The sequence below is a fragment of the Nocardia acidivorans NBRC 108247 genome, assembly GCF_001625085.1.
Taxonomy (GTDB): Bacteria; Actinomycetota; Actinomycetes; order Mycobacteriales; family Mycobacteriaceae; genus Nocardia; species Nocardia acidivorans.
Genome location: NZ_BDAW01000019.1, coordinates 115,344 through 159,079, shown reverse-complemented (window position 1 = coordinate 159,079; position 43,736 = coordinate 115,344). Strand labels below are relative to the sequence as shown.

40 protein-coding genes and 1 tRNA gene (1 of these 41 only partly in view) are annotated in these 43,736 nt (G+C 66.6%); 27 read left to right on the top strand and 14 right to left on the bottom strand.

What is annotated here, in order from left to right; translation table 11 throughout:
• From NA10_RS12570 to NA10_RS12560, 3 genes are all read left to right on the top strand, one after another.
• Positions 1-1,055: molybdopterin-dependent oxidoreductase (locus tag NA10_RS12570; protein WP_157556439.1), on the top strand; the 1,055-nt coding region annotated here is incomplete at its 5' end.
• An 81-nt stretch (positions 1,056-1,136) separates the two neighbouring features.
• Complete coding sequence (locus tag NA10_RS12565) at positions 1,137-2,363, top strand: sensor histidine kinase (RefSeq protein ID WP_084514562.1); 1,227 nt, start codon at positions 1,137-1,139, stop codon at positions 2,361-2,363.
• Entirely contained in the window at positions 2,360-2,965 is a 606-nt protein-coding gene (locus tag NA10_RS12560; protein ID WP_067567495.1) for a response regulator transcription factor, read from the top strand. Before NA10_RS12565 ends, NA10_RS12560 begins: the two co-directional genes overlap by 4 nt.
• Positions 2,966-2,981: 16 nt before the next feature.
• Here the strand turns inward: NA10_RS12560 and NA10_RS12555 are convergent, their stop codons facing one another.
• Positions 2,982-4,964, bottom strand: coding sequence for a TPM domain-containing protein (locus tag NA10_RS12555; RefSeq protein ID WP_067567492.1), 1,983 nt, complete (start codon positions 4,962-4,964; stop codon positions 2,982-2,984).
• Between the two features lie 63 nt (positions 4,965-5,027).
• On the opposite strand from NA10_RS12555, the gene NA10_RS12550 reads away from it, so the two are divergent.
• The 4 genes from NA10_RS12550 to NA10_RS12535 all read left to right on the top strand — a co-directional run bounded on the left by NA10_RS12550 (position 5,028) and on the right by NA10_RS12535 (position 8,905).
• Positions 5,028-5,723: an MBL fold metallo-hydrolase gene (locus NA10_RS12550; RefSeq protein ID WP_067567489.1), complete on the top strand. Its 696-nt coding sequence runs from the start codon at positions 5,028-5,030 to the stop codon at positions 5,721-5,723.
• Between the two features lie 119 nt (positions 5,724-5,842).
• Positions 5,843-6,421 (top strand): YdcF family protein, encoded by a 579-nt coding sequence (locus tag NA10_RS12545; RefSeq protein WP_084514573.1) that lies wholly within the window; start codon positions 5,843-5,845, stop codon positions 6,419-6,421.
• 2 nt (positions 6,422-6,423) lie between these two features.
• Complete coding sequence (locus NA10_RS12540; protein WP_067567585.1) at positions 6,424-7,692, top strand: deoxyguanosinetriphosphate triphosphohydrolase; 1,269 nt, start codon at positions 6,424-6,426, stop codon at positions 7,690-7,692.
• Between the two features lie 91 nt (positions 7,693-7,783).
• A complete protein-coding gene (locus tag NA10_RS12535) occupies positions 7,784-8,905 on the top strand; it encodes a DUF4190 domain-containing protein (protein ID WP_067567486.1) in 1,122 nt (373 codons plus the stop codon).
• Here the strand turns inward: NA10_RS12535 and NA10_RS12530 are convergent.
• The 3 genes from NA10_RS12530 to NA10_RS12520 all read right to left on the bottom strand — a co-directional run bounded on the left by NA10_RS12530 (position 8,902) and on the right by NA10_RS12520 (position 10,782).
• Entirely contained in the window at positions 8,902-9,576 is a 675-nt protein-coding gene (locus NA10_RS12530) for an energy-coupling factor ABC transporter ATP-binding protein (RefSeq protein ID WP_067567483.1), read from the bottom strand. The two genes, NA10_RS12535 and NA10_RS12530, sit on opposite strands and share 4 nt — an antisense overlap.
• Positions 9,573-10,121 (bottom strand): biotin transporter BioY, encoded by a 549-nt coding sequence (locus NA10_RS12525; protein ID WP_067567480.1) that lies wholly within the window; start codon positions 10,119-10,121, stop codon positions 9,573-9,575. Before NA10_RS12525 ends, NA10_RS12530 begins: the two co-directional genes overlap by 4 nt.
• A 70-nt stretch (positions 10,122-10,191) precedes the next feature.
• Positions 10,192-10,782, bottom strand: a complete 591-nt coding sequence (locus NA10_RS12520) for an energy-coupling factor transporter transmembrane component T family protein (RefSeq protein WP_067567477.1) — start codon at positions 10,780-10,782, stop codon at positions 10,192-10,194.
• A 97-nt stretch (positions 10,783-10,879) separates the two neighbouring features.
• Here NA10_RS12520 and dnaG point away from each other — a divergent pair, with 97 nt between their 5' ends.
• Positions 10,880-12,808, top strand: coding sequence for a DNA primase (gene dnaG, locus NA10_RS12515; protein WP_067567474.1), 1,929 nt, complete (start codon positions 10,880-10,882; stop codon positions 12,806-12,808).
• 74 nt (positions 12,809-12,882) lie between these two features.
• Here the strand turns inward: dnaG and NA10_RS12510 are convergent, their stop codons facing one another.
• Complete coding sequence (locus tag NA10_RS12510) at positions 12,883-13,128, bottom strand: hypothetical protein (RefSeq protein WP_067567582.1); 246 nt, start codon at positions 13,126-13,128, stop codon at positions 12,883-12,885.
• A 172-nt stretch (positions 13,129-13,300) separates the two neighbouring features.
• On the opposite strand from NA10_RS12510, the gene NA10_RS12505 reads away from it, so the two are divergent.
• A tRNA-Asn gene (locus tag NA10_RS12505) sits at positions 13,301-13,373 on the top strand.
• A 778-nt stretch (positions 13,374-14,151) separates the two neighbouring features.
• Positions 14,152-14,745: a DinB family protein gene (locus NA10_RS12500; RefSeq protein WP_067567579.1), complete on the top strand. Its 594-nt coding sequence runs from the start codon at positions 14,152-14,154 to the stop codon at positions 14,743-14,745.
• 212 nt (positions 14,746-14,957) lie between these two features.
• Here the strand turns inward: NA10_RS12500 and NA10_RS12495 are convergent, their stop codons facing one another.
• From NA10_RS12495 to NA10_RS12485, 3 genes are all read right to left on the bottom strand, one after another.
• Entirely contained in the window at positions 14,958-15,443 is a 486-nt protein-coding gene (locus NA10_RS12495) for a hypothetical protein (RefSeq protein ID WP_067567471.1), read from the bottom strand.
• A 968-nt stretch (positions 15,444-16,411) separates the two neighbouring features.
• The gene (locus NA10_RS12490) at positions 16,412-16,999 is read right to left on the bottom strand and encodes an HD domain-containing protein (RefSeq protein WP_067567468.1); all 588 of its coding nucleotides are present in this window, start codon (positions 16,997-16,999) and stop codon (positions 16,412-16,414) included.
• Positions 17,000-17,243: 244 nt separating this feature from the next.
• Complete coding sequence (locus tag NA10_RS12485; protein WP_218021503.1) at positions 17,244-17,984, bottom strand: HAD hydrolase family protein; 741 nt, start codon at positions 17,982-17,984, stop codon at positions 17,244-17,246.
• A 161-nt stretch (positions 17,985-18,145) separates the two neighbouring features.
• On the opposite strand from NA10_RS12485, the gene NA10_RS12480 reads away from it, so the two are divergent.
• Positions 18,146-18,814: a hypothetical protein gene (locus NA10_RS12480; protein WP_157556435.1), complete on the top strand. Its 669-nt coding sequence runs from the start codon at positions 18,146-18,148 to the stop codon at positions 18,812-18,814.
• Positions 18,815-18,896: 82 nt separating this feature from the next.
• Here the strand turns inward: NA10_RS12480 and NA10_RS12475 are convergent, their stop codons facing one another.
• The 3 genes from NA10_RS12475 to NA10_RS12465 all read right to left on the bottom strand — a co-directional run bounded on the left by NA10_RS12475 (position 18,897) and on the right by NA10_RS12465 (position 21,673).
• Positions 18,897-19,313 (bottom strand): hypothetical protein, encoded by a 417-nt coding sequence (locus NA10_RS12475; protein WP_067567465.1) that lies wholly within the window; start codon positions 19,311-19,313, stop codon positions 18,897-18,899.
• A gap of 57 nt (positions 19,314-19,370) precedes the next feature.
• Complete coding sequence (locus NA10_RS12470; RefSeq protein WP_067567462.1) at positions 19,371-19,889, bottom strand: hypothetical protein; 519 nt, start codon at positions 19,887-19,889, stop codon at positions 19,371-19,373.
• A gap of 950 nt (positions 19,890-20,839) precedes the next feature.
• A complete protein-coding gene (locus NA10_RS12465) occupies positions 20,840-21,673 on the bottom strand; it encodes a CPBP family intramembrane glutamic endopeptidase (RefSeq protein ID WP_084514560.1) in 834 nt (277 codons plus the stop codon).
• Positions 21,674-22,121: 448 nt separating this feature from the next.
• On the opposite strand from NA10_RS12465, the gene NA10_RS12455 reads away from it, so the two are divergent.
• Together NA10_RS12455 and NA10_RS12450 are read left to right on the top strand one after the other, a co-directional pair.
• Positions 22,122-22,940, top strand: coding sequence for a TIGR02452 family protein (locus NA10_RS12455; RefSeq protein ID WP_067567566.1), 819 nt, complete (start codon positions 22,122-22,124; stop codon positions 22,938-22,940).
• Positions 22,941-22,986: 46 nt separating this feature from the next.
• Complete coding sequence (locus NA10_RS12450) at positions 22,987-23,868, top strand: patatin-like phospholipase family protein (protein WP_067567456.1); 882 nt, start codon at positions 22,987-22,989, stop codon at positions 23,866-23,868.
• Here the strand turns inward: NA10_RS12450 and NA10_RS12445 are convergent.
• Positions 23,865-24,326 carry a DoxX family protein gene (locus tag NA10_RS12445; RefSeq protein WP_067567453.1) on the bottom strand — a complete coding sequence of 154 codons (462 nt, stop codon included), beginning with the start codon at positions 24,324-24,326 and terminating at the stop codon, positions 23,865-23,867. The two genes, NA10_RS12450 and NA10_RS12445, sit on opposite strands and share 4 nt — an antisense overlap.
• A gap of 99 nt (positions 24,327-24,425) precedes the next feature.
• Between NA10_RS12445 and NA10_RS12440 the strand changes: the two genes are divergently transcribed.
• The 5 genes from NA10_RS12440 (at position 24,426) to NA10_RS12420 (ending at position 27,494) form a co-directional block, all read left to right on the top strand.
• Positions 24,426-24,881, top strand: a complete 456-nt coding sequence (locus tag NA10_RS12440; RefSeq protein WP_067567563.1) for an SRPBCC family protein — start codon at positions 24,426-24,428, stop codon at positions 24,879-24,881.
• A 156-nt stretch (positions 24,882-25,037) separates the two neighbouring features.
• The gene (locus tag NA10_RS12435) at positions 25,038-25,898 is read left to right on the top strand and encodes a serine hydrolase (RefSeq protein ID WP_084514559.1); all 861 of its coding nucleotides are present in this window, start codon (positions 25,038-25,040) and stop codon (positions 25,896-25,898) included.
• The gene (locus tag NA10_RS12430; RefSeq protein WP_067567450.1) at positions 25,895-26,563 is read left to right on the top strand and encodes a pyridoxamine 5'-phosphate oxidase family protein; all 669 of its coding nucleotides are present in this window, start codon (positions 25,895-25,897) and stop codon (positions 26,561-26,563) included. The genes NA10_RS12435 and NA10_RS12430 overlap by 4 nt, the downstream gene beginning before the upstream one ends.
• 126 nt (positions 26,564-26,689) lie before the next feature.
• Positions 26,690-27,067, top strand: a complete 378-nt coding sequence (locus NA10_RS12425) for a hypothetical protein (RefSeq protein ID WP_157556433.1) — start codon at positions 26,690-26,692, stop codon at positions 27,065-27,067.
• 67 nt (positions 27,068-27,134) lie between these two features.
• Positions 27,135-27,494: a cupredoxin domain-containing protein gene (locus NA10_RS12420; RefSeq protein ID WP_067567444.1), complete on the top strand. Its 360-nt coding sequence runs from the start codon at positions 27,135-27,137 to the stop codon at positions 27,492-27,494.
• Between the two features lie 10 nt (positions 27,495-27,504).
• Here NA10_RS12420 and NA10_RS12415 read toward each other — a convergent pair whose 3' ends face one another.
• Both NA10_RS12415 and NA10_RS12410 read right to left on the bottom strand, forming a co-directional pair.
• Positions 27,505-28,698 carry an NAD(P)/FAD-dependent oxidoreductase gene (locus NA10_RS12415; RefSeq protein ID WP_067567441.1) on the bottom strand — a complete coding sequence of 398 codons (1,194 nt, stop codon included), beginning with the start codon at positions 28,696-28,698 and terminating at the stop codon, positions 27,505-27,507.
• Positions 28,695-29,033: a bifunctional 3-phenylpropionate/cinnamic acid dioxygenase ferredoxin subunit gene (locus tag NA10_RS12410; protein ID WP_067567439.1), complete on the bottom strand. Its 339-nt coding sequence runs from the start codon at positions 29,031-29,033 to the stop codon at positions 28,695-28,697. The genes NA10_RS12415 and NA10_RS12410 overlap by 4 nt, the downstream gene beginning before the upstream one ends.
• Positions 29,034-29,253: 220 nt before the next feature.
• Between NA10_RS12410 and NA10_RS12405 the strand changes: the two genes are divergently transcribed.
• From NA10_RS12405 to NA10_RS38620, 9 genes are all read left to right on the top strand, one after another.
• The gene (locus NA10_RS12405) at positions 29,254-31,677 is read left to right on the top strand and encodes a GcvT family protein (protein WP_067567436.1); all 2,424 of its coding nucleotides are present in this window, start codon (positions 29,254-29,256) and stop codon (positions 31,675-31,677) included.
• Between the two features lie 3 nt (positions 31,678-31,680).
• Positions 31,681-32,820 (top strand): N-methyl-L-tryptophan oxidase, encoded by a 1,140-nt coding sequence (gene solA / locus NA10_RS12400; RefSeq protein ID WP_067567433.1) that lies wholly within the window; start codon positions 31,681-31,683, stop codon positions 32,818-32,820.
• Complete coding sequence (locus NA10_RS12395) at positions 32,811-33,944, top strand: aromatic ring-hydroxylating oxygenase subunit alpha (protein WP_067567556.1); 1,134 nt, start codon at positions 32,811-32,813, stop codon at positions 33,942-33,944. The genes solA and NA10_RS12395 overlap by 10 nt, the downstream gene beginning before the upstream one ends.
• Entirely contained in the window at positions 33,938-35,440 is a 1,503-nt protein-coding gene (locus NA10_RS12390; protein ID WP_067567430.1) for an aldehyde dehydrogenase family protein, read from the top strand. Before NA10_RS12395 ends, NA10_RS12390 begins: the two co-directional genes overlap by 7 nt.
• 37 nt (positions 35,441-35,477) lie before the next feature.
• Positions 35,478-37,025 carry an APC family permease gene (locus NA10_RS12385; RefSeq protein ID WP_067567426.1) on the top strand — a complete coding sequence of 516 codons (1,548 nt, stop codon included), beginning with the start codon at positions 35,478-35,480 and terminating at the stop codon, positions 37,023-37,025.
• Complete coding sequence (locus NA10_RS12380) at positions 37,022-38,581, top strand: GMC family oxidoreductase (RefSeq protein ID WP_067567423.1); 1,560 nt, start codon at positions 37,022-37,024, stop codon at positions 38,579-38,581. Before NA10_RS12385 ends, NA10_RS12380 begins: the two co-directional genes overlap by 4 nt.
• A 25-nt stretch (positions 38,582-38,606) precedes the next feature.
• Positions 38,607-39,404 carry an IclR family transcriptional regulator gene (locus NA10_RS12375; RefSeq protein ID WP_067567420.1) on the top strand — a complete coding sequence of 266 codons (798 nt, stop codon included), beginning with the start codon at positions 38,607-38,609 and terminating at the stop codon, positions 39,402-39,404.
• Between the two features lie 188 nt (positions 39,405-39,592).
• Positions 39,593-43,366, top strand: a complete 3,774-nt coding sequence (car, locus tag NA10_RS12370) for a carboxylic acid reductase (RefSeq protein WP_067567417.1) — start codon at positions 39,593-39,595, stop codon at positions 43,364-43,366.
• Positions 43,367-43,383: 17 nt separating this feature from the next.
• Positions 43,384-43,736, top strand: the 5' portion of a protein-coding gene (locus NA10_RS38620) for a class I SAM-dependent methyltransferase (protein ID WP_067567414.1). Its footprint extends 94 nt past the window's final position; the window shows 353 of its 447 coding nt (coding positions 1-353); it begins with the start codon at positions 43,384-43,386; its stop codon lies off the right edge, out of view.

Below are 43,736 nucleotides of genomic sequence, written 5' to 3'. Positions count from 1 at the left end.
GGTGCCCGCCAACGGGTTTCGGCGGCGGGTTGCTGTGGGCCGCGGGCGGTGCGGGCATGCTGGCCGCCGCCGAGACGCTCATTCGGCGCGCGGACGCGCAGCACGCCGAACGGGTCCGGCAGCTCGGGCCGATGGGATCGCACGCACCGATGGCCGAGGACGGACTCGGTATCGAACCCGGACTCTCGCCGCTGATCACCAAGGCGGGCAGATTCTATGTGGCCGATGTGAATCCGCGCCCGCCGCGCATCGATCCGAAGCAGTGGCGGCTGCGCATCAGCGGGAAGGTCGCGCATCCGCTGCGGCTGTCGCTGGCGGATCTGGCCGAACAGGCGGTGGAATTCGACGCGGTCATGGTGTGCGTGCACAACACGCCCGGTAAGCATCGCGCCGGGAATGCCCGCTGGTTCGGGGTGCCGCTGACCGCGCTCTTCGACCACGCCATGCCCGAGGCGGCAGCGACCCGGCTGGTGACGCGTGCGGTGGACGGGTACACCATCTCGCTGCCGATGGAGAAGTTGCGCACCGGCGAGCTGCCCGGCTATCTGGTGATCGGTATGAACGGTGCGCCGCTGCCGCCCGAACACGGTTTTCCGGCAAGGGTTTTCGTACCGGGCATCTACGGCCAGTACACCGGGGCCAAATGGATCTCCGAGCTCGAGCTGGCCGACGACTCGCATGTCGACTACTGGTGCAAGCGCGGCTGGACCGATGAAATACTGTGGGTGACACCGCAATCCCGAATCGATGTGGCTTCCAGTGGGCATGGCAGTCCCGGCAAGACCACGGTCGCGGGGGTGGCCTGGGCGCCACCGGACGGCGTCTCCGCCGTCGATATCCGCGTCGATGGAACCGACTGGGCGCCAACCGAACTCGGTGCCGAGTCGGCTCCGGCGGCCTGGCGGCGCTGGCGCACGGTGGTGGATCTGCCGCCCGGCACGCACACCATCCAGGCCCGGGCGACCGGGCGCTCCGGTGCGGTGCAGGACGGCGCCGAGCGACCGCCCTTCCCGTCCGGGCCGAGCGGATTCCATACGGTGACCCTCACCATCTGAGGCGAAGTCATGACATCTGTCATGGACGAACCGTGACGGTCGTGCCGGGTGGGCGCGGACGTCCCGGTCGATAGTGGGGGTATGAGCGCTCCGGAGCCGGACAGCGGCCGCACGGTGCAGGTCCGTGACCTGTGGGGCCGGCGCACGCTGTCGTGCTCTGCGGTAGCGTCCCGCGCTGTGGAGGACAGTCCGGAGAGCATTACGCGACGCCGACGGCTCGGCTGGGTGTTCGCGGCCGTCTGGTCGGTGTATCTGATCGCGCCGCTGCGGACAGCATGGGAGCTGGACGATCCGGCGTCGCGGATCTACACGCTCACCGTCATCATCGCCTTCGGCCTGGCGTACATCGGTTCGTACTGGTATCTGCTGCGCTCGCCGAGCATCGGGCCGATCTGGCCGAGCCCGCCGGGGCGCACCGTATTCCTGATGCTCGGCGTGCAATTCGCGTTCCTGGTCGCGATCGCGGTGACGCTGCACGGGCAGGCGGCGCGGCTGGGCATCTATCTGGCCTCGTTCATCGCCTTCACCCTGCCGATTCCGCTGGGCATCGCGACGCTGAGCGCGGTCATGCTGGCCACGACCGTGGTACCGCAGCTGATCGCGGGCAGCCCACCCGATTACGACACGCTCGAATCAATGGCCATGGCGGCCTTCGCGGTCGGCGGCATCCGCCAGCTGATCCAGCGCAATCAGCAGCTCACCATCGCCCGCCTGCAATTGACCGAGCTCGCCATCGCCGAGGAGCGGCTGCGCGTGGGCCGGGACGTGCACGACATCCTGGGGCATTCGCTGACCGTCATCACGGTGAAAACCGAACTGGCGCAACGACTGCTGGAGGTCGATCCGGAGCGCGCCAAACAGGAGCTGGCCGATGTGGAGCGGTTGGCGCGCGAATCCCTGGCCGGGGTGCGCAGCACCGTGGGCGGACTGCGCGAGGTATCGCTCGCCGGGGAACTCGGCAATGCGCGAACGGCCCTGCGCGCGGCCGAGATCGAGGCCGATCTACCCGACTCCGACACCCTGCCGGTGCGGCACAGCGTGGTCTTCGGATGGGTGCTGCGCGAGGCGGTCACCAATATCGTGCGGCACAGCGGGGCCCGGCACGCCACCGTGCGGGTCACGCCGACCAGTATCGAGGTCGGCGATGACGGCGGCGGGCTGGGTGGGCAAGGCTACGGGTCCGGCCTCACCGGGCTGAGCGAACGGGTGCGCGCCGCCGGGGGCACGCTCACCGTGGCGAATCGCCCGGAGGGCGGATTACGGGTACTGGCAAGCTTTCCGGCGGAACCGATGGGAGACCCGCGATGATCAAACTGCTCCTCGCCGACGATCAGGCACTGGTGCGCGGGGCCCTCGCGGCCCTGCTGAACCTGGAGTCCGACCTCGAGGTGGTCGCCGAGGTGGGCCGCGGCGACGAAGTGCTGGCCGCCGTCGCACGCACCACCCCCGATGTGGCCCTGCTCGATGTCGAAATGCCCGGCCTGGACGGCATAGCCGCCGCCGCGCAACTGCACACCGCCCACCCGGCGGTCCGCATCCTCATGGTCACCACCTTCGGCCGCCCCGGCTACCTGCGCCGCGCCATCGACGCCGGAGCCAGCGGCTTCGTGGTCAAGGACACCCCCGCCCGCGAACTGGCCGACGCCGTCCGCCGAGTCCATATGGGCCTGCGCGTAGTGGACCCCGCCCTTGCCACCGAAACCCTCACCGCCGGAACCTCCCCCCTCACCACCCGCGAACGCGAGGTCCTCGCCGCCGCCTCCCACGGCGCCACCGCCGCCGCCATAGCCAAATCCCTGCACCTCTCAGAAGGCACGGTCCGCAACCACCTCTCCTCCGCCATAGGCAAAACCGGCACCCGAACCCGCGCCGAAGCCGCCCACACCGCCGAACGCCTCGGCTGGCTGTAACCCCACCGCGCGCAGGTTAGAAGCGGCCGCCGCGGCTGATGCGGCGGGAGCCGTCGGAGCCGCCGTAGGAGCCGGGGCCGTAGGAGCCGCCGCCGAAACCGCCTCCGCCGCTGCGGGATCCGCCCATACCGCGGAGCATGCCGTCGATGAGGATGCCGCTCAGGACCGCGCCGGTTTGGGAGTTGGAGCCGGGCTGTCGGGATTGCCACTGTTCGACGGCGGCCTGAGCGGTGACCAGGGCGCGGGTGCCGAGTTCGGTGGCGCGCTGGGCGGCGGTAAGTGCCTGTGCGGGATCGGATTCGGCCAATCGCTGGGCTTGGTCGAGGCTGCGCTGGGCCTCGGCGAGGCGGGTGCGGGGTTCGGCGTCGACGCCGCCGCGGCGGGTGCTGATGAAATCGGTGGCGGCATTGATCTGGCTGCGCGCGGCGGTGACGGCCTGCTCCAGGCGGCGGGCCAGATCCTCGGCGGCGAGTTTGCGATCGGTGGCCGCGGCAATCGCCTTGTCCAGCACGGTATCCGCGGCCACCGCCTGCTGGAAGGTGCCGAGGGGATTGTTCGCGCCCTCGGTGCTGGCCCGGTCGAGGGCGGTGCGGGCGGTGGTGGCGGCCGCCGCCAACTCCGGTCCGCCGTGCCTGGCGAGGGTCGCGGCGGTGCCGAGATCGTGCCGCAGTTCCTCGATGATGCCGGGCAACCCGGCGCGCGCCTGTTCGATATCGGTGGCGGCGGTATCGACCGCATCCAGCAGTGTGCGTGCGGTATTCACCGCCGACTCGGCCGAGCGAATGGCCGCCACCGCCGCCCCCTGCTGGCCGACGGGTCGTGCCACGGCGCTGCGGCCGTCCTGAATCCCCTTCTCCGCGAAGCTGATTCGCTCCCTGGCCATATTCACATTGTCGCGAATGGGTGCGAGCACCGAGGCGGGCTGGGCGGCCGTCAACTGTGCGAGGGTGGCCTCGGAACCCGGCACCCGGGTGGTCAGCTCCACCACGTCGCGGGTCAAACCGTCCAGGCGTTCCCCCGCATTGATGAGCAGATTCCGCATGGCGTCGAATTCGCTGACTTTCGCGTCGAGTTCCTGATCGGCGCGCCCGCAGGTGCTGATCAAATCGACCAGCATGGCCCGTTGCTGGTCCGGAGTTTCGGGAATATCGTCGTCGAGTTGCTGGCGGATGGAAAAGGCTTTGGCGAGCGCGTTCTTCGCCGCGTCGAGCGCCGCGGTGAATGGCGCGGTGGCGGTCGCGCCGAATTCGTCGGTGGCGAGCCGCAATTCTTCGGCGCTGGTGCGAATCGCATTGTCGGTATCGACGAGCAGCTCTTTCGAGCGCGCGTCCAGCGCCGCCGGCGGTAATGCCCCGAGCGCTCCCGCATCCGCCGGATCGACCTTGCGCGCAGCCTCCAACTCGGCCCGCCCGCGCCGCGCCTTGCGCCCCCGCGACCACAGCAGCAGCCCGCCGACCAGCAGCGCGACCACGAGCACCAGCCCCAGCAGCACCCAGACGCTCAACCCGCCGCCGGAGTCGTTCATGGCCGCGGACAACCCCTGGGCCGTCGCGACCGCCGCCCCCGCCCACTCCCCGGCGCGCAGCGTCGGCTCGACCTGATCACCCAGCAGTCGATCGAGCTCCTCATCGCTGACCGAGGACGGCGCACTCCCGGTGAACGCGTACCCGCGATCGTCGACGGCGACCGAGAGCAGCACATCGCGATCCCCGAAGTTGGAGGCCCGCGCGGTCTGCTCACCCCAGCTCTGCGCGTCCAATCCGCCGAAGTCGCGCACATACACGACCCACAGCCGCTCATGGTCTTTCGCGTAGAGCGCATCGATCGCCGACTGCACCTGCGCGGTCTGCCCGCCGCGCAACGCGCCCGCCAGATCGGTGACATAGCTGGGCAGCCGCTGGGGCTGCTCGGCACCCGCCGGCGCGGCCGTCCCGGCGAGAACGATCAAGGCCGGCACGAAGCCGGACAACAGCGTGGAGAGCTGCTTCGGTAGCCGCATCAGATGAATCTATCCGCCGGATGCGAGCCACGAGGTTTCTTCCGGTCACCCGTGTCGGCGGCCATGACTACGATCAGAGGGGTGATCACGATCGATACCTCGTACACAGGTCATGTCGCCCCCGGTTCGGACCCGCAGCAGCGGAGCGTTCCCGGTGCCCGCATCGTCAAGATGTCGGTCGGCGCGATGGATAACAACGTGTACCTGGTGCAGTGCGAGAGAACGGGATCCACGCTGCTCATCGATGCCGCCAATGAGGCGGAACGCATTCTGGAACTGCTGGCCCAGCAGGCCCCCGACGGCGTCGAACTGCTGGTCACCACGCACCGCCATCCGGACCACTGGTGGGCGCTGGCCGATGTGGTCGCCGCGCGCGAGATCCCGTCCGCCGCGCATGAACTCGATGCCGAGGCGCTGCCGGTCCCGCCGAGCCGCGTGCTCACCGACGGCGACAAGATCCGCATCGGCGACCTGGAGTTCGAGGCCATTCACCTGAGCGGGCACACCCCCGGCTCGGTGGCGCTCGCCTTCACCGATGGTGACGACCGCACCCACCTGTTCACCGGAGATTCGCTGTTCCCCGGCGGCGTCGGCAAAACCGGCTCCCCGGCGGAGTTCGCCTCGCTGCTGGGCGATGTGGAGTCCAAACTCTTCGCGCGCTATCCGGACGACACCGTGGTGTACCCCGGCCACGGCGACGACACCACCCTCGGCGCTCAGCGCCCACAATTGCCCGAGTGGCGGCGGCGCGGTTGGTAAAACTCCGGAACCGCGACCCCGAGCCCGCCTGGGCTCCGCCGCCGGTCGGTAGATCCCGTGATGGCTTCGCCGCGGGCACCCTGCGCTGGGCGCGCCGACTGCTGGTCGGCGCGCTACTCATGGGCCTGCTGGTGATCTGCGGTACCGCGGTGCGGGTCTGGCAGGTGGCCCGCATCGACGATTGGGCGACCGCCGACGCCATCGTGGTGCTCGGCGCGGCGCAGTACGACGGCACCCCGTCCTCGGTATTCCAGGCTCGATTGGATCAGTCGTACAAACTGTTTCAGAAAGGAGTCGCCCCGCTCATCGTGACGGTGGGCGGAAAACAGGTGGGGGACAACTACACCGAGGCCGCCGCGGGCAAGCTGTATCTGGAGAATCGCGGCGTCCCGGCCGAGCGCATCCTGGCCGTCGAGACAGGTTCGGACACCCTGCAAAGCGTGGAGGCCGTCTCCAAAGCGCTACTGGCGCGCGATAAGTCGTCGGTGGTGCTGGTGAGCGATCCCTGGCATTCGCTGCGCACCCGCACCATGGCGCGCGATGCCGGACTCGCGGCCTGGACCGCGCCGACTCGGACCGGCCCGGCGGTGTACACGCGGGAATCGCAGGCGCACGGCATATTTCGCGAGACCTTCGCACTGCTGTGGTACCAGTTGACCCACTATTCGGCCGATTTCACCTACACGGCGGAGCAGTGATCATGAGTTCGCGAATCGATTACGACCGGGTCTACAGCGAGCACGATCGGGAGCGGCTGGTCCCCGAGACCGATCGCACGGCCGGGCTCAGCTGGTCGCCCGCCCCGGCCCGGCGCAGTGAATTCGCCCGCGACCGGGCACGGGTGCTGCATTCGGCGGCACTGCGCCGACTCGCCGACAAGACGCAGGTCATGGGTCCGCGCGATGGCGACACCCCGCGCACCCGGCTCACCCATTCGCTGGAGGTCGCGCAGATCGGGCGCAGTATCGCCGACGGGCTGGGCTGTGATCCGGATCTGGTGGATCTGGCCGGGCTGGCGCACGATATCGGGCATCCGCCGTACGGGCACAATGGTGAGAAGGCGCTCGACCAATTCGCCGACGCGCACGGGGGTTTCGAGGGCAATGCGCAGAACCTGCGGATTCTGACCCGGTTGGAGCCGAAGGTCTTCGACGAGCACGGGCACAGTTTCGGGCTGAACCCCACCCGGGCCGCCCTGGACGCGGTCATCAAATACCCTTGGGGCAGAACGGGTCCCGGAACCAAATTCGGGGCGTACGACATCGATATGGATCGCCTGGCGTGGGTGCGCAAGGGCGCGCCCGACCGGCGGCAATGCCTGGAATCCCAGGTCATGGACTGGTCCGACGACGTGGCCTATTCGGTGCACGACGTCGAGGACGGGATCATTGTCGGCCGGATCGATCTGCGCGCGCTCGCCGATCCCATCGAACAGGCCGCTCTCGCCGAACTCGGTGCGCGACAGCACAAGTCATTGACCGTCGACGAATTGGTCGCCGCCGCACAGCGCCTCTCCGAACTGCCGGTGGTGGTCGCGGCGACCGCGTACGACGGTTCGCTCCGGGCCTCGGTCGGCCTCAAACGCCTCACCAGCGATCTGGTCGGCCGATTCGCCACCGCCGCCGTGGAAGCCACCCGCGCGGCCTGGGGCGGCCGCCAATTATGCCGCTACACAGCCGATCTGGAGGTGCCGCGGATCGTGGCGGCCGAGGTCGCGGTGCTCAAGACCATGGCGCTGCGCTATGTGCTCTCGGACCCCATCCACCAGGTCCGTCAGGCCGGACAGCGCGAGCGCATTCTGATGGTCGCGCAACACCTGTCCGATATCGCGCCGCGCGGCCTGGACCGCCTGCTGCTGCCCTGGTGGGAGGAGGCCACCGACGATTCCGCCCGGGTGCGGGTGATCGTCGATCAGATCGCCTCGTACACCGAAAGTCGCCTGGAACGGGTGGCCGCCGTAATCCCCTGATACATAGGTTTCGCGGACCGAATCGGAAACCGCTACGGTGAGCGGGCACATGAGCTGAGAGCGGGCCGATCGGGCTCGCGGAGGGGGGATCGTGGATCCGAATCCGCCGGAACATCCGAATACGCCGGGGCCGGACAAGCCCGTCGAGCTGGGTAAGCCGCTCGAGCCGGGACAGCGACCGCCCGCGGATCCGACCGTGGTCGCCTGGCCGTCCGGACAGCATCAGAATGTGGACCCGACACAGCAGGGCGTGCCCGGCCGGCAGGGCTGGGGACAGCCCGCCGATCAGCAGCAGTGGGGTCAGCCCGCCGCCGGTCCGCAGGGCTGGGGTCAGCCGGCCGATCAGCAATCGTGGGGTCAGCCCGCGCAACCCAACACCGGTGGGCAGTGGCCCAATCAGCCCGATCCGGGCGCGCCGTACGGTGCGCAGCCCTCATATCAGGGGGCCGCGCCGTATCCGGGCTATCCGGAGAATCCGGCCTACGGTCAGCCGTATCCGCAGCCCGGCCCGTACTCGGGGACCCCGGGGTATCCGGCCGCGCCGTATTCGGGTCCGCCGCAGGGCACCAATGGTTTCGCCATTGCCGCGCTGATCACCGGCCTGCTCGGCATGTGCCTGCTCTCGGTGCCGTTCGGTGTGATCGCGCTGAGTCAGATCAAGGATCGCAATCAGCAGGGCAAGGGGCTGGCCATCACCGGCTTGGCGCTCACGGGTGTGTGGGCCGTGGTCGGCGTGGTCATCTTCGCGGTGGGCGTCTCCGGCAGCAAGGACTCCTCCACCGACTCGTACTCGCCGCCCTCGGTGAACTTCACGCCGCCGTCGATCAATTTCTCGACGCCGTCGCTACCGACGACCACCGCGTCATCGGGCGGGTACACGCTGCTGCGCAATCTGAAGGACGGCGATTGCGTGAACGGGGTGCACCGCAAGACCTCGATCAGCGGCGCGACCGTCACCCCCTGCAGCGGACCGCACGACGCCGAGGTGTTCCTGAACTTCTCGCTGCCCAGCTGGACCGGGGATCAGCAGTCCAAGGATTACGCCGAGACCAAATGCTCGGAGGTGTTCGATCGGATCGACGCCAAGACCTCGGGGCTGAGTTACCTCTACTATCGGCCGCATTCGCAGTCGGAGTGGAGTACCGATCCGACGGTGCAGTGCGTGGCCATCAATGACAATGAGACGCAGTTGACGGGCAAACTGCCGCGTTAACCGCAGTGCTCGATATAGCGGGCGATGGTTTCGGCGGGCGGGCCGTCCGCCAGGAGGCGGCCCTCGTCGAAGACCAATACGCGGTCGAAGTCGGCGAGCAGATCGAGATCGTGTGAGATGACCACGATCCGCTGCGGAAGTTCGTGCAGCAGTTGGCTTATGCGGCGTTTGTTGCGCAGGTCCAGCAGCGTGGTCGGTTCATCGAAGACGACGTAGTCCGGGCGCACCGACAGCACCGCGGCAATAGCCAGGAGTTGTTTCTGGCCGCCGCTGAGCAGGTGTGCGGGATGCTGGCCGAACTCGGTGAGACCGTATTCGGCCAGCACCTCCGAAACCCGTTGCGGTATCTCGGATTTGGCGAGGCCGTGGTGTTTGAGGCCGAAGGCCAGATCCTCGGCGACCGTCGGCATGACGATCTGCACATCCGGATCCTGGAAGACGAAGCCGACCCGGCGGCGCACCGCCCGGCCCTGTTTGCGGGTGTCGAGGCCGTCGACTCGCACCCGGCCCTTCGTGGGAACCTGGAGGCCGTTCAGCAGCCGCGCGAAGGTGGATTTGCCCGAACCGTTCGAGCCGATCACGGAGATGCGCCGCTCGGTCAGTGTCAGGTCCAGCGGGGCCAGCACCTCGCGCTCGCCGAAACTGTGTGCGACGCCGTCGAGTTCGATCACGCGCGCGCCGGAATCATCGGATAGGCCCGGCGCACCGCGAGGGCGGCGAGTGAGCCGATAACGGTCTTCACCAGATCACCGGGCAGGAACATCACCGAGGTGACGATCGCCTTGTGCAGCGAGATATGCGCGGCCACGGCCATCCACGGGATACCGATGGCGTAGAGCACCACCGCACCGCCGAGAAAGTTGATCGCCAGGGCGATGGGCAGGTTGTACTGCCGCCACAGTCGTTCGGTGAGCAATCCGATCACCAACGCTCCGATCGGGTAGGCGATGACGAACCCACCCGTCGGGCCCATGATCACCGAGAGTCCGCCGCGGCCGCCCGGCAGCACCGGCAGGCCGATGAACACCAGTGCGTCGAAGAGCAGAATCGCCAGCGCACCGCGCTTCGCGCCCAGGATCGCGCCCGCCAGGATCACGCCCAGGGTTTGTGAGGTGAAGGGTGCGAACGCACCCGGAAGTTGAATGAGCGGGAAGAACCCGAGCACCACCATGATTGCCGCGAACAGCGCTACCTGCGCCAAATCCCTACTACGCACCGGGGAAGCTTAAAGGGGCCGTGGTCCGTAGTGATCGGCCACGTCCCGTCCGCACATTTTCGGCAATCGTTCAGTCGAGGCCGCGGGCATCCAGGGCCTCGCCGACCTGATCGGCCATCCGCAGGGTCCGGATCAGCAAGGGGATAAGGAATACGGTGCTGCGCTCGATGCCGCGGGCGCGCTGGGCGGAGCGGACCAGCTCGGCCTGTTCGCGGATGACCGGGATGAATCGGATGGTCATGGCGACCAGCAGGCCGACGCGATCCGGGCGCACCCCGAGGGGGCGCAGTGGGCGCAGGGCCGTTTCGATGGTGTCGATCATGGCGGAGGTTCGCGTGGTCAGCGTGACCAGATTGGCGAGCAATACCAGCGTGAGTAAACGCTCGCCGACCACGACTCCGCTCTGCCAGCCGGTGAACAGCAACTGCGCGATCATGATCAAGATCAGGAACGGGGTGAGGCTCACCACCTGTTTCGCGGTCGCCCGCCACGGAATCCGCGCCACCGCGTACAGCAGCAGGACGACGGCCAGCGCGAGCGCGAGCCACGGTATCGACCGGACGAAGAACAGCGCCGTGCCCGCCACGGCGAGGACCACGAGTTTCGCCCCGGCGGGCACGGTATGCACCGGCGTCCGGGCGTCGTGGTAGAGGCTGAGCACCGGTAGATCCTGGCATGCGGGGTTCGGGGCATTCGGTCCGGTGTCCAGCCGTGCGTCCCGGTCCCGCGCGCCGCCGGCGCGCGGCTAGACTCGCCCCGTGGCAGGCCGACTTCCAGACCGCGATATCGCGGCGATTCGTGAACGCGCTCGGATCGAGGATGTGGTCGGCGAGTACGTGGCGCTCAGGCGTGCCGGTGCCGACTCCATGAAGGGGCTCTGTCCCTTCCACGACGAGAAATCGCCGTCCTTCCATGTGCGCCCGAATCATGGGCATTTCCACTGCTTCGGCTGCGGTGAGGGCGGTGACGTCTTCGCTTTCCTGCAGAAGATCGAGCACATCGGCTTCGTCGAGGCCGTCGAGCAGGTGGCCGACAAGCTCAACTACAAGATCAATTACGAAGGTGGCGGCACCTCGGTGCAGCGCGACCGCGGCACCCGCTCGCGGCTGGTCGCGGCCAATGCCGCGGCGCACGAGTTCTATATGGCCAAGCTGGGGGAGCCCGAGGCCGAGATGGCCCGCAAGTACCTCACCGACCGCAATTTCGATGCCGGCGCGGCGCATCAGTTCGGCTGCGGTTATGCGCCCGGCGGCTGGGATACGCTCACGAAACACCTGCTGCGCAAGGGATTCGAGTTCAAGGAGCTGGAGGCGGCGGGGCTGTCCAAGCAGGGGCAGCGCGGGCCGATGGACCGGTTCAACCGGCGGCTGCTGTGGCCCATCCGCAATCTCGGCGGGGAGGTGATCGGCTTCGGCGCGCGCCGACTGTTCGACGACGACACCATGACGGCCAAGTACATCAACACCCCGGAAACGGTGCTGTACAAGAAGTCCCAGGTGCTGTTCGGGCTGGATCTGGCCAAGCGCGAGATCGCCAAGGGGCATCAGGCGGTGGTGGTCGAGGGCTACACCGATGTGATGGCCATGCATCTGTCCGGCGTGAAAACCGCTGTGGCGTCCTGCGGTACGGCCTTCGGCGAGGAGCACCTCGCCATGCTGCGCAGGCTGTTGATGGACGACAATTTCTGGCGCGGCGAGATCATCTACACCTTCGACGGTGACGCGGCCGGACAGGCGGCGGCGCTCAAGGCGTTCTCCGGTGATCAGAAGCTGGCCGGGCAGACCTATATCGCCGTGGCCCCCGACGGCCTGGACCCGTGCGAACTGCGCCAGCGCAGCGGCGACGGTTCCGTCCGCGATCTGGTGGCGCGCCGGGTTCCGCTGTACGAGTTCGTGATTCGCGGTCTGCTGGCCGAACACAATCTCGATACGCCCGAGGGACAGGTGGACGCGCTGCGGCGCGCTGTGCCGGTGGTGGCGCAGATCAAGGACAACGCGCTGCGCAAGGCGTACGCCACCAAGCTCGCCGGTTGGGTGGGCTGGGACGATATCCAGATGGTGGTGCGCCGGGTCGGCGACGAGGCGCGCAAGAACGCCCGCGGCGGTTCGGCGGCCGGTACCGCTCGCCGTGGCATTCCCGAACGTGAAGCGCCGCAACCGGTTACCGAACAGGTCGCCACGCGACCGAGTCCGCGTGATCCGGTGCTGGCCCCCCAGCGCCAGGCCCTGGCCGCCGCCCTGCAATACCCGGCCTTCGCGGGCCCGGTCTTCGATTCGCTTGAACCGGAGGCGTTTACGCATCCGGCCTACGTGGCCACCCGCGCCGCGATCGCCGAAGCGGGCGGCACCGCAGCGGGTTTGGGCGGCGCGGAGTGGGTCGCGGCGGTGGCCGACAACACCGACGATCTCACCATGCGCGCTTTGGTGTCCGAATTGGCCGCTGAGCAACTTCCGGTCAAATCCGAGGCCGATATCCCCCGCCTGGTCACCGGCGTGCTGGCGCGCGTCCAGGAGGCGTGGGTCGGCCGGCAGATCGCGGAGTTGAAATCCAAACTCCAGCGCATCTCCTCCACCGAACAATCCGAGGCGTACTTCGCCCTCTTCGGCGACCTCGTCGCCCTGGAGCAGTACCGCAAGAGCCTGCTCACCCAGGCCATGGGCAACTCCGAGGATTTCGGCGGCCGCTAGCCCCTGACGCGACGAACACCCGAATTCGGCTGCGCTCCAGCCAACTTCGGGTGTTCGGTACGTTCTGTGTTCCGCTACCGCCGCAACTGGTCGTGCGGCACCAGAATGGTGGTCCGCTCATCGAGCGGCTCCATGGGCTCCAGCTTCGGCTGCGTACTCAACTTGTCCGACAGACGCTGCCGCGAAACCTGCACCAGCTTCCGTGTGACCGGACTCTCACTGATCGCACGGGTAGTCTTACTGATCTGCTCATACCGGGCTCGCCCGGCCTTCGCGCCCAGCACATACCCGGCCGCGACGCCGATGATCAACCGCAGCATGTCGAGAAGCTCCTCCCGTTGGCCTGTCCGCGTGTACATCCTGCCCGAAGCCCCGCCCCCTGTCGACGCCGCCCCTCCACCCGCATGTCCCCAGGTAGAAGCACGATTTGGGAAGTGAACAACCCATACGCTAAAGTTTTCTCCGGTCGCCCGAGAGGGAGACCGGGAACAATCCCCTATAGCTCAATTGGCAGAGCAGCCGACTGTTAATCGGCAGGTTTCTGGTTCGAGTCCAGATGGGGGAGCAAGAATAATGGCCCCTGACCAGGGAATCTGGTCAGGGGCATTATTCGTTCGGCCCCTTGATTGGACTCCGTTCCAAGAAAACCCAAGAATTCGCCGCTGAATGTTTCGTCGACCCGGTGTCGTCGAAGTCCGGCCAGGGTCGTCTGACGGTGTCGCAGGATGGTTCCGAGCAGTGGCGCGTTCGTCCCGGTTTCGTCGGTAGTGGGCTGGGGGTCCGGCAGGGCTAATTCGCTTGTGGGAGCGATGCTGCCTGTCGCCGACGAGAGTGTGATGAGCCGGAAGCTGCGGCACGGAGTCACCCACGACATGAGCGCTGTCACATGGCATCTCGATCGTCCGATCTGGGCGTCCTTTGGGGGCTGACTATTTCGAGGAGGGCTGGATCGGCCCTGGGTTCGTGATCATCGTGGTCGGCGTCTCTGTCCATACAGGGGCCGGGTATTGGTTCGGCAATACTTCTGGGATGTCAGCCTCGTTGGTGCCTTGCTTGGCAGCTGCGCAACTTCGAACTGAATTCACCCGAGTATGGCGAGTACCTGCGGCGGATCGCGGAGGGCTTCCAGCGCAATCAGCGCGACAAAACCGAGGAAGGTTAGCGCCTGCACGTCGTGGCGTAGCTGTGGGCGCGAACGTCCGGAACTGCCGCGACCCGGGCGTCGGTCAGCCGTCCAAACAGGTTGGCTGACAGTGGCTCCCGGTGCGCGGTAGTGCTGCTGACACGACGTCATCATGTTGTTCAGGTTCGGGGAAGTGTCCCCACCTGGCAGAGTGCTGGGTATGACAGTCTCGGCTCCGAAAGCTGATCTGCACCGTTACCTACGCTCTGCCCGCGCCGCGGTGCTGTGGAAGCTCGACGGCTTGTCCGAGTACGACATACGTCGTCCGCTAACCCCCACTGGCACAAACCTTCTCGGCTTGGTCAAGCACCTCGCCACCGTCGAGTTCGGCTACTTCGGTGAAACCTTCGCACGCCCATACCGCGAGCCGTTGGCCGAACACGACTTCGAAGCCGACCCCACGGCCGATATGTGGGCCACACCTGATCAATCGCGCGAGGACATCGTCGCGTTCTACCGGCGGGCATGGGCACACGCCGACGCCACGATCGAGGTTCTCGACCTGACCGCTGAAGGCTCGGTCACGTGGTGGTCCGATGAGCACCGGACCGTTACCCTGCACCAAATCCTGGTCCACGTCACCGCGGAGACTCACCGGCACGCCGGGCACGCCGACATCATCCGAGAACTCATCGACGGCAGCGTCGGGCTGCTCGATGGCAACGACAATATGCCCGCCACCGACCCGGACTGGTGGCAGCACCACAGAGCCGGGCTGGAGCGAACAGCGAAACTGGCCGCAGAACGTCGATGACTGAACCCGTTTCGGGCCTTGAACCCGGCCCCAATCTGCACCTACCGGTCACCGCGGCCGATTTGGGACCAACAACGTCCGAATATCCTCAATTGCCGCTGATCGCCCGGTTCGAGGGGCTCGCGGTGCGGCACAGTGCCCTGACGAAGTGCGGAGATGATCAGGTCGTGGTGAACGGGATCCTAGACCGCACGCCAGGCCCCGCTCGAGGCTTAGCGTCGGTCGGCCAGTCGCACCACACGGTCGGCGGCGGGGTCGAATCCCAGTACCGGGAATCGAGAGTCGAAGGAGTCGAACTCTGAGCACATGAGCACAGGTTTGCCCAGCCGCCGCCCGATCGCGCACAGGACGTCGCACAGAATGTCCACCCCGGCCTGGCCCTGTAACTCGTGGAGGTTGACATCGAAATCGATCTCGCCAAGCCAAGGACGAAAGATCATCTGCACGTTCGGGACTGGCCGGACCCGCAGTATGACGCACTCGGCGTCGACTGGGCGCGACAGCACGTCCACGGCAGCGGGCAACTCTTGCTTGCGATCACCCTCGTAGTACTCCCACGCCCACCCCTGCGTCCGAATCAGATCGAACACCGCCTGCCAATCCTCGACCGATGCCTCCTGCACGTACATATCCGGCTGGGAACCCATCGCGTTGGGGTCGAACAGCTCCTTGACCTCATCCCACTGTAAGTCCGGCATCCCGACATGCTGCCAGCCAGCGCTTCGAAGCGCAGCCCGAATTCGTGGTCGGACGAGGGCATCTCGTTCTCAGCCACCGTGTGACGGGCACTCACCAAGCACCGGCTCGATGCTGCACTTCGAACGTCCTGTATTGCCGCGTAGTGCGCGTCGGTCGACCGTCCAAATCTTTTGGTTGACAGCATTTCTCAACGCACGCTCATGCCGAAGTTGAGTACGTCGCTCGGAGCCATAGGGCTGATCGGGACTCACCGGTTTGGAAGGTACTAATCGTTTTGTTTCCCGGCTGTGCGCCGACAGGCTCCGGCTCGATAAGATTTGTGGGACGATATTCTCATGGGCCTCGCCGATGATATTCGCGCGCAGCGCGGAGCTTAACCTGAAGTCTGACTTGACATTCGGAGGGATTCGGAAGGGTTGGATGTTCGAGGTACCGAGTACCTCGTATGGCGGTCGAGAGGGCAAGTCGTATCTCCGAGTCGTGATTCAACCCGGCGGCCGGTGGCACTTTGCCCATAACTTCCACGCCGTGAACGGAATAGAAAAGAACAAGCCGTATTCCCTATCCCAGGCAAGAGATCTTTTCGATCGAGCGCACTCGCTGGGCTCCCCGCAACACATTACTCGCGACGGGTTGCTCGCGAGTCTCACAGCTTCGATGAAGAATAGTCACTAGGCGCGTGCTGCCTGTACGTTGGACGTCCATCACTCGAAGCACACTGTTCGGATCGGCCATACGGCTTTCTGAAAGATCAACTGACGGAGCGCCGCTCGGGTGCCGAAAGTGCACGATAATGCCGAATTCCGGATGTGTTCTGTCATACCCGCGTGAATGTTCACGCGAGCGGCCATGCCGGTGAGGATGCTTGAACTGAGGCGGTGCGATCTGCTCGGTGATCGGGGTGGGTTTTGAGCAGGTCGATCTTTCACTGCCGCCTGGGAGTTCGTCGAGGAACTGATTGCCTCGGCTAGGCGGGATCCAGCGGGTTCGAGGCGATGCGGGCCGCTGCGCCGCCCGCCACAAAGGCCGCCGCCGCGCAGTCCGGCTTACGCCCCGCCTGGTCCTCGAACAGGGCGAGGAAGGCCGGTCCGAAGCCCAGCCGGGGGTACTCGGCCACCAGCGCGGTGCGGAACGCAGGGTCGAATTCGGCCACCCGCAGGCCGGAGACGTCCGCGCTGGTGCCGACCTGAAGGAGGTGACTCTCGACGTCCTCGGCCGCGCTGACGTCGTCGCGCATGTGCAGGACGATCACCTTCTCGGCACGTGCCCGCCGGGCCGCGGGCCATCCCAGACCCGCGGTCAGCACGCGGGCGACATGACCACCTGCCTCCTCGAACGGAAGAGTGTGGTTGTCGAACGGAACGGTCAGGCCCAGGTCATGCAACAGCGAGCTGACGTAGAGGAGCTCCTCGTCGTATGAGAGTCCGTGCGCGGCGGCATACGCGGCGGCGAAGGCGTAGGAGCGCACAGAGTGGTTGAGCAGGGTCTTGTCCGCGTACTCGGAGGCGATCTCGAAGGCGGCTCGCGCCGATGGCGTGTCAAGTATCCAGCTCATGGACCCTGACCCTAGGCTCGCAACGCCACGTCTCCGAAATCCATCTCCGAAAGACCCTCCCTGCGAGTTCAGCCGGGCCCATCCCCGACGCGCCCCCGACGACGAGCGCCCGCCGGTCGGGAAGCTCCTTACCTCATCCGTACCGTCTACACGGACAGAGCACTGTAGCCGCTTCTTTCACCCGGTCCACACCAGCCGCAGCGGTTCCCGGGGTCCGGTAGTTATCGCAGTCACGTAACAGTGATCAGAGCAGGACGCCGTCGGCGATACCCTCGATCTCTCGGGCCACTGATTCAGGATCCGCACCAACAGTCGTGTGGGCCACGTCGTCGAGGCTCGGATGTGCGCCGACCCGAATCGCCCAGGTGGCATTGCCCAGCAGCTCGATGTCGTTGAGGTCGTTGCCGAAAGCGATGTACCGCGTAATTCCCGCTGCGCGCAACGCTTCCCACTTGGTAGTGGACCCCGGCGCGAAGTCGATGATTCCTTCATCCAGATGATGGTTCACGGTCACGCCGAGCTCGCGACCGGCCGCGGCAAGAGCGTGCATGTCAGAGGCTCCGAGAGCCAGGAACTTGACCACTTCGGGAAGCTCGGCCACCTGAACCTGGCGAGCCAGCACACCCTGGTCGACCCGGCCGCGAATCGGATGGTCATCAGGACCTGTATAGGCGTAATCCCAGGGCCCATCGGCCAGATAACCTGCTTGGAAACGGTTGCTGAGCTCGAGTAGGGCCGCGAAGGTAGACGGATGGAAGCTCGCCCTGGCCCGCACCACACCGTCGGTCGAGATCAAGCTGCCGTTGCCGCCGATGAGCGTCGCGGTCTCGAAACCCGGGCCGAGAACCGGTAGCAGGTCCCGGATCGGACGCGCGGAGGCGAAGACCAGGTGGTATCCGGCCTCGATACATCGAGCTAACGCCGACCGAATCCGGTCGGCGATGGTGCGGCCATCGAAGCAAATCGTGCCATCGATATCGAACACCAGGGTGCTCGTGTCCAGAGTTCTCACCCCGGCAGCGTATTGAGCAAATCATCCGCCCACGAAATCGGTGCTGGGACAACCGGAAGATCGGCAGCACGACGGGGTGTGGCCGATCGTGGATGTGCGGCGATGGTCACTCAGTATCAGGCTGGGCGGGGTGCATGACGGCCTCCCACCACGATTCGAGTTGGCTGGGCTCCGGCCACACCGCTGGCACGTCTTCATCGGAACCGCTGGTGATGGCGGGTGGTGCCGGACGCGGCTTCCCCGGCCGGGGAGCGAGCTGGCCGCTGCTGGGCTTGGGCGGGGTTTCTGTCATGGCGGTGTTGTCCGAATATGGCCACGGTGTGGAGGCAGGTCCCGGTGGGTACTGGGGTGAGTGGGAAGCAAAACTGGGGTCGGACTATGTCGACGACAAAGTGCAGACTCGCATGCGCCGGGACTACGGCCTCGTGGAGCTTTCGTTCGGCGAGGACAAGGGCGAATGGTCCTGCTTCGGCATCAGCGTGCAGACGCACCGTCTGATCTGGGGTGAGGTATCCACTGTGCCAGTGTTGCTCCGAACCGAGTACGGCGAGTTCGCACCTCGGGTGGGGTTCGACGAGTTGGCTGCCCTCATCACCGGCCTGGGCTATCGCATCGAACCGGACAACGACGCGACAACCACTGACATTCACCGATACAGGGTCTCCGAGTCCGGCGCGAGGGTCTTCGTCGTCGCCGACGCTGATCCTTACGGATGTGCCGATGTGGATGCGGAGAATCCTGCCGAGCGCAGAGTTGGCGATGTGTGGTCGATCAACTTGTCCCCTGCGTGGTGGTCGGGCTGACGTCTGAGCGAGGACAGTTCGCACCACTCCAATCGCGGTGTCGAAATGCGGGACCACAAACATCACACTCGATCAGGGACGTTCAATCGTTTTCGTATCGCAGCATCACGAGCGCGTCCTCCGCCCACTCCGAGATACTTTGAGGTGGTGGTAGTTCTACGCCCGCAACGCCGCTCGTCGCGCCGAACTCCTGGGCCAGCGCTGCCATCAGCGCTGAAGCCTGGGACAGTGTCGCGGGGTCGTTGTCCGGGTCGTCCAGGCTCAGGCCGAGGACGAGGTCGTTTTCTTCGGTGAGGGTGATGATGGCCTGGTAGTAATCGTTGGCTTGCAGGTAGAGAAAGAATGCTCTTTCAGCACAGGGATCGCGGCGTAGTTCCGCCAGAACGTCCCGGTCGCCGGGAGCCGGTTCGCCTGCGATATATGTTCGGACGAAGGCATCGAAACGAGGCTCTTGCGGGTTCTCGGTGTCGACGTAGCGGTTGATGAAGCGTGAGAGCACGGCGGCGCGGTCACTGGGGTGGACCCGGACGTAGACGTCAAGACTGGGAGGTATCTCTCAGCACACGCATTCGAACGTCAGCTCACTATGCACCGGAGTCGCGGTCAACATGGCCTCGACGAGTGCCTGTCGCTGCGCCTGGTCACGCACTTCGGCCAGCGCCGCCGCTCGCAGCGGGCCGATCGGATCGAACCTGAAGCCCGTGTCGTGGGCATCCAGATCGGGCTCAAGGGCGAGTAGCGCCGGCTCGTCGGCGAAGGCCATCGTCAGCTCGACTTGCCACAGGTGCTGCCAGTCGGGATCATCGGCTTCGATCCGCTCAGTGGGGTCGACCACAGCGAGTTGTCTGGTCAGCGTCAGGTTGAGACGGTTGTTGTCCCAGGAATACCGACCCCATTGAACGATGAATCCATCGCCGTCTTCGTCGGCCGGCGCAACCCCGCCGATCTCCGTCTGCGAGAACTCGACGAACGCACGCCATGCCGCCTCGACATCGGTTACCGCAGCGGACCCGACGCCATGCTTGCGTAGGAACTGCTCAAACGATTCGGCGGCTGCTCGCCATGCGATCGGCATAGCGAACGGTATCAACGGCAGCTCACATGGAACCGAGGGGACCTACGCCGCCACCTGCGACAGGAACTGCGTTCTCGAGGTCATGTGCGACCTGCTCGATACGTTGCTGGCCGAGCGGGAAACACCGACCGCGTTACTGCACAGCCGCAACACCACCGCATGACCCGCCGCGCGCGCTCGTCCGGTTCCGCATCCGTCCACTCCGCCGTGAACGGCTGCACCGCAGGATCGTGCACCCCCTGCGCGGCCAGGCCGGCCAACACACCGAGGTCTTCCGAACTCGGAAGTCTCAGCTCCAAATACGGTCTCCGCACCCGTAACCCGGCCAGAGGCCAATACTGCACCACGCTCATGCCACCATCGTCGCCACCGGACAACCCTCGGGGCCGGAAGGTTTCGCTGGGCACCGTGTTTTTGAGGCGGGACGCCGAAGCTGGGTTGATGTCGCGATGTACATCCGGTCATGCCGCTTCCCGCGCTGACTGAACCGGCCGGCGCGGGACGGCTGAAGATCAACGGGCCGAACCGATCCGAGGTCCGCTGGCCGTCCCCTTCGGCGGAATGCTGCGCAATGGGCCTGTTCGGGCACAATCCCGAGCCGAACGGCGGCTTCCGGCCAATTCCCTTGCAACAGTGCATGATCAGGCCCATTCCTGAGAGGGTCTACTCGCGCGAGCAACGCACTGACATGCCGCGACCCGTGCTGACCGGAACCGGCCAGCGCGGCGGTCGCCGAAGATCAACGGGCCGAGCCGATCTGAGGCTGACGGACATCCGCAACTAGCCGAATTGAGGATGGGTTCAAGTGGGTGCTCCGAGCTTGGAAGCCACTTGGGGCTCCGTATGTGCGGCTGGGAAATCCGCGCTGATTCTTCTTCAACGCCGCCCTCATCGCGATCGCCATCGACTGGATCAAGAGCTGATCCGTGCGATAGGCGGAGCGGTGCGCCTCAGAGGAGGTTCAGTGCGAGGGCGGTGGTGCCGGTCGCGGCCAGGAGCAGGTCGCCACCGGCGTGCATTCCGATCGAGAGTCGGATGTCCTGCTTGCGCCAGGTGAACCAGGAGCCCGGGAACATGAAGATCGTTCGAGACACGATCATCCACGGGGACCAGAAGTGGTACACCGCGAACAGGATCGAGTTGACCACCGGGGCCCAACCGCCGAGGTGTGCGAGGCGGGGGAGCAGGAAACCGCGGAAATAGAGCTCTTCTATGAGGGGGAGGGAGATTCCGGTCAGCGGCAGGCAGATCACCATGGCGGTGAGCATGACCGAATGCGAGTATCCCTGCAGGTAGGCGGCCGGGCCGCCGCCGGTGTCCGTGTAGGGGAGCCAGGTGAAGAAGGCTTTGAAGAAGTTGTTGACCGGTGCCAGCGCGAATCCCACCACCATCTGCCACACGATGAGCGCGATGACCATCGCCACCAGCCTTGCGCGCGGGACCGGTGTGCCGGTGTAGCGCAGCACGCCGTGCAGCGTGAAACGGCCGTTCTGCTTGCGGCCCAGCAACAGCAGGCCCGACAGGATCGGTATCAGCACCAGGGACAGTGCGATCGCCCAGCCCAGCAGGGTCGGATAGCCGATGGCTGCGGCGAATGGTCCGCCGATCAGCAGGTAGGCGGTGACGATCAGCAGTCCGGGGACAAGGTGCAACATGATGGACAGCGGCAGGGAGTGACGGTCGTCCAGCAGTCGCTCGGCCAGCCTGTTCGGTCGTGTGCCGCCGTCGGCTGCGGGCGTGCTGGCCGCCGTGGTCGAGATCCCTCGATTCGATGAGCTGATCATGGACGCAACGATCGCCCGCTATCCTGATATCGAACTGACACTGTGCTGACACGGCTCTCTCGAATCCCTGCGCGTACCAACGGGATCTACCGGGTGGATGTCGGAGCGGGCAGTGCGTCCGCGCCGGTGGGTGACTTGTCGCGGCGCGGCTGCGACGATCTTCGGTCGTGGCCGGTCGCGTTCTCGCGATCGATCTTGGAAAGACCGGCTGTCGCGGGCAGGCGCTCCGGAATGGCGTGAGCCGAGAGATTCTCCTGAACTCGTCGGCACGGCTGATGGCGGATGTCAAAGCCCGCTATCGGTCGAGCTTGGGCCAATTTCGCGCAGTGTTCGACCTGGACTACGGCGAGATCGCCGCGGCCGTCGGCAATACCTCTGCGGATCGAGTGAAAAGTGCTGGGCGACTTACCTGTTCGGACGTGGCGGGAATGATGAGAGCATGGTGGGCGTGACCGAACAGCTACGCGCCATCGCCGCGGAGAACGAGCGGATCATCGCCGCCGGTGGTTATCGTGCACCGGGCGGGCACGATGTCGAGCTGGCAGCGGGGGTGCGGGCCGCGGTTCAGGGCACCCGGATGTTCGGTCCCGAGCCGGTTTCGGTGAGCGTTCGGAGCGAGGTCACCACGGTCATCACCGTGACCGGTGAGAGTAGTCTCGCCGCGGCGCGCCGAATGCTCGCGGCCGATCCAGAGCCGGTGGCGGTCCTGAATTTCGCGTCCGCCCGCAATCCCGGCGGCCACTATCTCGCGGGCGCGCGCACGCAGGAGGAAGCGCTGTGCCGAGCGTCGGCGCTGTACACCACCTTGCTGGCCGTGCCGCAGTACTACGAGCACCACCGCCGCACACCGGACCCCTTCTACAGTGACCGCGTAATCCTTTCTCCCGCAGTGCCCGTCTTCCGCGACGACGCGGGCAACCTGCTCGACAACCCCTATCCGGTCGGCTTCCTCACCTGCCCGTCGCCCCGGACCAACGTGATCGCGCGGGAGCTGCCGGGCGAGGTGTCGCGAATACCCGCGGTGCTGGCCACCCGCGCCGAGCGCATTCTCGAAACAGCGGTCGGCTACCGGCGTTTGGTGCTGGGCGCCTGGGGCTGCGGCGCGTACGGCAACGACCCGGCCGTGGTGGCCGGTGTCTTCCAGGCACTGCTGGCCGAGCGCGGGCGGTTCAACGGGCACTTCGACGAGGTCACCTTCGCGATACTGGACCGAACCCCCGGCGAGACCACCCTCACCGCCTTCCGAACCGTCTTCGCACCCAAGTAGATCGGGCCGGTCCCCCGCCGGTCGCGGGCATACCGATCCCTTGGGGATGGTTGACTCGAAGGTTGGAGTCGTCGAGTCGGAGGAGTCGAGCGTGGTGCAGCGGGCGCTGGTTGTCGGAGGCGGCGGGGTGGCCGGAATCGCTTGGGCCAATGGGGTGATTATCGGAATGGCCGATGCGGGCGTCGATGTCACCGACGCGGATCTGATTGTGGGGACCTCGGCCGGTGCGAATGTGGCCGCGCAGATCAGTAGCGGCCTACCGCTGGCGGAACTGTTTCGGCGGCAGGTGGATTCGGCGGTGCAGAGTCATGAGTTGAAGCCGCAGGGGACTCCGATCGAGGAGGTCTGGGAACGGGTTGCCGCGATTCACGCCGAGGCGGAGGGGGATCCGATGGCCGCGCGCCGCAAGCTGGGTGCGCTCGCGCTGGAGGTGGAGACGGTGCCGGAGTCCGCGCGGCGGGCGGTGGTCGAGTCCCGGTTGCCGATCCACGACTGGCCGGAGCGGCGACTGCTGGTGACCGCGGTCAATGCACGCACCGGCGAATTGCGGGTGTTCGATCGGGATTCCGGCGTTCCGCTCATCGACGCGGTGACCGCCAGTTCGGCGGTGCCGCTGGTGTGGCCGCCGCACACCATCGACGGTGTGCGCTACACCGATGGCGGTGTGCGCAGCTCCGCCAACGCGGATCTGGCGACCGGCTGCGAGCGGGTGCTGGTGTTGGCTCCGCTGCCGGATGACGCACTGGAGAAGGAGGTCGCGGGCCTGACGGCCGCGGGCGCGCGCGTCGCGGTCATCTCACCCGATGAGACCTCCCTGGAAGCCTTCGGCACCGATCCGCTCGACGCCGCGACCAGGGTGCCGGCGGCGAATGCCGGTCGGGTGCAGGGCAAGTCGGAGGCCGGTCGGGTCGCCGAACTCTGGGACTAGGTGCTCAGGGGTGCCGGGTGCCGTCCGAGGCCCGCATAGCGGCCCAGCAGCGCGTCGAGCGAGTACGGTCCGGGGCCGAGGACGGCGATGAGGAAGAAGGACCAGCAGAACAGCACCGCGGGCTCACCGCCGTTCTTGATGGGCAGAATGCCGTGGTCGAGGTGGACGGTGAGGAAGGCGTACGCCATGGACCCCGAACACAGCAGTGCGGCGACCCGGGTGCCCAGCCCCAGGGCGACCGCGGTCCCGGCCACCAGTTCGATGACCCCGGCCCACCACTGCGGCCAGGCGCCGACGGCCGGGAGCGGGCCGTGCGGCGCCACGGGTTTGCCGAACAGCGTGGAGCAGCCGTGGATGGCGAAGGAGATGCCGACCAGGGCGCGGAAACAGGCGAGGACGACGGCGACCAGAACGGTCTGTTTGGATCCGGTATCGGATGTGGTGGTCAGCAGGTGCATGGCGTGCCTCCGAGGGGTTGCGCTGTCAAGGTGCGCGGCGGCGTCACCTGCTATTACTACGATCCCGCGGGCCGCTTGGTTCTGTGCTTTGATCGGGTCATGACGGATACCGAGATACCCCGCGTCGTCTCCGCCAGCCGGACGATCGACGCTCCCGTGGAGCGCGTTTTCGATTTGATCGCCGATCCGTCCCAGCAGCCGCGCTGGGACGGTAATGACAATCTGGCGCAAGCCGTTGGGGGAGAACGGGTCCGCGGGGTGGGCGCGGTCTTCCTGATGACCCTCACCAATGGCGCGGTGCGCGAGAATCATGTGGTGGAGTTCGTCGAGGGTAAGCGTATTGCCTGGTTGCCCTCGGAACCGGGTAAGGAACCGCCGGGTCATCTGTGGCGCTGGTCGGTCAAAGACCTCGGTGACGGGCGCACCGAGGTCACGCACATCTACGACTGGTCCGAGTTGAGCGATGAGAAGCGTCTGGTGCGGGCGCGAGCCACCACCGCCGACAAGTTGCTGGCGTCGATGAACCGATTGGCAGCACTGGCTGAGCAGCCGTGATTCATTGCGGAAATAGTTGATTCTCCTGAACGTAACATCGGATTCAGCTGTACAGCTGGCGAGCTTCTGCGGAATTAGTACTATCCGTGTAGTTCGTCGGTTGGCCGGAGCGCAGCTTCTTCGTTCCGGCCGATCGGTTCGTTGTGAGGGAGAGTCATGCGTTTCGGCGTGCGGGCGGCCATCGCGGTCGCCACGATGGGAATTTCGTCGATCTTGACCGTCCCGGTCGCCTTCGCGCGGCCCGTGCCGCTCCCGCAGGATCCGTCGCATGCGAAACCGGCCGCCTCGATCACAGTCTCGCCCAATGCGCTCGCCCAGCGCATGCAGGCTGCGGTGCAGTCGGTGGAGCCCCGCGCGGAGACCGGTATCGAGGTGGTCGATACCGAGTCCGGCGCGCTGGTGGCCGCGGTGAACGATGACAAGCGGTTCTACACCGCCTCGGTGGTGAAGCTGCTGATCGCCCTCGACGTACTGGAAGACGGTGCCGGACAACAGGATTCGGCGGCAGTTCAGCAAGTTCAGCATATGCTCTCGGCCAGTGACGATGCCATCGCCAGCCGGTTCTGGGGTGCGGCCGGTGGTGCGCAGATCATCACCCGCATGTCCGAGAAGATCGGGCTCACGGCCACCACGGCCTCCTCGCACAGCGGTCAATGGGGTGAAACCCTCACCACCGCTCGCGATGTCATGGCCATCTACCGGTATCTGCTGGACGAGGCGCCGCTGCTTGCCCGCGACCTGATCCTGGACGCACTGGGTCAGGCCGCCGAGACCGCCGCCGACGGCGTCGACCAGTACTTCGGCATTCCCGATGCCATGCGCGGCTGCGAATGGGCCGTTAAACAGGGCTGGATGTGGGTCGGCTCCGCCCTGAGCCTGAACACCACCGGTCTGGTCGGCCCGGACCTGCGGTACGCGGTCGTGCTGCTGAGTTCGCAACCGACGGTGAGTATTTCCGCCGGGGGCGCGGCCCTGACCGCCGGAATCGGTGTGCTGCGCGAAGCGATGGGCCTGTGACCGCCCGCCCGCTCTCGGACACCGACCGCACCCGGCACCGCCGACTGCGTGCGCAGGGCGGTACCGATCGCGCGGAACTCGATGCCATTCTCGCCGCCGGATTTCTCTGCCACCTGGGCGTACTCGTCGACGGTTCGGTGCTGGTGATCCCCACCGTGTACGGCTCCACCGGCACCGACCTGTACCTGCACGGCTCGGTGGCCAGCCGCAGTCTGATCGCCTCGCCGAATTCGACCGTCTGCGTGACGATTACGCATATCGACGGTCTGGTGTTGGCGCGCTCGGTCTTCGAGCACGGCGTCAACTATCGCAGCGCGATGATTTTCGGCACGCCCCGCCCGGTTGACGATCCGGACGAGAAGCTCGAGGGATTGCGTTGTCTGACAGAGCAATCCGCGCCGGGGCAATGGGAATACGCGCGTCGGCCCAATCGCAGGGAATTGGCCGCGACCGCCCTGCTGGACCTGTCCCTGGACGAGGCGTCGGTCAAGATCCGCACCGGCCCGCCCGATGACGGCGACGGACCCGATGCCGCCCTCGGGCTGTGGGCGGGAGTTCTTCCGCTGCACACCGGCTGGGGTGCGCCACAACCGGATCCCGCCCTCCCGGCCGATATCGCGGCGCCGCCGCATATCGCCACCAGATCCGGCGCGCCCACCGCGTAGGGCGCGTCATTGAGGGGGCACTGGTGCCGGCGGCCTCTCACCACGCCGGTACCAGTGCCCGGCAATTCGTACAACCGCCGCGGCGGCTCCCCGTTGATCTTGTTGGCGCGGAGTAGGGTTGGAGGGGTGACTACCGGTGAGGGGGGACCTCGGGTGTGGCGTGCGGCGAGTCGGGAGGCGGGGGTTTCGGCGCGGCTGCGCGAGGCGATCTTCGCCGCCCATGCGGAGGCCGTGCGCGCGGTGACCGCCGCGACCGAGGCCGGACTGGGTGTGAATCGCGATCTGGTCGAATTGATCGAGTTGCAGCGCCGGATCATTCGCATAGCCGACCAATTCGAGGATGCTCCGCCGGTGGCCGATACCGGCGCGCCCGCGGCGGACACGATTTCGGTGGTGCCCCCCACCGGCTCGGTCACCGTCATCCCGTCGAATCGCTCCTGGCCGCCGCTGTCGGCGCCCGCCGACTCGCACTGCCGGGCGATCGACGAGGTCTCCGATCGGTAGATGCGGTGAACCGCGCGACATCGCCGTGCGTGGATAGGGAATAGGAATTTCCTCGAAGGAGGATGCCATGTCCACCCTTTCCCCGGTCCGCCGCCGGACGTTCGGCGCCGTGTGCGCGGCCGCCGCTACGCTTTTGATCGCCTCCGGATGTTCGAGCTCGAGCACCCCGACCGATTCCGTCGCGGATCAGATCACCATCTCCAACCACATGTTCCAGGCCCCGGCCAGTGTGAAGGCGGGCGCGACGGTCACCGTCCGCAATAACGACACCGATGAGCACACGGTCACCTCCGCCACCGCGGGCACCTTCGATACCGAAGTGCAGGGCGCGCGAACCGCCACCTTCACCGCACCCGGCGCACCCGGCAAGTATGACTTCTACTGCCGCTACCACCCGTCCATGAAGGCGACCTTGGTTGTCTCCTAGCCGATCCCGTTCAGCGCGCGGAGGCCGGATCGCGGTCCAACTGTTTGCGATGACGGGTGAACAGGCGCGGATTGTCCAGGGCGCAGACGGCGACGGGAACGCCGTCGTGTTCGTAGAGCGCGGTGAAGGATTCGCCGTCGAGCGCGCCGTCGACGATGCGTAGTTCGGTGGCGGCGGTGGGGTCACCGGCCAGTTGCAGGAGTGTGCCGTATTGGCGGGACCAGAAGTACGGGGCGGTCCGGGCGGGCGGCGGCGTGCCGGTGATGGTCGCGGCGGCGATGTGCGCCTGGGCGATGGCGGCATGCCAGTGCTCGCCGCGGGTGTGCGTGCCGTTCCTCGGATCGTGAGCGCGGGCGCAGTCGCCGATGGCGTAGATGCCGGGGACGGAGGTGCGTGCGCGGGCGTCGGTGTGGAAGCCGTCGCCATTCTGCAGCAGGGGATTTCGATCGCAGGCCCATTCGGTGTTCGGGGTGGATCCGATGCCGACCACGAGGGTGTCGGCGGGCAGTCGCGCGCCGTCGGTGAGGTGAACGGCCCCGGGGCGAAGGGATTCGATGCGCGCGCCGGTCAGCAGTCGAACTCCATTGCGGGCGTGCAGCATCGCGCAGGCCGCCGCGACGGATTCGCCGAGCACGGCGGCGGCGGGCAACGGGGCGGCGTCGATCAGGGTGACGTCCACACCGAGGGCGTGCGCGGAGGACGCCACCTCCGCGCCGATGAATCCGGCCCCGATGACCACGAGTCGCTCTGTGCTGGAGAGACTTTCGCGCAGGGCGCGCGCGTCGTCCAGGTTTCGCAGGTAGTGCGCGCCGGAAGCGCCGGCCAGTCGCCGCGGGCGCGCGCCCGTCGCCAGCACGACGGTATCGGCGGAGACGGTCCGGCCGTCGTCGAGGTGAATGAGATGCGGTTCGGCGGTCGATGATGCCGGGCTGTCGCCTGCTCGTCCGGTAGCGGCGGTGAGTCCGATCGCCCGCCGCCCCAGCAACCACTCCGCATCCAATCGCGCTGTCTCGGAATGATCTTCCAGCAGCCCGATCGGCTCCCCGGTGTGCAGGAATTCCTTCGACAGCGCGGGCCGCTCATAGGGCAGGTGCGGTTCCTCGCCGATCAGCGTGATGGTTCCCCGAAACCCGCGCGTCCGCAGGGCTCGCACCGCCGAGAGTCCGGCCAGCGATGCGCCGACCACGGCGACCGATCCGGTCATGATTCCGTACTCGGGGTGAGCACGATATCGTCACCGCGCACCTCGACCCTGTGCGTGCGCACAGCGCGTTTGGCGGGCGGTCCGGAGGCGGCTCCGGTGCGCAGATCGAAACAGGATTCGTGCAGCGGGCATTCGACCGTGCAGTCCTGCACCCAGCCGTCGGCCAGTGACGCGTCCTGATGGGTGCAGGTGTCGTCGATGGCGAACAGTCCCTCCTCGGTATGGAATACCGAAATAGGCGACAACCCAGGGGGATTCACGGTAATCACCTCGCCCACGGGTAGTTCGGCGAGCTTGCCGACCAGCAGGGTGAGTGACGGGATCGATGCGGCCATGGGCCCCTCCCTGGCATGAGGTGTGTTGCGAATAGCGATGTATGTCTCGCTATGTGCAACAGTGTGGCCGCTCCCGCCGGACCCGTCAACAGCAGCCGAAACGCCCGGGAAACAAAGGGAATACGAATTTCGCCATTCCGGTTGACAGGCTCTCCCGGCGGGCGGAGCATGGTTGCGTATTACGGCACATGGTGCGCAATACGCAACACTTGGAGGCGCGGTGAGACAACCGCGAGTCGTCATCATCGGTGCGGGAATCGTGGGCACGGCACTGGCGGACGAAATCACCCGGCTCGGCTGGACCGATGTCACCGTCACCGACCGCGGACCGCTCTTCCGTACCGGCGGATCCACTTCGCACGCACCGGGATTGGTATTCCAGACCAACGGCTCCAAAACCATGGCGGAGCTGGCCCGGTACACGGTCGAGAAATTCACCGAATTGGAGGCTTTCGACGCCGTCGGCGGCCTGGAGGTCGCCACCACGCCGCAGCGCTGGACCGATCTGCATCGCAGATACGGCTGGGCGAAATCCTGGGGTATCGAGGGCAGACTGCTCGATCCCCGGGAGTGCGCCGAACTTCATCCGCTACTCGACCCGGAGCGGATTCTCGGCGGATACCACACGCCCACAGACGGTTTGGCGCTCGCGCTGACCGCCGCGGAGGCGCAAGCCCACCGCGCCGTCGCCCGCGGCGCGCGATTCCTGGCGTATTGCGAGGTGGTCGAGGTGCTCGCCGATGACGGCCGCGTCACCGGCGTGCGCACCGCCGACGGCCAGGAACTGCCCGCCGACGTGGTGGTCTGCGCGGCCGGGTTCTGGGGCGCGGAGTTGGGTCGCGCCGTCGGCCTGACGGTTCCGCTGGTACCCATGGCACACCAGTTCGCCAAGACCGGCCCGGTCCCCGCCCTCGACGGCGGTGCACGCCTGCCCATGCTGCGCCATCAGGATTCGGACCTGTACTACCGCACCTACGGCGACCGCATCGGCATCGGCTACTACGGGCACGATCCGCGTCCGGTTGATATGCGAAACCTGCTGCGCGACACCGCCACCGAGACCATGCCGTCCATGCTCCCGTTCACCCCGGCCGACTTCGAACCGGCCTGGCGGGAGAGCCGGCGACTGCTGCCCGCGCTCGCCGAGACCGAAGTCGCCGAGGGCTTCGACGGCATCTTCTCCTTCACCCCCGACGGCTTCCCGATCCTGGGCGAACATCACGGACTGTCCGGGTTCTGGGTGGCGGAGGCGGTGTGGGTGACGCATTCCGCCGGGGTCGCCAAGGCGGTCGCGGAGTGGATTGTCACCGGCACACCGCAGATCGATCTGCACGAATGCGATCTGCACCGTTTCGAGCAGGCGGCGCTCAGCCCGGATTTCATCCGGCGCACGAGTATGCAGGCGTTCGTCGAGGTGTACGACATTATTCATCCGCATCAATATCGCAGTGCGCCAAGGGAATTACGCACGAGCCCGTTCTTCACGCGGCATCGGGAGTTGGGTGCCTTCTGCTTCGAAGGCGGTCTGTGGGAACGACCCGCCTGGTTCGAAGCCAATGCGCCGCTGGTGGATGAGCTGGCGGCGCAAGGCGTGGATTTCCCGGAGCGCGATGAATGGTCCGGCAGCTTCTATTCGCCGATCTCCATTGCCGAAGCGCGCTGGACGCGAACGCATGTCGCCATGTACGATATGACCCCGCTGACCCGGTACGAGGTGAGCGGCGCGGGCGCTACCGCATTCCTGCAGGAACTCACCACCAATGACGTCGGCAAGAAACCCGGCGCGGTCACCTATACCCTGCTGCTCGACGACAACGGCGGCATCCGCAGCGATCTCACCGTGGCCAGACTGGACCATCAACTGTTCCAGGTCGGCGCCAACGGCCCGCTGGATCTCGACTGGTTCACCCGGCACCTGCCCGGTGACGGCAGCGTCACCCTGCGCGATATCACCGGCGGCACCTGCTGTCTCGGCGTCTGGGGCCCGAAGGCGCGCGATATGGTGCAGCCGCTGTGCCCGGATGATCTCTCGGACAAGGGTTTCGGATACTTCCGGGTGCTGCGCACCTATCTGGGCAGTATCCCGGTCACCATGATGCGGGTCTCCTACGTCGGCGAACTCGGTTGGGAGATCTACACGAGCGCCGAACACGGTGCGGCCCTGTGGGATCTGCTGTGGACGGCAGGCGCCGAGCACCGCGTGATTCCCGCCGGGCGCATCGCCTTCAACAGCCTGCGGCTGGAGAAGGGCTACCGCTCCTGGGGTGCGGATATGACCACCGAACACACCCCCGAGGCGGCGGGGGTGGGCTTCGCGGTCCGCGCATCCAAGCCGTCCTTCATCGGCAAGGCCGCACTGGAATCGGCTGTCCCGCCGAAGCACACGCTGCGCTCGGTCGTCCTGGACGATCCGCACGCGGTGGTGCTGGGTAAGGAGCCCGTCACCGTGAACGGCGTCGTCGCGGGCTACCTCACCAGCGCGGGCTACTCCGCCACCCTCGGCCGCTGTATCGCCTACGCCTGGCTACCGAGCGAGTTGCGTCCCGGCGATGCGGTGCATATCGACTATCTGGCACGGACATTCACCGCGCGGGTGCACGCCGAGCCGCTGGTCGATCCCGAGATGTCGCTGATCCGGAGGTAAAACATGTCCGACACCTACGATGTCATCGTCATCGGCCTGGGCGGAATGGGCAGCGCCGCCGCCTATCACCTGGCGGCGCGCGGTCACCGGGTCCTGGGCCTGGAGAGGTTCACGCCCGCGCACGACCGGGGGTCCAGTCACGGCGGCTCCCGCATCATCCGGCAGTCCTACTTCGAGGATCCGGCCTATGTGCCTCTGCTGTTGCGCGCCTACGAACTATGGGAGCAGCTGGCCCGGGACTCCGGTGACGAGGTGTACCGCCTCACCGGCGGTTTGTACGTCGGCCCCGCGGAGAGTCTGACGGTCGCGGGCAGTATCCGCGCCTCGCGGGAATGGGGACTGCCGCACCGGATTATGGACTCGGCCGAAATCCGCGGCGCTTTCCCGAATTTCGCGCCGGACCCGCACTTCATCGGCCTGTACGAACAGCAGGCGGGCTTCGCCAGACCCGAACTGACCGTCGGCGCGCACCTCGAGCTCGCCGCCCGCGCCGGTGCCGATCTACGCTTCGGCGAACAGGTCGAGCAGTGGAAGCAGAGCGGTGGCGGTGTCACCGTCACCACCGCCGCGGGCAGCTACACCGCGGGCCAATTGGTGATCTGTCCCGGCGCCTGGGCGCCGAAACTGCTGGCGGACTTGGGAATCGGTATCGAGATCGAACGCCAGGTCATGTACTGGCTCGATCCGGTCGTCGGCACCGCCAAGTTCGAGAATGATCCGATCTATATCGCCGAAAATGACGAGGGCGCACAGATTTACGGCTTCCCCGCCGTCGACGGTCCCGACGGCGGGGTGAAAACGGCCTTCTTCCGCAAAGGCCTCCTGTGCACGCCCGAGACCATCGACCGCGAGGTGCACGCGGACGAGATCACCGAAATGCGCACCCGCGTCACCGAATTGCTCCCCGCCCTGGCCGGTCGCCTGCTGCACGCGGCCACCTGCATGTACTCCAACACCGCCGATCAGCACTTCGTCATCGCCCGCCATCCCGCGCATACCGCCGTCACGGTGGCCTGCGGATTCTCCGGCCACGGCTTCAAATTCGTGCCGGTGGTGGGCGAGATCCTCGCAGATCTCGCCATGACCGGCGGCACCCGCCACCCCATCGACCTGTTCGCCCCGCAAAGGCTGGTATCCCTGTGACCTCGGATCTGATCCCCACCCTCGGCGGTGAGTACTACTGCGACCCGGCCATTTTCACCGCGGAACAGGAGCACATCTTCGAACGGATGTGGTTCTGCGCGGTGCGCTCCTCGGAACTGGCCGAGGCCGGGGTCTTCCGGCGCGTCCAGGTCGGCCGGGAGAGCGTGCTGGTGGTGCGCGGTCACGATGGTGAACTGCGCGCCTTCCTCAATATCTGCCGCCACCGCGGTGCGATGATCTGCACCGAGGAACAGGGGCAGGTGCGCCGCACTCTGCGCTGCCCCTACCACGCCTGGACCTACGGGCTCGACGGCAAACTCGTCGCCGCACCGAATCTCGGTTCACTCCAGGATGATTCGGGTGCGCCCATCGATCGGGTGGCCTACGGGCTCATTCCGGTCGCGTTGCGGGAGTGGCTCGGCTACGCCTGGGTGTGCCTGGCCGATGATCCGCCCTCCTTCGAGACCGAGGTGATGGGCGCGGCCACCGCCCGCCTGGGCGATCCGGCCGCCATCGACCATTACGCCATGGCCGATCTCACCGTCGGCAAACGCGTGGTCTACGACGTGGCGGCCAATTGGAAGCTCATTGTCGAGAACTTCATGGAGTGCTATCACTGCGCCACCATCCATCCCGAACTCGTCGAGGTGCTGCCCGAGTTCGCGGGCGGATTCGCGGCCCAGTACTACGTCGGTCACGGGGCCGAATTCGGCGAGCGCATAGCCGGATTCACCGTCGACGGCCGCCCCGGCTTCGAACCGCTGCCCGGTCTGGCCCCCGAACAGGATCGCAAGTACTACGCCATCACCATTCGCCCGACGGTATTCGTGAACCTGGTGCCCGATCACGTCATCTTCCACCGCATGTACCCGATGGCGCACGATCGGACCATTGTCGAATGCGATTGGCTGTACGCACCCGATGTCGTCGAATCCGGGGGTGTGCTCGACCATTCCGTGGAACTGTTCCACAGGGTGAACGAACAGGACTTCGCCGCATGCGAGCGCACCCAGCCCGCCATGTCCTCGCGCGCCTATCGCAAGGGCGGTGTGCTGGTACCGGCCGAACACCATATCGCCGAATTCCATGAGTGGGCCCGCAAGATGATCGGCGAATCATGTTAGACGACGAGCTGTGTAGTCCGCCGAATCTGTATATCGACGGCAAATGGGTACATGCCGCGGGCGGCGGTACCCGCGAGATCGTGAATCCCGCTGACGGTTCCGTGCTCGCCACCATAGACGAGGCCGATCGGGCCGACGCGGTGGGTGCGGTCGCCGCCGCCAGAGCGGCCTTCGACACCGGCGGCTGGCCGCGGACGCCGGTGGCCGAGCGGATCGGCTATTTGCTGCGCATCGCCGAACTGCTCGATGCCGAACGCGATGCGATGGCGCGGATAGAGACCCTCGATACCGGAAAGACCCTGCGCGAGAGCCATATCGACATCGACGATGTGATCGCGGTCTTCCGGTACTACGCGAATCTGGCGAGCACACAGGCGGATCGGCTCGTCGATACCGGCGATCCCGCCGTCATCAGCCGGGTGGTGCGCGAACCGGTGGGCGTCTGCGCGCTCATCGCGCCGTGGAACTATCCGCTGCTCCAGATGTCCTGGAAGATAGCGCCCGCGCTGGCCGCGGGCTGCACCATGGTGGCCAAGCCGAGCGAGGTCACCCCGCTGAGCACCATCGCGCTGGTCAAGCTCATCGACCGGGCCGGGGTGCCGCCGGGGGTGGTGAATCTGATCCAGAGCAGCGGTGCCACAGTGGGTTCCGCGCTCACCGATACCCCGGATGTCGACCTCATCTCCTTCACCGGTGGTGCGCAGACCGGCGCGACCATCGCCCGCACCGCCGCGCCGCACATCACCAGGGTCGCCCTCGAATTGGGTGGTAAGAACCCGCACATCATCTTCCCGGACGCCGATTTCGACAGCGCCGTCGACGCCGTGCTCACCGGGGCCTTCCTGCACTCCGGTCAAGTGTGTTCGGCCGGAACACGGTTGATCGTGCACGACACCATCGCCGATCGATTCGTCGCTGAACTGGCCCGCCGCGCGCAGCGCATCCGCTTCGGTCCGGGCCTGGATCCGGCCAGCGAAACCGGCCCGCTCGTCTCCGAACAGCACCGCGACAAGGTGGAAGCCTATGTCGCCCTGGGAATTTCGGAGGGCGCGAGGCTTGTCACCGGCGGCGAACGCCCCGCCGATCCGGTATTGCGCGCCGGAAGCTTCTATCCGCCAACCATTTTCGATGACTGTCGTCGCTGGATGCGCCTGGTGCAGGAGGAGACCTTCGGCCCCATCCTCACCGTCGAGCGGTTCGGCACCGAGGCGCAGGCCCTGGCCCTGGGCAATGACACCGCCTACGGCCTGGCCGCCGGAGTCCGCACCGCCGATGCCGCGCTGGGGGAGCGTATGGTGCGCGCACTCCGGCACGGGACGGTGTGGCTCAACGACTTCGGTTACTACACGCCCGCGGCCGAATGGGGTGGTTTCGGCCGCTCCGGCACCGGCCGCGAACTCGGCCCCAGCGGTCTGGCCGAGTACCAGGAGACCAAACATATCTGGCACAACACCGCACCAACGGTGGGCGGCTGGTTCGCTGACAACGACAACTGAATATGTTCTAGCTGCTTTTCTCGAAAGTTGGGCCGTCATGACGACCACCCGTCCCCCCTCTCCCTCCGCAGCCCACCTCACCGATCACGGCATGGACGAATTCGGCTATCGGGAGTCCCTGAGCCGAAGTATCGGGAAGTTCTCGAGTTTCGCCGCCGGCGTCAGCTACATCTCGATCCTGACCGGTACCTTCCAGCTGTTCTACTTCGGTTACAGCACAGCCGGTCCCGGCTACCTGTGGTCCTGGCCGCTGGTCTTCGCCGGACAGTTGGCCGTGGCGCTGTGCTTCATGGAATTGGCGGCGAAGTATCCCGTCGCCGGGTCTGTCTACAACTGGTCCAAGAAGCTGGGCAGCCGGATTGTCGGCTGGTCGGCGGGGTGGCTCATGCTGACCGCCTCGATTGTCACGCTCTCGGCGGTGGTGCTGGCCCTGCAATTGAATATGCCGCGATTGTGGAGCGGATTCCAGATAGTCGGTGACGGGACGGGTGCGCACGACTACGCCACCAATGCCGTCATTCTGGGGACCGTGCTCATCATCTTCACCACCGTGGTGAACGCCTTCGGCGTGAAGCTCATGGCGATGATCAACAGCACCGGGGTGTTCATCGAACTCATCGCGGCCGTGCTCATCGCGATCATTCTCGGGTTGCACGTCACGCGCGGGCCGAGTGTCTTCTTCTCCACCAACGGATATGGCGCGGGGCAGAGCGGCGGGTACCTGAGCGCCTTCCTGATCGCCTCGCTGGCCTCGGGTTATGTCATGTACGGCTTCGACACCGCCAGCTCGCTCGGCGAGGAGACGGTCGAACCGCGGCGCACCGCGCCCAAGGCGATTCTGCGCGCCCTGCTGGCTTCCTTCGTGATCGGCGGCGCGATCCTGGTCTTCGCGGTCATGGCCGCACCGGATGTGAGGGACGAGAAGCTGGGCACCACCGACGGCGGGCTGCAATACATCGTGCAGCAGGTCATGTCGGGCTGGCTGGGCCGAGTGTTCCTGGTGTGCATCGTCATCGCGGTGATCGTGTGCTCGCTCGCGGTGCACACCGCCGGTATTCGCCTGACCTTCGCCATGGCCCGCGACAATGCGCTGCCGTTCTCGGAGAAGCTGGCCAAGCTCAGCGTCAAGCATTCCGCACCGGTCATCCCGGCAGTGATCATCGGCGTGCTGTCGGCGCTCATCCTGGTCATCAATATCGGTCAGCCGCAGGTGTTCACGGTGCTGACATCCATCGCGGTCATCATGATCTACCTGGCCTATCTGTTGGTCACCGCGCCCATGCTGTGGCAGCGGATCAAGGGCAATTGGCCGCCGAGCGATCTGGCCGGAAACGGCTACTTCACCATGGGCCGCTGGGGCATGGCGGTGAATATTGTTGCGGTGCTGTGGGGTTCGGGTATGGCCGTGAACCTGGCCTGGCCCCGCGAGGCCGTCTACGGCGGGCCCTGGTACAACACGTGGGGCGCGTTCATCTATATCGGCGCGATCCTGGGTGCGGGCCTGATCTGGTACGCGCTCAGGGGAACCCGGGTCATCGGCGTGCTCGCCTCGCACGCCGCGCCCGCGGCCGAGGCGACCTCATGACCGACACCTTCGACTATGTGATCGTCGGCGGCGGTTCGGCCGGCTGTGTGGTCGCCGCCCGGCTCAGCGAAGACCGTTCCGTCACAGTGTGTTTGCTCGAAGCGGGACCCTCTGATGTCGGCGACGACAGGATTCTACGGCTCGCGGATTGGATGCTGCTGCTCGAATCCGGGTACGACTGGGACTATCCGGTGGAACCGCAGCGGAGCGGGAACAGTTTCCTGCGCCATGCCCGCGCCAAGGTGCTGGGCGGCTGCTCCTCGCACAATTCGTGTATCGCGTTCTGGCCGCCCGCCGAAGGCCTCGATGAGTGGGAGGCTCTCGGCGCGACGGGCTGGGGTGCGGACGGGCTGCTGCCCTATGTCACCAAATTGGAGACCAGCGAGGTGCCCGGCGAGCGGCACGGGCGCACCGGACCCGTGCGCCTGCTGGACATTCCGCCCAAGGACCCGTGCGGATACGCCGTGCTGGAGGCGGCCGCACGGGTGGGATTGCCCACCGTGCAGTTCAATCGGGGTGAGACCGTCCGCAATGGCGCGGGCTGGTTCCAGATCAATGCCGACGGCGACAACACCCGTATGTCATCCTCGCACGCCTACCTGCATCCGATTATCGGGCAGCGGCGGAATCTGGAGGTGCGCACCGGCTGCTGGGTGAGCGAAATCCTGTTCGACGAAACCGATTCCGCCATTGGAGCGCGGTATCGGCGGCCGGATCTGACCGGCTTCGATACGGTGCGCGCGCGCCGCGAGGTGATCATCAGCACCGGGGCCATCGACACCCCGAAACTGCTCATGCTGTCCGGGATCGGCCCGGCGGAACACCTGCGGGATATGGGAATTCGGGTGCGGGTCGACGCGCCGGGTGTCGGCTCCAATCTCGATGACCACGTCGAGGGGCTGGTGTTCTGGGAGGCGTCGCGGCCCATGGTCACCACCTCGACGCAGTGGTGGGAGATCGGCGTCTTCGCCACCGTCGACGGCGGTCTCGGCGTACCCGACCTCATGATGCATTACGGCAGTGTGCCTTTCGATATGAACACCGTCCGCTGGGGCTACCCGACCACCGAGAACGGCTTCTGCCTCACACCCAATGTGACACAGGGGCATTCGCGCGGCACCGTTCGGCTGCGTTCCCGGGACTTCCGCGACAAGCCGCGGGTGGACCCGCGCTACTTCAGTGATCCCGACGGCCACGATGAGCGAATCATGTTGCACGGCATCCGATTGGCGCGTCGTATCGCCGAACAAGCACCGCTGCGCGACTGGGTGGCGCGCGAGCTGGCTCCCGGCCCCGAGGCCGTCACCGACGCCGACCTCGTCGATTACATGCACCGCACCCACAACACCGTCTACCACCCCGCCGCCACCGCCCGTATGGGCGCGGTCAGCGACCCGATGGCGGTGCTGGACCCCGAATTACGAGTCAAGGGCGTCCGCGGACTGCGCGTGGTCGATGCCTCCGCCATGCCCAAACTGCCCGCGGTGAACCCGAATATCACGATCATGGCGATGGGGGAGAAGTGCGCCGACCTGATCAAGGCGGCAGCGCGGTGAGCGCGACACCTACACTGGACGTGTTATGGCTATGCGAGCGGGCGAGGGGTCCGGCAAACCGCGGGAAGGCACGGCGGCGGTGCAGTCGGTCGACCGCGCGCTGACCGCCCTGGAGATCGTGGCCAAATTGGGTGCGGCCGGGGTCACCGAGATCGCGGCCGAACTCGGGGTGCACAAATCCACGGTCTCGCGATTGATCGCGGTGCTGGAATCCCGCGGTTATGTGGAACAACTCTCCGAGCGGGGCAAATACCGGCTCGGCTTCACGATCGTGCGTCTGGCGGGCTCCACCAGCGCCCATATGGACCTGCCGCGTCAGAGCCAGGACATCTGCGACGACCTGGCCGCGCGCCTGGGCGAGACGACCAATATCGCCATCCTCGACAGCGACCGCATAGTCAATGTCGCCGAGGCGGTCGGCTCCGCCGGTGTCGCCCTGCGTACCTGGATCGGCCAGAGCTGCCCCGCGCATGCCACCTCCAGCGGCAAGGTCCTGCTCGCGGAACTCTCGGCCGCCGAACTCCGTACGCATCTGCCCCGCCGCCTGGATTCCTTCGCCCCCGGGACGATTACCGATCTGCCCACCCTGCGCACCCAGCTCGAGCGGGTGCGCCGACAGGGCTGGGCAGCCTGCGAAGAGGAACTCGAAATCGGCCTGAACGCGGTCGCCGCCCCCATTCGGGACAGCGACGGCCGAATCATCGCCGCCCTCAGCGTCTCCGGCCCCTCCTACCGCCTCCCCGCTACCCGCTTCGCCGAAACCGCCCACCAGGCAATGGAATCCGCCCACATCATCTCCCGCCGCCTGGGCTTCCCGGGTTGATTCGCACGCGCATGTAATGGCGCTGGTGAACGCCGAGTAGCCCCCTGCATGAGCGCATGCACGTAGATGCTCTGCCGGTGGGGCGCTCATTCACGGGGCTTGTGGGCGAATTGGGTGGATGCTTGACATTCTGCGGTTGCGGGTGGACCGTAATCTGGTTAGCGATGCTAAATGTCTGAGGGGTCATCGTGGGTAATGGCACGTCGGAGGCTGCGCACAGGCAGCGGATCGCCGAACTGCTGGCGGACGCGCAGGTTCATGCCGCCCTGCAGATCGGCGAAGTGAACGAGGCGATCCGGCGCGAGGGCCTGAGCCCCGCGGAGATCGTCTCGACGGTGCTGACGCGCTACGCGGAGCGGCCCGCGCTGGGGGAACGCGCCCACGAGGTGATCACCGACACGGCCGGGCGGCGCACGCGGCGATTGCTGGACCGGTTCGACACCCTCACCTACGGCGAGTTGGGGGAGCGGATCGCGGCGGTGCGGGCGGCCTGGGCTGACGGATCCGGTGCGGCGCGGGTGGAAGCGGTGGACGCTGCGGGTACGCGGGCTGAGATTGCGGACGAAGGGAGTGCGCGGGCTGAGGTTGCGGACGAAGTGAGTGCGCGGATTGAGGTTGCGGACGCTGCGGGTACGCGGATTGAGGTTGTGGATGCTGCCGGTACGCGGGTGGAGGCGGTGGACGCTGCGGGTGCGCGGGCCGAGGTTGCGGATGCCGGAACGCGGGTGGGGGTGACGGACGCCGCTGGAACGCCGGTGCCGGGCGCGGCCGGGGATCCGGTGCGGGCGGGGGATTTCATTGCGACGCTGGGGTTTACGAGTGCCGACTACACGACCGTGGAGCTGGTGTGCCAGCTGTCGGGACTGGTGAGTGTGCCGTTGCAGGCGAGTGGGTCGGTGGCGCAGTGGAGTTCGATACTTGCCGAGACCGCGCCCCGGGTGCTGGTGACCAGCGTGGAGTTGCTCGGTCCGGCATTGGAGGCGATTCCGGCGGAGGCGACCCCCGCCGTGGTGGTCATCGACTTTCACGCCGATGACGACTATCACCGCGCGGCAGTGGAATCCGCGCGCGAATGGGTGACTCGCGATGGTCGCCCGATCGCGATCGACACGCTGGCGGAGGTGTTCGCCCGGGGGCGGGCGCTGCCGCCCGTCGAGCCGGTGGCGGTCGATGCCGAGGCGCTGGCGCTGCTCATCTACACCTCCGGGAGCACCGGTGCGCCGAAGGGGGCCATGTACCCCGCGCGACTGGTGAGCGCCATGTGGACCGGCGGTGCGGCGCAATCGCCCATTCCCGCGATCAATTTCAGCTATATGCCGATGAGTCATGTGGCGGGGCGACTGGCCCTGCTGGGTGCGCTGTCGCGCGGCGGGACCGCCTACTTCGCGGCGGCCAGTGATCTGTCGACCCTGTTCGAGGACATCGCACTGGTGCGGCCGACCGAGTTCTTCTTCGTACCGCGCGTCTGCGACATGCTGTACCAGCGCTTCCTCGGAGAGGTCGGCGGCCGGGTCGCGGCGGGAGAGGATCGCGACGACGCCGTGCACGAGGTGAAAACCGAACTGCGGGAACGGGTTATGGGCGGCCGGTTGTTCGGCGCGATGGTGGGCAGCGCGCCCATCTCGGCCGAGATGAAGACCTTCATGGAGTCGCTGCTGGAACTGGAGCTGCACGATGGATACGGCTCCACCGAGGCCGGTGGCGCGATCCTGATGGACAACAGGCTGAATCGCCCGCCGGTCATCGACTACCGGCTCGCCGATGTGCCCGAGCTGGGCTACTTCGGCACCGATAAGCCTTATCCGCGTGGGGAATTGCTGCTCAAGACCTCGGTCATGATTCCCGGTTACTTCAAGCGCCCCGACATCACCGCCGAGATCTTCGATGCGGACGGGTTCTATCGCACCGGCGATATCGTCGCCGAACTCGGGCCGGACGAGCTGGTCTATGTGGACCGGCGCAATAACGTCCTCAAGCTGTCGCAGGGCGAATTCGTCACCATCGCCAAGCTCGAGGCGGTGTACGCGACCAGCCCGCTGATCCGGCAGATCTACATCTACGGCAATAGCGAGCGCGCGTATCTGCTGGCCGTCATCGTGCCCAGTGCGGCAGCACTGCCCGCGGGGCTCGACGCGGCCGCGAGTCCGGCACTGCGGGAGGCGCTCACCGAGTCGCTCCAGCGACTCGCGAAAGAGTCCGAACTCGAATCCTATGAGATACCAAGGGCTTTCCTGATCGAGACCGAGCCGTTCAGTGTGGAGAACGGCCTGCTCGCCGGGCTGGGCAAGCCATTGCGACCCAAGTTCAAGGAGCGCTACGGCGAGCGGCTCGAGGCGCTCTACGCCGAAATGGCGGAGGCGCAGGCGAGTGAGCTCGCCAGTCTGCGGCGGGACGCGAGTTCCACCCCGGTACTGGAGACGGTCAGTCGCGCCGCCGGTGCGCTACTCGGTTGTGCGGCAGGCGATCTGCGTCCCGATGCGCATTTCGCCGATCTCGGTGGTGATTCGCTGTCGGCATTGTCGTTCTCGACCCTGCTCGGTGAGATCCTCGGGATCGAGGTTCCGGTGAGCGTGATCGTCAGTCCGGCCAATGATCTGGCGGCGGTGGCGAGATATGTAGAGCTGGAGCGTGATTCGTCGGCGCGGCGCCCGACCGTCGGTTCGGTACACGCTGCCGCTCCACTGGTGCGGGCGGCGGATCTGACCCTGGACAAGTTCATCGATGCCGCGACCCTCGCGGCCGCCCCGGGGCTGGCGGGTGCCGTGGAACAGCCGCGGACCGTCCTGCTCACCGGGGCGAACGGTTATCTCGGGCGTTTCCTGTGCCTGGAATGGCTACGCCGGGTGGATGTTTCGGACGGCACCGTCCTGTGCGTGGTGCGCGGCAGTACGGTCGACTCGGCGCGCGCCCGGCTCGACGCCGCGTTCGACTCCGGTGACGCGGAGTTGCTGCGCGAGTATCGGGAATTGGCCGCGCGCCGCCTGGTGGTACTCCCGGGCGATATCGCCGAACCGAATTTCGGTCTGCCCGAAGCGGAATGGCTGCGCCTGGCGGAGACCGTCGATGCCATCGTGCATCCGGCCGCCCTGGTCAATCACGTGCTGCCGTACGGCCAGCTGTTCGGCCCCAATGTGGTCGGGACCGCCGAAATCATCCGGCTCGCACTGACTTCCCGGCTCAAGCCGGTCACCTACCTGTCCACGGTGGCGGTGGCGGATCAGGTCGATCCGGAGCTTTTCGACGAGGACGGCGATATTCGCCGGATCAGTGCCGAGCGCGTCATCGGGGACGGTTACGCCAACGGCTACGGCACCAGCAAATGGGCCGGTGAGGTGCTGCTGCGCGAGGCGCACGACCTGTGCGGGCTCCCGGTCGCGGTATTTCGCTCCGATATGATCCTGGCGCACAGCCGATACGCCGGACAGGTCAACCTGACCGATATGTTCAGCCGACTGCTGCTGAGCCTGCTCGCCACCGGTATCGCCCCGAAGTCGTTCTACCGCACCGATGCCCGGGGCAATCGCCGGCGCGCGCACTATGACGGCCTGCCCGCCGACTTCACCGCCGAGGCCATCACCGTCCTGGGCGCGCAGGCCACCGGCTTCCAGACCTTCGACGTCTTCAATCCGCATGACGACGGCATCTCGCTGGACTCCTTCGTCGACTGGTTGATCGCGGACGGCCACCGCATCGACCGCCTCGACGATTACGACGCCTGGTTCAGCCGCTTCGAGACCGCGCTGCGGGCGCTCCCGGAACAGCAGCGCCAAGCCTCGGTGCTGCCGCTGCTGCACGCCTACCGGCACCCGGGCATGCCGATCCCGGGTTCGGCCTTGCCCGCCAAACGCTTTCAGGCCGCGGTGCAGGCCGCCGAGATCGGCCCGGATCACGATATTCCGCACCTGACTCCGCGACTCATCGGCAAATATGTGACCGATCTGCGATTGCGCGGGCTGTACTAGCCGGAAGGCTGGAATCCATGGAGCACGGTCAACCGAGTCGAACCGCCCTGGCCACCGCGTACGCGCGGGCCTATCACCAGATGGCGGACGAACCGCGGTTGTTCACCGACCCGCTCGCGGTGCGCATACTCGGCGTCGCGGAATCGGTGATCGCCGAGCGCAATACCGCGCCGGGTGATCAGCCGGGCGACGAATCGGAGTGGCCGCGCCGCCGCAGGATGTTCCTGGCGGCCCGTGCAGTTGGTCCGCACCCGGTGTATTGGAATCCCCGTCGTCCCGGCATGCAGTTGATCCCCGCGTCCTTTTGGCGTGCAACCGATCTCCCCACCCTTCCGGTGCGTAGTCGGCCCCCTTTCGTACGGTCCGCAGT

Excerpts from the sequence above, each read along its gene's own strand:
- NA10_RS12565 (WP_084514562.1), top strand. The coding sequence starts at position 1,137 with ATGAGCGCTCCGGAGCCGGACAGCGGCCGCACGGTGCAGGTCCGTGAC.
- NA10_RS12560 (WP_067567495.1), top strand. The coding sequence starts at position 2,360 with ATGATCAAACTGCTCCTCGCCGACGATCAGGCACTGGTGCGCGGGGCC.
- NA10_RS12555 (WP_067567492.1), bottom strand. The coding sequence starts at position 4,964 with ATGCGGCTACCGAAGCAGCTCTCCACGCTGTTGTCCGGCTTCGTGCCG.
- NA10_RS12550 (WP_067567489.1), top strand. The coding sequence starts at position 5,028 with ATGACTACGATCAGAGGGGTGATCACGATCGATACCTCGTACACAGGT.
- NA10_RS12545 (WP_084514573.1), top strand. The coding sequence starts at position 5,843 with ATGGGCCTGCTGGTGATCTGCGGTACCGCGGTGCGGGTCTGGCAGGTG.
- NA10_RS12540 (WP_067567585.1), top strand. The coding sequence starts at position 6,424 with ATGAGTTCGCGAATCGATTACGACCGGGTCTACAGCGAGCACGATCGG.
- NA10_RS12510 (WP_067567582.1), bottom strand. The coding sequence starts at position 13,128 with ATGCTGCGGTTGATCATCGGCGTCGCGGCCGGGTATGTGCTGGGCGCG.
- NA10_RS12500 (WP_067567579.1), top strand. The coding sequence starts at position 14,152 with ATGACAGTCTCGGCTCCGAAAGCTGATCTGCACCGTTACCTACGCTCT.
- NA10_RS12495 (WP_067567471.1), bottom strand. The coding sequence starts at position 15,443 with ATGCCGGACTTACAGTGGGATGAGGTCAAGGAGCTGTTCGACCCCAAC.
- NA10_RS12490 (WP_067567468.1), bottom strand. The coding sequence starts at position 16,999 with ATGAGCTGGATACTTGACACGCCATCGGCGCGAGCCGCCTTCGAGATC.
- NA10_RS12480 (WP_157556435.1), top strand. The coding sequence starts at position 18,146 with ATGACGGCCTCCCACCACGATTCGAGTTGGCTGGGCTCCGGCCACACC.
- NA10_RS12470 (WP_067567462.1), bottom strand. The coding sequence starts at position 19,889 with ATGCCGATCGCATGGCGAGCAGCCGCCGAATCGTTTGAGCAGTTCCTA.
- NA10_RS12465 (WP_084514560.1), bottom strand. The coding sequence starts at position 21,673 with ATGATCAGCTCATCGAATCGAGGGATCTCGACCACGGCGGCCAGCACG.
- NA10_RS12450 (WP_067567456.1), top strand. The coding sequence starts at position 22,987 with ATGGTTGACTCGAAGGTTGGAGTCGTCGAGTCGGAGGAGTCGAGCGTG.
- NA10_RS12445 (WP_067567453.1), bottom strand. The coding sequence starts at position 24,326 with ATGCACCTGCTGACCACCACATCCGATACCGGATCCAAACAGACCGTT.
- NA10_RS12440 (WP_067567563.1), top strand. The coding sequence starts at position 24,426 with ATGACGGATACCGAGATACCCCGCGTCGTCTCCGCCAGCCGGACGATC.
- NA10_RS12435 (WP_084514559.1), top strand. The coding sequence starts at position 25,038 with ATGCGTTTCGGCGTGCGGGCGGCCATCGCGGTCGCCACGATGGGAATT.
- NA10_RS12420 (WP_067567444.1), top strand. The coding sequence starts at position 27,135 with ATGTCCACCCTTTCCCCGGTCCGCCGCCGGACGTTCGGCGCCGTGTGC.
- NA10_RS12415 (WP_067567441.1), bottom strand. The coding sequence starts at position 28,698 with ATGACCGGATCGGTCGCCGTGGTCGGCGCATCGCTGGCCGGACTCTCG.
- NA10_RS12410 (WP_067567439.1), bottom strand. The coding sequence starts at position 29,033 with ATGGCCGCATCGATCCCGTCACTCACCCTGCTGGTCGGCAAGCTCGCC.
- solA (WP_067567433.1), top strand. The coding sequence starts at position 31,681 with ATGTCCGACACCTACGATGTCATCGTCATCGGCCTGGGCGGAATGGGC.
- NA10_RS12390 (WP_067567430.1), top strand. The coding sequence starts at position 33,938 with ATGTTAGACGACGAGCTGTGTAGTCCGCCGAATCTGTATATCGACGGC.
- NA10_RS12385 (WP_067567426.1), top strand. The coding sequence starts at position 35,478 with ATGACGACCACCCGTCCCCCCTCTCCCTCCGCAGCCCACCTCACCGAT.
- NA10_RS12380 (WP_067567423.1), top strand. The coding sequence starts at position 37,022 with ATGACCGACACCTTCGACTATGTGATCGTCGGCGGCGGTTCGGCCGGC.
- NA10_RS12375 (WP_067567420.1), top strand. The coding sequence starts at position 38,607 with ATGGCTATGCGAGCGGGCGAGGGGTCCGGCAAACCGCGGGAAGGCACG.